Here is a 57,671-nt window from a genome sequence, read left to right on the forward strand (position 1 = left end):
GACGGATACACCAACATCGAGAAATATTTTAACGGAATTGACCCAAACAGTAAAACAGACTGGACAAAAACCGAAAACAATACAGATACATTAGCAAAATCAAAAGGATTATTGCAATAAAGTCTTAAATTTAATCACCAGAATATTCTCAAAGCAAACCAGACAGGTTTTTAAACCTGTCTGGTTTAATCACAACAAAAAATATTTTAAAGTGAACTTCAATCAACTAAAAAATATAATTTCCCTTCAAAAGAGCAATCTGTTTTTGTTCAGTTTCATTTTGTTTTTAACAACAAATATAGGAACTGCTCAAAATAATTTCCCTGATATTGTTAAAACCAAAGAAGGAAAACTTTCTTTTACAGCAGATAGCAAAGGAAATCAAATTCCTGATTTCTCATATGCGGGATATATGGCTTCTGAAAAAGCAATACCAAATGTGGAGAATAAAATTTTTGTTCCAAAACAAGAAGAAGACGCCACAGAAAGAATTCAGGCAGCAATTGATTATGTTAGTAATTTGAAACCAAATAAATCAGGGTTTCGCGGTGCTGTACTTTTAGACAAAGGAACTTTCAAAATAAGCGGAACTTTATTCATTAAAAAATCAGGAGTGGTTTTACGAGGAAGTGGAAATACTGAAAACGGAACAATTCTGTTAGGAACCGGATTAAAAAGAGAAGCAGTAATTAGAATTTTAGGAACTGATGACAAAAAATTAGGAGAAACTTTTGAATTCAATACAGCTTATACACCACTCGGAACAAAAAAAATCCAATTAAAAAATGCTTCTAAATTAAAACCATCTGATGAAATTATAATTAGTAAACCTTTAACCGATAATTGGATTAAAGAGTTAAAAATGGATGATTTTGGAGCCGAAACCGGTTGGGTAGGCTGGAAAAAAAATGATTGGGATATTACTTGGAACAGAGTTGTAACTAATATCAGCGGTAATGAAGTAACGCTAAATGTGCCGTTAACCATGACTTTGGATGATGTTTACGGACCAGCAAAAGTAACTTTATATACTTGGTCAGGAAGAATTGAGCAAATCGGGATTGAAAATATTCTTTTGAAATCAACTTATGATCAGTCAAAACCAAAAGACGAAGAACACAGATGGTTAGGAATCAGCATAGAAAACACAAAAAATGCCTGGGTAAAACAAGTGAATTTCAAGCATTTTTCTGGTGGAGCAGTTGCTTTATTAAAATCGGCACAGCAAATTACAGTTGAAGATTGTATAGCAACCGAACCTGTTTCTGAAATTGCAGGTTTTAGACGTCATACTTTTTATACCGAAGGCCAGCAAACACTATTTCAACGTTGTTACTCAGAATATGGTTACCACGATTTTGCTGTAGGCGGATTTGGAACAACAGGGCCAAATGCGTTTATTCAATGTGAGTCGTTTATGCCTTTTAATAATAGCGGGGCAATTGGCAGTTGGGCAACAGGAGTATTATTTGAAGTTTCATATATAGACGGACACGCCTTAAGTTATAACAATAGAGAACAAAATGGAAGAGGCGCAGGCTGGACCGCTGCAAATAGCGTAATCTGGGAAACATCAGCATCTAAAATAGAATGTTACAGCCCGCCAACAGCACAAAACTGGGCTTTTGGAACTTGGGGCGGAATTATGGCTGGCGACGGTCATTGGAAAGATGTAAACGGACATATCAATCCGAGAAGTTTGTTTTATTCGCAATTAGAAAATCGTTTGGGACAGGTTCCTATGAAACCGTTTATATACGATTTAGGTTCAGAACCTTCATCAAGTCCCGAAGTAGAAGCAGCACAAGAATTAACTAAAAATTCACTTGCTCCAAAAGAAAATTTACAGGAATGGATTGCAGAAGTTTCAAAAGCAAATCCAATTGATACGAGCAATTCAGGACTTAAAAACGCCAATGATTTAAAAATAAATTCTGCACAAAATATAATTTCTACCAACAAAGTAATAACAAAAAACGGATGGCTTATTTACGATAATAAAGTAATTGCCGGAAACCGATTAAATGTGCCTTGGTGGAGAGGAAGCCTTAGAGACAGCGACATTTCTAAGTCATTGCCGGATGTTACCAGATTTGTTCCCGGAAGAACCGGAACAGGTTTTACAGATAATATCAACGAAGTTGCAGATTATTTAAGCACCAATAATATGGTTGCGTTAGAACATAATTATGGTTTATGGTACGAACGAAGAATGGACGATCACGAACGCATTCGTCGTTTTGATGCCGATGTTTGGCCGCCTTTCTACGAACAGCCATTTGCAAGAAGCGGACAAGATTTAGCCTGGGATCAATTAAGTAAATATGATTTGACAAAATTCAATGATTGGTATTGGGATCGTTTGTCGCTTTTTGCAGATTTAGCAGAAACTAAAGGACAATTGCTAATCAATCAGCAGTATTTTCAACATAACATTATAGAAGCTGGAGCGCATTGGGCAAGTTCACCTTGGCGTTCAGCAAACAATATAAATAGTACAGGTTTTCCGGAACCGCCGCCGTATGCAGGAGACAAACGTATTTTTATGGCAGAACAATTTTATGATGTTAACAACCCTGCCAGAAGAAAATTGCACCAAGGTTTTATTCGAAAATCATTAGAAAATTTTCAGGAAAACAGCAACGTAATTCAGTTAACAAGTGCTGAATATACTGGCCCGCTTCATTTCATGCAATTTTGGATTGATGAAGTTCAAAAATGGAAAGACGAAACAGGCAAAAAAGGAATCATTGGTTTAAGTGCTACAAAAGATGTTCAGGATGCTATTTTAAATGATGCACAAAGAGCCAAAACAGTAGATTTAATTGACATTCGTTATTGGTATTATAAAGAAGACGGATCGGCATACGCACCGCAAGGCGGATTAAATTTAGCACCAAGACAACACGCCAGAAAATTAAAAACAGGAAAAGAAACAGACGATCAGGTATATCGTGCCGTTCGCGAATACAGAGAAAAATATCCAGAAAAAGTAATTCTATATTCGACAGATGCATCCCCAAGATTTGGATGGCCGGCTTTAATGGCTGGAGCGTCAATGCCAAACATTCAAAAAATTGCACTTCCAGAATTTTATTCCGCTTTAAGCGAAATGAAATTAGTGGAGGGAGATACCTTTTCAGATAATCTTTGGAAATTAGAAAACAAAGGAAAAAGCTATCTTTTCTATTTAAAAAACAACCAAGATATCATAATTGATTTAACTGATGCAAAAGGAATTTTCGAAGTATATACAATAAACGGAGCAACAGGAACCATCACCAAAAAAGCAAACATAAACGGAGGAAAACAAGTAACAATTCCACAATCCGAAATCAAAGAAAACGTGCTTTTTGTAGTAAAAAAAAGTTAGCCACAGATTTCACAGATTAGAAGGATTAAAAAAATAAAATCTGCCTAATCTGCGAAATCTGCATGAAAAATTTATAGACAAAGCTTGGAAAATCCATTAAATCAGTGAAATCTGTGGCAGAAAAAACACAGCATAGAGTAAAAATTCGAGAAAATTAGTGCAATTCGTGGCAAACAACCAAACAACCATAAATTCAAAATAAACCAAAAATGAATCTGAAAATTAAATATTTATACGCCCTATGTATAAGCTTTTTGCTGACAGCACAAAGCGGATTTTCGCAATCAACAAAAGGCGTTCTGCCTCAAATCAAAGTATCTAAGAATCAGCATTATTTTGTTACCGAAAATGAAAAACCTTTTTTCTGGCTCGGCGACACAGGCTGGCTGACATTCGGAAAACTAGACAGAGCAGGCGTTGATAAATATTTTAAAGACAGAAAAGAAAAAGGATTCAACGTTGTTCAGGTAATGGTTTTGCATAATATAAATGCTGTAAACGTTTATGGCGATGCAGCTTTAATCAACGAAGATGTTTCAAAACCATTAATAACATCTGGAAACAACTTCAACAACGCAACAGAATACGATTATTGGGATCACGTAGATTACACTTTAGATGTGGCTCAAAAAAACGGAATTTATGTTGCAATGGTTCCGGTTTGGGGAACCAACGTTTCAAAAGGAAATAAAGTAAGTAAAGAACAAGCAATTATATACGCTAAATTCTTAGTCGATAGATATAAAAATAGAACCAACGTAATTTGGTTAAACGGTGGAGATACACACGGAAATGAATTTCAGGATATTTGGAATGCTATCGGAAACACTTTAAAAACCAACAATCCAAACCAGTTAGTGACTTTTCACCCATTTGGAAGAACCGATTCTTCAGAGAACTTCCATAATGCAAAATGGCTGGATTTCAATATGTTTCAGTCAGGACACAGAAGATACGATCAGGATTCAGTGAAAACGAATTTTAAAGAAGACAATTATAAATTTGTTTTAAGAGATTTTGAATTAAAACCAACAAAACCAACACTTGACGGGGAACCTTCTTACGAAGGAATTCCACACGGTTTACACGATACTTTACAACCAAAATGGACCGCAAATGATGTTCGTCGTTACGGATATTGGTCAGTACTTTCGGGCGCAGCAGGTTACACATACGGACACAACGCCGTAATGCAAATGTTCAGAAAAGGAGATAAACCAGCTTACGGAAATAAAGAATTATGGACATCAGCAATCAATGCTCCCGGAGCAGGACAAATGATTTACATCAAAAAACTAATGTTAGAATTTCCATTTTTAGAAGGAATTCCAGATGCTTCATTAATTGCGAATCAAGGTGAAAAATACGATTATATTTCAGCAATAAAAGGAAAAAAATACGCTTTGATTTACACTTACAACGGAAGAAAAATCGAAGTAAATATGGGCAAGATTTCAGGGGATAAAGTTACAGCAGCTTGGTACAATCCAAGAAACGGACAAAAAACAAAAATTAGAATTGTAGATAATAAAGGAACCAAAGAATTTCAGCCTTCAGGCAAAAAAGAAGATGGTAACGACTGGGTTTTGATTTTAAGCACAAAGTAAACACAAAGGTTGTCATTGCGAGGAACGAAGCAAACTCACTAACCATAAGACACAAAGTTTGATTTTGCAAATGGGATTGCTTCGTTCCTCGCAATGACAAAAATGAGAATAAAATATTTCACGCAGATTTAAAATGATTTAAGCAGATTCAGCAGATATTTTTAAAATATAAATCGGCGCTAATCTGCTAAAATCTGCCAGATCTGCGCGAAATAAAAAAATACAACTATGAAAAACATACTAATAATTCTCTGCTTCATAACAGGACTAAACACCGCTTTCGCAAACGACGGCTGGCTGAATATCCTAAACGAAGGAGGAAACAACAAAGGAATAAAATGTACCGAAGCCATTCAAAATGCCATAGAAAAAGCATCTAAAAACGGCGGTGGAACCATTTTTTTTCCTGCGGGAGAATATTTAACAGGGGCTTTAAAACTAAAAAGCAATATTACAATCCATTTAGATTCGGGTGCTTTATTAAAATTTTCAGACAATTTTGATGATTATCTCCCATATGTAGAAATGCGTTACGAAGGATTAGTAATGAAATCTTTCTCGCCATTATTTTATGCGAAAGATGCCGAAAATATTACCATAAAAGGAAGAGGCGTAATCGACGGTCAAGGAAAAGCATGGTGGAATGAAGTCTACAGAATCGAAACCGCAAAAGGCCCGATTCCGTTGACGAAATACCAAAAAATGTGGGACGAACAAAATCAGGGAATCGTTTACTCTGATTACTATAAAAGAACAATCGATAAAAAGTTTTTCAGACCTTCTTTCTTTCAGGCTTATGGCTGTAAAAATATTTTAATTGAAGGCGTAACGTTTCAAAACTCTCCTTTCTGGACCATAAATCCTGAATTCTGCGATAATGTAACTGTAACCGGAATTTCAATTTTTAATCCGCATTCGCCAAATACAGACGGAATTAATCCATCGTCATGTAAAAATGTTCATATTTCAAATTGTCATATCAGCGTTGGTGACGATTGTATTACCATCAAATCAGGAAGAGACGAGGACGGACGTAAATATGGAGTGCCAACAGAAAATGTTACGATTACCAATTGTACCATGTTAAGCGGTCACGGCGGCGTTGTGATTGGAAGTGAAATGTCGGGCGGAATCAAGAAAATCACGATTTCAAATTGTGTTTTCGACGGAACAGACCGCGGAATCCGAATTAAAGCAGCACGAGGAAGAGGCGGTGTTGTAGAAGATATTCGTGTAGATAATATCGTAATGAAAAACATCAAAGAAGAAGCAATCGTATTAAGCCTTTTTTATGATAAAGACACAAAAGCTGAACCCGTAACCGAAAAGACACCAATTTTCAGAAACATTCACATGAGCAACATTACAGCTTCAAACGTGAATAAAGCAGGGCAGATTTTAGGAATTACCGAAATGCCAATTCAAAACATTACGTTCTCGAACATCAATATGGACGGAAAAGAAGGTTTTACGGTAAACACGGCTGCTGATGTTGAATTTCATGATGTAAAAGTAAATGCGACAATTGGTTCTTCTTTCAAAATATCAGATTCAAAAAATATCATTTTAGATAACGTTGGATCTTCAACACCAATAAAAGGTGTTCCGGTTATTAAATTAGACAATGTTTCAAATACATTGATAAATAATAATTTTCCATTTAATACAACCGATATTTTTATCGAAGCAAATGGAAAAGAAACAAAGAATATTTTCCTGAAAAACAATGTTTTTAACAACGTAACAACAGCTGTTAAAAAAGGGGCAGCTTTAGATAAAAAAGCAATTATAGAATAACGCAACGCAATCCTGCAAGGTCTTTTTCTGACCTTGTAGGTTTAGTTTGTGCGTATAGAAATACCTACAAGGTTTTGGAAACCTTGCAGGAAAGAAAATAAGACATGAAAAAAATATTCATCATATTAACCCTTTTCATTTTCGCGATCAGTTATTCGCAGAAAAAGAAAGATTTATACCTTTTTACGTCATTTCGAGAACCCGCAACAGAAGGTTTATATCTGGCATACAGCGAAGACGGTTACAACTGGAAAGGCTTAGAAGGATCATTTTTAAAACCAGAAATTGGAGCAAGCAAAATCATGCGCGATCCGTCAATCACAAAAGGAGGCGATGGAACGTATCACATGGTTTGGACAACTGACTGGAAAGGCGGAAACGGTTTTGGATACGCAAGTTCAAAAGACTTGATTCATTGGTCGGAGCAACAATATATTCCAGTCATGAAGAATGAGCCAGAAGTTGTAAACGTTTGGGCACCGGAGATTTTTTATGATGATGTAAAAAATGAATACATTATTATCTGGGCATCGACAATTCCATTCCGATTTGAAAAAGGAGTGGAGGATGAGAAAAATAACCACAGAATGTATTATGTAACGACAAAAGATTTTAAAACGTTTTCAGATACAAAATTATATTACGATCCAGGTTTCAGCGTAATTGATTGTGTAATTGTCAAAAAAAGCAAAAAGGATTATGTTTTGGTTTTAAAAGACAATACAAGACCCATGCGAAACATAAAAGTCGCTTTCGGAAAATCACCTTTAGGTCCGTTTGGAAAGAGTTCTAAACCTTTAACCGAATATTTATCTGAAGGTCCAACGGTGGTAAAAGTCGGGAAAAACTGGTTGTTGTATTATGACAATTACGGTTCAAAAAATTATAAAGCGCTAAGCACAACAGATTTTATTCATTTTGAAGATGTATCCTCCAAAATAAACCTTCCCGAAGGATACAAACACGGAACGATTACAACAATATCCGAAGACGTTTTAAAAGGATTAATTGATAGAAAATAAAAAGATAAGCCACAGATTTCACAGATTAAAATGATTTTTATCAGCAAAAGCCCCGGAGGGGTAAAATATTTATAGAACTTCAATAAGGGATATAGAGAAAGCTCCAGCGGAGCGATATATATTATAGATTATGAAAAAAAGCATGTCACTCCTCTGGAGCTTTATATTGTAAACCTTTATTCTTTGCTATAAATATTTCGCTTCTCTGAAGCTTACAAAAAGAAAGTTGCCCTTTTGAGACAGTTTCTTAATCAGGATTAAAAAAATAATAAAATGATTACTTTCCAAAACATAAAAACCAACATCATCACAACAACCGCAATTCTTTTGGTTTGTACGGCTGTAAATGCACAAAATGACACTGTACGTTATGTTGGTAAAACACTTTCAAATGTCGATTATCATCACGGACAGTTAAGTCCGGCGGTTGGAGTTCACGCTACGCAGATTATGCGTGCAAGCCGTGAACATCCTGAAAAATCAGATGGTTTTGGATGGACATACAATCACCAGCCTACAATGGCATATTGGAACGATACTTTTTATCTGCAGTATTTAAGTGATCCTGCTGGAGAACATATTCCGCCGAGCCAGACTTTGATTATGACTTCTAAAGATGGTGTAAGCTGGAAAATGCCAAAAGTAATTTTCCCAATCTATCATATTCCCGACGGATGGAAAAAAGAAGGCGTTGAAGGAGTTGCCAAAAATCTGGATGCGATCATGCACCAAAGAATGGGTTTTTATACTTCAAAAGACAAACGACTTTTTGCCTTGGCATATTACGGAATTGCAATGGATGAAAAAGACGATCCAAACGACGGAAAAGGAATTGGACGCGTGATTCGTGAAATCAAAAAAGACGGAAGTTTTGGTGAAATTTATTTCATCAGATACAATAAATCTTGGGACAAATCGAAATCCGCATTTCCTTTTTATACACAGGCAAAAGACAAAGGTTTGAAAAAAGCCTGCGAAGAAATTCTATCCGATCCTTTGGTTTTACAACAATGGGTTGAAGAAGCCGATCGTGATGACGAATTAATTCCGCTTAAAAAGCCTTATAAAGCTTTAAGTTCGTATCATTTACCAAACGGAAATGTCGTGGGTTTATGGAAACATGCTTTAACTTCGATTAGTAAAGACGGTGGAAAAACATGGGAATACAATCCGCTTCGTGCTCCCGGTTTTGTAAACAGCAATGCCAAAATCTGGGGACAAAAAACATCAGATAATCGTTATGCAACCGTTTATAATCCGTCAGAATATCGCTGGCCTTTGGCAATTTCAACAAGCGATGACGGGTTGAATTACAAAGATTTATTGTTAGTTCACGGAGAAATTAGTCCAATGCGTTATGGCGGAAACTACAAATCAGCAGGGCCACAATATGTTCGCGGAATTTCAGAAGGTGACGGAACTCCGCCTGACGGAAAACTTTGGGTAAGTTATAGTATGAACAAAGAAGATATTTGGGTAGCGTCGATTCCAGTTCCGGTTACTTCAGTTGTTGCCGAAAATGCAAATGATATTTTTAATGATCTTCCTGACGGACAGGAATTAAAATTATGGAATACCTACGATTTGGCTTGGGCTTCAACCAAAATTGAAAAGAAAGCGGATGGCAAAAAATGGCTTACATTAAGAGATCAGGATAATTTTGATTATGCGCGTGCTGAACGTGTTATTCCGTTTGCAGAGAAAATGGAAGTGACTTTTACCGTTAAGCCAGAGCAAAATAATCATGGTTTATTGCAGGTTGAATTTCAAAACAAACAAGGATTACCAGCGGTAAGATTGGTTTTTGATTCGGATGGACAATTAAAAGCAAAAAATGGTGCTCGTTTTGGCGGAGTTACAAAGTATGAAGCCGGAAAAGAATATAAAGTAAACGTGAAACTGAACGTTAAAACTCGTTCGTATACGATAAAGGTAAACGACGAAAAAGAATCAACGAGAATTTTTTACGCTCCTGTAGATGGCTTTGAGCGAATTATGTTCCGCACAGGTGAACAGAGATATTCTCCAAATGCAGACACAGAACCAGATACAGACGATTATGATGATTTACCACAAACAGGAAAATTAATCCCCGAAGCCGTATTTAATATCGAATCGTTGATTACGAAAAAGTTATAAAAAATAGAACGCGGATGACACGGATTTACTTCGTAAAGACGCGGATAAAAACAGATTTTAAATGAGAAAAAAATCCGTTTAAATCAGCGTCTTCGCGATAGCGAATCAGTTTAATCAGCGTTCAAATTTTAAAAGCAAGAAATGAAGAATTTCAAAAATATATTATTAGCATTTAGTTTCTTAGTTACTTTCATCTCGAATGGACAAATTCTGCCTGTCCATTTAACCACAGAAATGGCTGAAAATCCCTTAGCAGTAGTTCAGAATCAGCCAAGATTTAGCTGGCAGTTGGTTTCAAAAGAATCTAATGCATCACAAATCGCCTATATTATTTTGATTGCTTCTTCTGAGGAAAAACTGCAAAATGACGAAGGCGATATCTGGAACAGCGGAAGAGTAAATTCTCTTAAAAACTTGAACATTACATATGGCGGTAATACATTAAAAAGCGAAACCAAATATTTCTGGAAAGTTAAAGTTTGGAATCAAACAGGAAAAGTTTCTAAATGGAGTAAGACAGCATTTTTCAGAACTGCTTCGTTAGAATCAGATTTAAATCCGGTTTGGATTGGAGCAATTACAAAAGCAGATAGTCATCTGCCGGAAGGCCGAAATTATCATTCAGCGACTTTCAATAGAGAAAAAAAGAATTCGTTTATCAATGCTTCAGATTCATTGTCACGCAGAAGCATTATGCTTCGTAAACCTTTCGAAGTAAAAAAAGAAATCAAAGAAGCTATTGTTTATATTTCAGGTTTAGGACATTATGAATTAACCATCAACGCTAAAAAAGTTGGAAACAGCCAGTTTGCACCTTTGTGGACAGATTATGATAAAACGGTTAATTACAATGTTTACGAATTAAGCGCCAAAGAATTTCAAAAAGGCGATAACGTAATTGGTGTTTTGTTAGGAAACGGAATGTACAATACATTGGCAGAAAGATATACGAAATTCTTCGTGAGTTTTGGCCCGCCGACTTTATTCTTTAAAATGAAAATCAAGTATAATGATGGTTCAGAAGAAATTATAAAATCAGATGGATCTTGGAAATACAGCAAAAGCCCGATTACTTATAATAGCATTTTTGGTGGAGAAGATTACAATGCCAATTTAGAGCAGAAAGACTGGAATAGAAAGGGGTTCAAAGATAGAGATTGGAAAAAAGTAGTCGTTCAGGAGGCCCCAAAAGGAGTTTTAAGACCACAGACAGCACCGCCGGTTACGATTCAGAAACAATACGAAGTTAAGACAGTAAAAGAGCTTAAACCTAATTTTTATGTTTTTGATATGGGGCAGAATCTTTCAGGATTTCCAACCATTAAAGTAAAAGGAAAAAAAGGACAGATAATCCGTGTTTGGGTTGCCGAAGGTTTAAATGAAGGGGGCACAATAGCGCAGGGGAGATCTGGAAAACCATATTATTACGATTATACTTTAAAAGGCGATGGAGTTGAAGAATGGACGCCAAAATTCAGTTTCTACGGTTATCAATATGTTCAAATTGAAAACATTAATTATAAAGAAGATAAGAATAAAGAACTTCCAACTTTGGTTGATTTAAAATCGAATTTCATTTATAATTCGGCGGGAGAAGCAGGAAGTTTTGCATGCTCAAACGAAATCTTCAATAAAACACACGAACTGATAAATAACTCAATCAAAAGTAATTTTCAAAGTGTTTTTACCGATTGTCCGCAGCGTGAAAAATTAGGCTGGATAGAAGAAATTCAGTTGAACGGCCCAGGTTTAATGTTCAATTATAACCTTGAAAATTACATTCCGTCTATAATGCAGAACATTTCAGATTCTCAACGCGATAATGGTTTAATCCCGACAATCGTTCCTGAATATGTAGTTTTTGGAGGTGATTTTACCGATTCTCCAGAATGGGGAGTTACAGGTGTGATTCTGCCTTGGATGTATTATGAATATTATGGTGACGCTTCATTATTAGAAAAATATTTTCCTGTAATGAAAAACTACGTAGATTATTTAGGAACAAAAGCTGAAAATCATATTTTGTCACACGGATTAGGAGATTGGTACGATTACGGAACTCACGCTGCAGGATATTCTAAAAACAGTCCGATTGCGCTTTCGGCAACTTCACACTATTATTACGGCGCTTATTTAGTAGCAAAAGCAGCGAAACTATTAGGTAAAACTGAAGATATTGAGAAATACGAAACATTGGCTTCTGAAATAAAAATGGCTTTCAATGAGAAGTTTTTTAATGCTGAAACCAAACAATATGGAACAAATAGTCAGTTTAGCAACTCAGTTCCAATTTTTATGAATATTGTAGAACCGCAGTATAAAGAGGCTGTAATGCAGAATTTATTGGCGGACATAAAAGAAAAAGGCGATCGATTAACTACGGGAGATGTTGGAAACCGTTATTTGTTTCAAGCTTTGGCAAGAAATGGCGAAAACGAAACGATGTATAAAATGCACAATCATTATGATGCGCCGGGTTATGGCTTTCAGATTAAATTTGGTTTGACGACTTTAACGGAACAATGGGATCCGAGAAAAGGAAATTCATGGAATCACTTTATGTTAGGACAAATTGAAGAATGGTTTTATCAAAGTTTAGCCGGAATTATGTCCGATCCTGAAAAACCAGGATTCAAACATTTCTTTATTCAGCCGGAAGTAGTCGGCGATATGACTTTCGCGAAAGCGGATTATCAATCGGTTTATGGAAAAATTGCTACTTCTTGGGAAAAGAAAGACGGCAAATTTATTTTGACGGTTCAAATTCCAGTAAATACAACGGCAACGATAAAATTGCCTGTTGCTAAAAATTCAGAAATAAAAATTGATAATAAAAAAGTAAGAACGGGTTTTGATGAAAAAGTTCAAAAGCCAGTTTTGGAATTTGGATCTGGTATTTATACGATAGAATGTAAATTATAGAACGCGGATGATGCAGATTCGCTATCGCGAAGACGCGGATTTATACGGATTTTTTGTTCTATTTGAAAATGTAAAATTGAATTGCCTCCAGTTTTAACTGGAGGTATAAAAAAATAAGTCACAAGGCTTTAGCCAAATAAATAAGTTCGGCTAAAGCCAATGTAGAAATCAAAAATATTTTCCTCCAGCTAAAGCAGGAGGCAATTCAAAAAAAATAAAAAAAGATCCGCTTTAATCCGCGTCTTTACGAAGTAAATCCGCGTCATCAGCGTTCAATTTTAAGCTAGTTTAACAAAAAAATAATGAAAATTAAAAACATATATACAGTAATTTTATTCCTTGCTTTGACATTTGCCAAAGCACAAAGCACTTCTGATACGAATTTCAGAAAACCGGTTTCTGAAAGTTTAAAGAAAATAGAAACTGTTTTTAACGTAACAATAAATGACGACAGAGGCTTATTAAAAGGAAAAGAACTCGATTATGCCGACTGGAGAATTGAACCGGGAAATTTGGCTGTTTCGTTAACCAATATTTTGGCTCCGTTTGAATTGATGTATTTTAAACAGCCTGATGGAACCTACATTATTCGTAAATATGAAAACCATAAAGTTTCAGTTGATAAAGGAAAGGAACGTTTGTTTTATTTAGAAAGCCTTTATTCGACTAAAGAAGAATGGGAAAAACGTAAAACGGAGTTAAAAGCTTGTATGATAACCTCATTTGGATTAGAAAAGGCTCCCCCAATGCCAAAATCTAAACCACTTTTAACTCCAAAGAGAATTTATAAAGATTACAGTGTTGAAAATATTGCTTTAGAAATCCTTCCGGGTGTTTATGCAACGGGATCGATTTACAAACCGTATCCGTTAAACAAAAAAGCAGCAGTTATTTTAACACCTGACGGACATTTCGGAGATGGAAGATATAGAAAAGATGAACAGTACAGATGTGCAATCATGGCTAAAATGGGAGCAATTGTTGTATCGTATGATTTATTTGCTTGGGGAGAATCTTTGCTTCAATTTCCAGAAGAAACGCATAGAAATAGTATTGCATCGACGGTTCAGGTTTTAACTGGAATTCGTTTATTGGATTATTTAGCAACCGTAAAAAATGCTGATATGTCGAGAGTTGGTGTTACTGGAGGTTCTGGCGGTGGTTCACATACCATGTTTTTAGCTGCAATTGATGATAGAGTAAAAGTTTCGGCTCCGGTTGTAATGGTTTCTTCTCATTTCTCAGGAGGTTGTCCATGCGAAAGCGGGCGCGGTATTCACCTTTGCGGAAATGGAACAAACAATGCAGAAATCTCAGCAATGATGGCGCCAAAACCACAATTGATTGTTTCTGATGGAAAAGACTGGACGTTGGCAGTTCCGGAATTGGAATTTCCTTTTATTCAGAGAACATATGAATTGTATGGAAAGAAAGATTTAGTTGAAAATGCTCATTTTGCAAAAGAAGGACATGATTTCGGAATTTCAAAGCGTATGGCTTTGTATCCGTTTATGGCGAAATATTTAGGTTTAGATTTGAATAAAGTGAAGAATGAAAAAGGCGAAATCGACGAATCGACTTGTGTGATTGAACCAAAAGAAAAGTTGTTTGTTTTTGGAGATAAAGGAGAAAAACTGCCTGCTAATGCTTTAAAAGACATCAACAAATTATATGAAATGTTCGGAGAAAAAAATCTGAAAGTTTACGAGGCTAAGAAGTAAAATAGAAGTTGCCACGAATTACACGAATTGGCACGAATTATTTTTTCTGCCACAGATTAAAATGATTAAAGGGATTTTTCTATCTCCTTAATCTGCTAAATCTGCGAGAGTATTTTTTTACGCAGATTTAGCAGATCTCGCAGATTTTTAATCAGTGGAAATCCTTTAATCTGTGGCAAAATAAATTAGAGAAATTGAAATAAAATTAAAAAAAGAAATTAGTGCAAATTCGTGTAATTCGTGGCAAAAAAAAATATTTATATGAAGTTAAAAATTAAAATAACAGCAATTTGTTTTGGAATTTTTTCCTTTACAGCAACAGCTCAAAGCGACCTGAAATTATGGTACGATAAACCAGCTGCAATCTGGAACGAAGCGTTACCTTTGGGAAACGGACGCTTGGGTGCAATGGTTTTTGGCGATCCTGCGGTCGAACGTTTGCAGTTGAACGAAGAAACAATCTGGGCAGGTTCTCCAAACAGCAATGCACATTCGAAATCGATAAAAGCACTTCCGATTGTTCGTCAGTTAATCTTTGACGGAAAATTTGATGAAGCACAGGATTTGGCTACGCGGGATATTATGTCACAAACGAATGACGGAATGCCGTATCAGACTTTTGGCAGCGTTTACATTTCATTCGCAGGACATCAAAAATATACTGATTATTATAGAGATTTAGATATCAGTAACGCCACAGCAAAAGTAAAATACAAAGTAAACGGCATAGAATTTACAAGAGAAATTCTAACCGCATTTTCAGATCAGGTTATTGTTGTGAAGCTTTTGGCAAGTCAGCCGGGACAGATTACTTGTAATGTTTTCATGAACAGTCCGATCGATAAAACGGTAGCTTCGACGGAAGGAAACCAGATTATACTTTCGGGTTTAGGAAGTAATTTTGAAGGCGTAAAAGGAAAAGTAAAATATCAGGGAAGATTAACGGCTAAAAATAAAGGTGGTGAAATCGACGCAAGTAACGGCGTTTTAAGTATCAACAAAGCTGATGAAGTAACTTTATATATTTCGATTGCTACTAATTTTAAAAATTATAAAGATATTTCAGGTGATGAAATTGCAAAAAGCAAAGACTATTTAGCGAAAGCGGAAACAAAAGATTTTGAAACGATTAAGAAAGCTCACATTGATTTTTATCAAAAATTCTTCAACAGAGTTTCTCTGGATTTAGGTTCAAATGATTTAGTTAAGAAACCAACAAATGAAAGAATCAGAGATTTCTCTAAACAATTTGATCCGCAGTTAGCTTCGTTGTATTTCCAGTTTGGACGTTATCTTTTAATTTCAAGTTCACAGCCGGGCGGACAGCCAGCAAATTTACAGGGAATTTGGAACGATATGGTAACGCCGCCTTGGGACAGTAAGTACACGACCAACATCAACGCCGAAATGAATTATTGGCCGGCACAGGTAACCAATTTGCAGGAAATGCATGAACCATTTCTTCAAATGGCTAAAGAATTAAGTGTTACTGGTGCAGAAACAGCTAAAACGATGTACAATGCAAATGGCTGGGTTTTACACCACAACACTGATATTTGGCGTGTAACTGCTCCGGTAGACGCTGCAGCTTCGGGAATGTGGCCGACTGGTGGTGCATGGGTTTGTCAGGATTTATGGGAAAGATATTTATATACAGGAGATAAAAAATATTTGGCAGAAATTTATCCGATTATGAAAGGAGCTGCTGATTTCTTTTTGGATTTTATGGTTATAGATCCTAATACAAAATATTTAGTGGTTGTTCCGTCAAGTTCTCCTGAAAACACACATGCAGGAGGAACTGGAAAAGCGACAATTGCATCTGGAACGACAATGGATAATCAGCTGATTTTTGATTTATTTACGCATGTTATGAAAGCTTCGGCTTTGGTTTCTCCAGATGCTGATTATGTAAAAAAAGTAAGTGATGCTTTGGCAAAAATGCCTCCGATGAAAGTGGGTAAATACAATCAGTTCCAGGAATGGCAGGACGATTGGGATAATCCGAAAGATAATCACAGACATGTTTCGCATTTATACGGATTGTATCCAAGTAATCAGATTTCGCCAATAAAAACGCCAGAATTATTTGAAGCCGCAAAACAATCCTTGATTTACAGAACAGACGAATCTACAGGCTGGTCAATGGGATGGAAAGTGAATTTGTGGGCGAGATTATTAGACGGAAATCATGCTTATAAATTGATTCAGGATCAACTGCATTTGGTAACAGCAGACCAAAGAAAAGGGGGAGGAACATATCCAAATATGTTAGATGCGCATCAGCCTTTTCAAATTGATGGGAATTTTGGATGCACAGCCGGTTTTGCCGAAATGTTGATGCAGAGTCAGGAGGATGCGATTCATTTATTGCCTGCTTTGCCAAGTGTCTGGAAAGACGGAAGCATAAAAGGTTTGGTTGCCAGAGGCGGTTTTGTAATTGATATGACATGGAAAAACAATAAAGTTTCGGAGTTGAAAATTTATTCGAAAATAGGAGGAAACTGCCGATTGAAAGTTGAGAATACTTTAAAAGGTTCTTCAATCAAAAAAGCAAAAGGGAAAAATTCAAATCCGCTGTTTTATGATGTGGAAGTGAAGAAACCGATTATTTCTGATCAGGCTAAACTGGATAAAGTAAAACTGCCAAATTATAATATTTACGATGTGAATATGAAACCAGGGCAGACGTATAGTTTTACAGGGAATTAATATCAACACGTTTAGACCTGACAGGTTTTTAAAACCTGTCAGGTCTAGTTTCGGTAAGTTTCCTGAAAGGTTTCCAAAACCTTGTAGGTATAAATAACAACTTGCAAATGAAAATAAGACACCTACAAGGTTTTGGAAACCTTGCAGGAGTGGGAAAGCATGAACGTCTCTTGCGTGAGTGATGGAAGTGGAGCTCTCCCGATTTTTCATCGGGAAGCGGGAACGGACAGCACGACCCAGAGGGGCACGCCCAAAGAATTAGTTTTAAAATAATAATTAAAATATGTTACAGCATTTTAAACATAAAATAATAACACTTTCTATAGTAATCGCTTGTATAAACAGCGGTTGCAAATCGGGTGCGAGGCATTCTCAAAAAGGAAAATCGGTTGTTTTAAAAGAAGAAAACTTCAAACATTATGTTGATTATTTCAATACGATGGAAGATGAAAATTTGAAGTTTGCTATTCCGAATGATAGTGCGTGGGCTTGGATGGAAAAGAATATTCCGTTGTTTGAATGTCCGCAGCAGAATTTTGAGGAAATTTATTATTTCAGATGGTGGAGTGCGAGAAAACACATTAAAAAAACACCTCAAGGATTTGCGATTACAGAGTTTTTAGTAGATCGTTCGTATGCCGATAAATACAATATGATCAGTTGCGCTTTGGGGCATCATATTAACGAATTTAGATGGGTTCATGATCCTCAATACATTGAGCAAGATGTTCATTTATGGTTTAGAGGAAATGACGGGAAGCCAATGAAAAAGCTAAGAACCTTTAGCAGTTGGACGGCCGATGCTTTATATAATCGTTATTTGGTCAATAAAGACGATAAGTTTTTACGGGATATGTACCCAGATTTGGTTGCGGAATATTCGGCTTGGGAAGGCGATAGAAAACGTAAAGACGGTTTGTTCTGGCAGTTTGATGTAAAAGACGGAATGGAAGAATCGTTGAGCGGTGCGAGAAAGTTTAGAAATGCAAGACCAACAATCAACAGTTATATGTTTGGAAATGCTGTGGCTTTGTCTAAAATAGCCAAAATGAAAGGCGATGCGAATCAGGAAAATTATTTTAAAGCAAAAGCGGATACACTTCAAAAATTGGTTGAAACCAAATTATGGAACCCAAAAAGTGAGTTTTTTGAAACGTTTACAGAAAAAGATACATTAGCGCAAGTTAGAGAAGCGATTGGATTTATTCCGTGGTATTTTAATCTGCCGGAACAAAATAAAGGTTTTGAAAAAGCCTGGGAACAGGTTAAGGATGAAAAAGGATTTTCGGCTCCATTTGGTCTGACAACGGCTGAAAGAAGAAGCCCGCGTTTTAGAACACACGGAACCGGAACCTGTGAATGGGACGGTGCCATTTGGCCATTTGCTAGTTCGCAGACGTTAACGGCTTTAGCCAATGTTTTGAATAATTACAATCAGAATTTTGTTGCCAAAACCGATTATTTCAAACAAATGAGCTTGTATGTAGAATCGCAATATTTTCATGGAAAACCATATTTAGGAGAATATTTAGACGAAACAACAGGTTATTGGTTAATGGGCGACAGAGAAAGAAGCCGTTATTACAATCACTCGACTTTCAACGATTTGATGATTACTGGTTTGGTTGGTTTGCGCCCGAGAGCGGATGAAAAGATTGAAGTAAATCCGTTGATTCCGCAGGAAAAATGGGACTGGTTTTGTCTGGATAATGTTTTATACCACGGAAATATTATTACGATTCTTTGGGATAAAACAGGAGAAAAATATAAAAAAGGAAAAGGTTTCAGGATCTTTAAAAACGGGAAGGAAATTGCCGTTTCTGAGAGATTGGTGAAGTTAGTTTCTCAATAAAATTAAAAATTGTTACGCAGAATTTTTCACGCAGATTTTAAACAGATTTTAGCAGATTAAAATAGATTTTTTGATGTATAATCTAATCTGTAAAATGATAATAAAAATCTGTGAACATCTGCTTAAATCTGCCAAATCTGCGTGAAACAAAAATCATCGCAAAGGCAATAAAATAAAATCATGAAAAAGTTTTTTTTACATCTTACAATAATTATTTCACTTATCACAATTTCGGCGAAAGCCCAAACAAAAATCATTGTGAGTGATTTAAAATGCGAAATGCTGACGAATCCTGAAGGAATTGATGTTTTGCAGCCAAGATTGAGCTGGAAAATAAAAGCGAACGTAAATGATGTAAAACAAACTCATTATCAAATTTTAGCATCTTCGTCTTTAGAAAAACTAAATGCAGGAAATGCAGATTTATGGGACAGCGGGAAAGTGAAAAGTGATGAATCTGTAAATGTGATTTATAACGGAAAAAAACTAAATGACAGACAAGACGTTTATTGGAAAGTTATTGTTTTTACCAATAAAGGCGAAGTAAAATTGACAGAATTGGCACATTTCAGCATTGGTATTTTAACGTATGCCGACTGGAAATCAACACGCTGGATTGGATATGAAAAAACTTCTCCGGGAGATAGTATTTCACAATATTCAAGATTATCAGCCCGATATTTACGAAAAGAAATCGACTTAAAAAAGAAAGTCAAAAGTGCCAAGGTTTATATTATGGGTATGGGCTTGTACGAGTTATACATTAACGGAAATAAAATTGGCGATCAGGTTCTGGCGCCCGTTCCTACGGATTATACGAAGAATGTAAAATACAATGTTTTTGATGTGACTTCGCAATTGAAAGAAGGAAGAAATGCATTGGGGACAATTTTAGGAAATGGACGTTTTTTTACGATGCGTCAGGATTACAAACCTTATAAAATCAAAACTTTTGGTTACCCGAAAATGGCTTTGCAGTTATTTGTAGAATATGTTGATGGAAGCAAAGATGTAATTCGCACAGACGATACTTGGAAGATTACGACCGACGGTCCAATTTTATCAAACAATGAATACGACGGAGAAGAATATGACGCCCGCAAAGAAATAAAAGGCTGGAATACCATCAATTTTGATGATAAAAAATGGCTTTCGGCAGTATATGTTCAGGAACCGGGCGGATTCTATGAAGGACAGATGTCGGCGAATATGAAGATAAAACGCGAAGTAAAACCTATTTCGATTAAACAAACATCAAAAGGAACATATATCTTAGATATGGGACAAAATATGGTGGGTTGGTTGCAATTGAAAGTGAAAGGAAATGCGGGCGACAAAATCACGATGAAATTTGCGGAATCTTTACAGCCAGATGGTTCGTTATACATTGCAAATTTACGTGATGCAAAAACGACTGATATTTATACGTTAAAAGGTGAAGGCGAAGAAGTTTGGGAACCTCGTTTTATTTTTCACGGTTTCAGATTTGTTGAAATTTCAGGATTTAAAACCAAACCAAGTTTAGAAAATTTCGTTGGAAAAGTCGTTTACGATGATATTGCTACAACGGGAACTTTTGATTCTTCGAACCCAATTATGAATCAGATTTTTAAGAATGCTTGGTGGGGAATTAGCGGAAATTATAAAGGAATGCCAATCGATTGTCCTCAGAGAAATGAGCGTCAGCCTTGGTTGGGAGACAGAACAACAGGAGCTTATGGAGAAAGTTTCTTATTCGATAATCAGACTTTGTACGCAAAATGGTTAGATGATATTAAAAATGCCCAAACGGTAGATGGCGGAATTCCAGATGTTGCGCCTGCATTTTGGCGTTATTACGGCGATAATGTAACTTGGCCGGGAACGTATATTACGGTTGCCGATATGTTGTATCAGCAATTTGGAGATAAAAAAGTGGTGGAAAAACAATATTCGTCTATGAAAAAATGGATGGATTATATGGAAGAAAATTATTTGGTTGATGATATCATGACCAAAGATAAATATGGAGATTGGTGCGTTCCGCCAGAATCGTTGGAATTAATCCGATCTAAAGATCCATCTCGTTTGACTGATGGCGAATTGATTTCGAGTGCCTTTTATTATCAGCTTTTAAATATCATGAAAAAGTTTGCCGTAATCGCAAATGCTGAAAATGATATTAAACATTATGACGAATTAGCTTCAAGAATCAAAAAAGCATTTAATACTAAATATTTTAATGCATCAAAAAATAATTACGCAAATAATACCGTAACAGCCAATTTACTGCCTTTGACTTTCGGAATGGTTCCAAAAGAATTACAGCAAAAAGTTTTCGAAAATTTAGTACATGAAGTTGAAGTGACTAAAAACGGTCATGTAAGTACAGGTGTTATCGGAACGCAGTTTTTAATGCGAACCTTAACCAATTTTGGTCGTGGCGATTTGGCTTTCAAACTTGCCTCAAACAAAACCTATCCAAGCTGGGGTTATATGGTCGAAAACGGTGCAACCACAATTTGGGAACTTTGGAACGGAAATACGGCCGATCCAGCAATGAATTCACAAAATCATGTCATGCTTTTAGGCGATTTACTGATTTGGTATTACGAAAATATGGCAGGAATTAAGAGCAATCCAGAAACTCCCGGTTTCAAACAAATCATTATGAAACCAGATTTTAATGCCGGATTAACTTATGTAAATGCGTCTTACGAATCAATTTACGGTACCATTAAAAGCGATTGGAAAAAAGATAAAAAGACTTTGGTTTGGAATATTATCATTCCCGTAAATACTTCTGCAGTAGTTTATCTTCCAACCAATGATATTTCGGCTGTTTCGATCAACAAACAAAAATTAGATAAAACGGCGCATTCGTATAAAACAGAAAAAAGTAATCTTGCTATTACACTTTCATCAGGTTCTTATATTTTAAACGTTAAATAAACAGCATTTTCAATAATTCGGGACAGTACAGGATACATCTTTAGTTTTTTAGTGTCATTTTTACATTTATTAAATAATTTTGTGCGAAAAATTATTAGTAATGTATTTATAATCAAAAATTTTAATTCATAATAAAATTAAAAATGAGAATAATAAAATTGACATTTGTCTTGTTTGGACTTTTCCTTTTAGGAAGTTGTAAATCGGCTTTAGAGAAAAAGACTTGGAAAGAAGGAATTTTAGTAGATCAGTTTGTTTACGATAAAGCGCCTTATCCGTCTTGTCATGCCATTACGATCGTCGAAGCTACAAATGGTGATTTAGTTGCTTCTTGGTTTGGAGGAACTCACGAAAGAAATCCTGATGTTTGTATCTACGTAGCCATTAAACCAAAAGGAAGCGACACTTGGAACGAAGGCGTAAAAGTAGCCGATGGCGTTATGAAAGACGGACCAAGATTACCAACTTGGAATCCGGTTTTATATCAAATTCCGGGGGGCGATTTAATGTTATTCTACAAAATAGGGCCAAAACCATCGGAATGGTGGGGCGCAATAAGAACTTCATCTGACGGCGGAAAAACTTGGTCTGAAGCACAAAAAATGCCAGACGGTTTCTTAGGACCAATAAAAAATAAACCTGTTTTATTAAGCAACGGAACTTTATTATGTCCGTCAAGTATAGAAGGCGACGGCTGGAGACTTCGTATGGAATCTACTCCAGATTTCGGAAAAACATGGGTCATGGGTGATACACTTGCTAGAGGAAAACAAAAAATCAATGCTATTCAGCCTAGTATATTATTTCACAAAGACGGAAGTATTCAAGCCATTGGTAGAACCAGAAACAGAGCGATTTTCAGCACATTCTCAAAAGACAACGGAAAAACCTGGTCTGATGTAGAATTAATCGGATTACCAAATAACAATTCAGGAACGGATGCTGTAACTTTAAAAGACGGAAGACATTTGTTAGTTTACAATCACGTTCTTCCTCCAGGAAAAGAAGCAAAAGGGCCAAGAACACCATTGAATGTTTCTGTTTCTAAAGACGGAATTCACTGGAATGCGGCTTTAGTTTTAGAAGATTCAAAAATTAGCCAATATTCTTATCCTTCGATGATTCAGAGTTCTGATGGAATGGTGCATATTGTGTATACTTGGAGAAGAGAAAAACTGAAATATGTAAAAGTGGATCCAAGTAAACTGGTTGCACTTCCAATCAAAAACGGAATCTGGCCGGGCGACGAAAACAAAGTGGTTACAGCTGTAAAAGCGGAAGAAGAGTAAAATAAATTGAACCATTAAGAGATTAAGAAAGTTAAGTTGTTGTGTTTATTTATTCTTTTAAAAAGAACATTAAGCTTAATTCTCTTCATCTTTTAATGATAATAGTAAAAGCATTGAAGCTTAATTTCCTTAATGCCTTAATGGTAAAACCAATTAACATGAAGCTAAATAAAAACTTAATTGTTGTATTGTTTGTCACTTTATCAACAACATTCAATAGTTGTGCAACGGCTCAGACTTTAAACAAAAAGCAGAAATATAAAGTTGCAGTTTGTGACTGGATGATTTTAAAAAGACAAAAATTAGGTGCTTTTGGTTTGGCTGCTGAATTAAAAGCGGACGGAATCGAACTCGATATGGGAGGTTTGGGAAATCGTCCCACTTTTGACAGTAAATTGGGTGATCCTGTAGAAAGACAAAAATTCTTAGATAAATCGAAAGAAACTGGTGTTGGAATCAGTTCCATTGCCATGTCTGGATTTTATGCACAGTCTTTTGCCACAAGAGAAATTACGCCAATGATTACGGACTGTATTCAGGCTATGAAAAACATGAAAGTAAAAGTGGCTTATCTTCCGTTAGGAACACAGACAGATTTGGTTAAAAATCCGAAATTACGTCCAGAAGTAATTAAAAGACTACAATGGGCAGGAAAAGAAGTTGGGAAAATTGGCGGAGTTATCGCAATTGAGACTTCTTTGAGTGCGACAGAAGAGAAAAAACTTTTAGACGAAGTCGGCTCAAAATATATTAAAAGCTCTTTTAATTTTGCTAATGCTTTAGATAATAAAAGAGATATTTCTTCAGAACTAAAAATATTAGGTAAGAAATATTTAGCTCAAATTCATGCTTCAAACACCGATCAATTTTGGTTAGAAAATGACAAAGCGATCGACATGCCAAAAATCAAACAAACTTTGGATGAAATGAAATGGAGCGGATGGCTAATTGTAGAGCGTTCTCGTGACGTAACACAAGTGCATAATGTAAAAGCCAATTACGGTGCTAATGTGGCTTATTTGAAGAAGATTTTCCAGAATTAATTTATAGCCACAGATTAAAGGATTAAAATGATTTTTAAAGCTATGTAAATCTTTTAATCTTTATCAAAAAATATCAAAAGAAAATCTGCTTAAATCTGCCTAATCTGCGTGCAAAAAATTTCACGCAGATTTTTATAGATATAAGCAGATCGAGCAGATTATTTTTAAAAGAATACCAAAAATAAATAGCATACTATGAAATATTTACAATTACTTTTTTTATGTTTTTATGTCTCTTTCGCGACAGCGCAGAACATCACTGTTGTGAGTGATCCGAGTTCGCCAAGAGCAAAATTTGGAGCAGAGAAATTATCTGAAACACTTTCAGCAAAAGGATTCAGTGTAACTTCTTCTGATAAATTCAAAAAATCTAAAGATAAAGTAATTGTTATTGGAGAAAAAGGAACTGATTTTTGGAAACAGAATGCCAAAAGCGCCAAAATCGATGACAGTAAATTAACGAAGAAAGAAGGTTTCCAGATTCGTACTCAAAATAATGTAATTTATATTGAAGGAACAGATGCTTCTGGAACTTTGTATGGAGCTTTGGAATTAACAGATCGCATTAAAAATTCAGGTGAGCTTCCTTTAGAAATTAATATCGAAGACAGTCCGGAAATGGTTTTGAGAGGAGCTTGTATCGGAATGCAGAAACCCGTTTATCTTCCGGGTCGTGACGTTTACGAATATCCGTATACACCGGAAACTTTTCCTTGGTTTTATGATAAAGCTTTATGGTTAAAGTATTTGGATATGCTGGTAGAAAACCGCATGAACTCACTTTATTTATGGAACGGACATCCTTTTGCTTCTTTGGTAAAATTAAAAGATTATCCGTTTGCGGTTGAAGTCAGCGATGAAGATTTCAAAAAGAATGAGGAAATCTATAAATTCTTAACGGTTGAAGCCAATAAACGTGGAATCTGGGTAATTCAGATGTTTTATAATATTATTGTTTCTAAGCCTTTTGCAGAACATTATAACATTAAAACACAAGATCGTTCGCGTCCAATTACGCCGTTACTTTCAGATTATACTAGAAAATCTATTGCTGCTTTCATTGAAAAATATCCAAATGTTGGATTAATGGTTTGTTTGGGAGAAGCCATCAATACCGTTGATGATGATGTGGAATGGTTTACAAAAACGATTATTCCGGGCGTGCGCGATGGTTTACAAGCATTAGGAAAAACAGAAGAACCGCCAATTATTCTTCGTTCTCACGATACAGATGGGCCATTGGTAATGGAAAAATCACTTCCGTTATACAAAAACTTATACACAGAAAGTAAATACACAGGAGAATCTTTAACGACTTACACGCCGGGCGGACCTTGGGGAGAAACGCATAAACAGTTAAGCGCTTTAAAGTCAATTCACATTGAAAACGTTCATATTTTGGCAAATCTAGAACCTTTCAGATACGGTTCTCCAGATTTTATTCAGAAAACGGTAAAAGCCATGCATAGTGTACACGGAGCAAATGCACTGCATTTATATCCGCAAGCATCGTATTGGGATTGGCCATATTCAGCAGATAAAACGAAAACTGGAGAACGTTTACTTGAAATGGATCGTGACTGGATTTGGTACAAAGCTTGGGCAAGATATGCTTGGGACAGTAAGCGAGATAGAAACGAAGAAGTTAAATTCTGGGATAATGATTTAGCTACGAAATTCGGAACGACTCAGGAAGCGGCCAATAACATTCTAAAAGCTTACGAAGAAACTGGAGAAATCGCTCCAAAAACATTAAGACGTTTCGGAATTACAGAAGGAAACCGCCAAACTTTATTGTTAGGAATGTTCGAAAGTCAATTAGTAAATCCATCAAAATGGAGAGTTTATCCGGGATTCCATGAATCATGCGGACCAGCGGGAGAATTGCTTTTAGAATATGCTAAAAAAGAATGGAATAAAGAACCACATTCGGGCGAACTTCCAACACAGATTATTGCTGAAATCACAGAACATGGAAGATTGGCTGTTGAAGCCATTGATAAAGCCGAGGCCAGCGTAACCAAAGACAAAGAAGAATTTGAACGTCTTAAAAATGATATTCATGCTTATAAGGCTTTCGCCGATTTCTTCTCAGAAAAAGTAAAAGCAGCTTTATTGGTTTTAAGATACAGTTATTCAAATGATATTGCTGATTTAGACAAAGCTTTGCCTCATTTAGAAAAGAGCATTGAGTATTATGAGTTATTGGTAAAACTGACAAAAGATACTTATTACTATGCCAACAGTATGCAGACTGCTCAACGCAGAATTCCAATTGGAGGAGACGACGGTAACAACAAAACTTGGGCTGAATTATTACCGCATTATGAACGTGAATTGGCTAATTTTAAAAGAAATTTAGAGAAGCTAAAATCTTCTAAAGATGGTAAAATCGAAACCAAAGAAGGAAAACCTTGGAAAACAGCTGAAGTAACTTTCATCGACGAAAAACCAGGAACTTATTTAGTAAAAACAGGAACAAAAGTCTACGGAACAGATATTTCTGAGTTAACTAAAATTGCTCCTGAACTTCAAAACCTTAAAGGATTCTCGTTCGTAGAAAACGATCAAAACGAAAAAGGAACCCATTTGAAGTTTAGAAACACAAAAGCAGTTAAATTAGTAGTTGGTTATTTCAATTCAGATCAAAAGAGATTTTTATTACCGCCAAGTTTAGAGACAGATGCAGCAGGAAATGCGCACGGTCAAGCCGAAGTGATTCTAGCAAGTGCAATGAATTTAAAAGATTTACCACGTGTAAACATTCATACTTATACTTTCCAGCCAGGCGAGAATAAATTAGATTTAGGAAAAGGAAAAGTATTGATTTTAGGTTTCATCGATGCAGATCAAACGATAACGTCACGTGATGTTGGGTATATTGATGCAGGAGAAAAAGCTGCTATAGACTGGTTGTTTTATTAATCTGCGTTCCTGCAAGGTTTTCAAAACCTTGTAGGTATAATAAAGCTTAGAATTAAAAAAAAATAATTTGGGCGTGTCCCTTCGGGTCGGGCTGTACGTTCCCGCTCTTTTTTTAGGCAATTTTTCTTTGCCTAAAAAAAGAGCTCCACTACCATCCCTCACGCGAACTCGTAGTTACCTTAGAACTGACAGGCTTTTAAAACCTTTCAAGTCTAATTTAGATTTCTACGTTCCTGCAAGGTTTTCAAAACCTTGTAGATATCTAAAATGAACGCTAAAAAATAAACCTACAAGGTTTTGAAAACCTTGCAGGAAATAGAAAATATGAATAGAATAGTTTTTTTTATTTTTTGTTTTTTTTCAAGTCTTTGCTTTGTTTGGAGTCAGAGTAAAGATTCGGGGAAGTTTCGTAAAGAAATTTCGCTGAATTCGTCTTGGGAAACCGTAATACTGGATAATCTTCCGCTGAAAGAAGAAGATTTTGTAGAAAATCCAAAAACTGATTCCAATTGGCAAAAGGTTAGTGTGCCTCACAATTGGGATCAGTATTATGGTTATAGAAGAACAAAACACGGAAATTTACACGGCACAGCCTGGTATAAAAAAACTTTAAAACTGGATAAAAAAGATGTTTCAAAACAACTTTTTCTCTATTTCGAAGGTGTAAGTTCGTATGCAACTGTTTGGGTCAACGGCAAAAAAATAGGAGAACACAAAGGCGGACGAACGACTTTTACATTAAACATTACAAAAGCTGTTTCTTTAGACAAAACAAATACAATTTTAGTTAAAGCAGCGCATCCATCCTTTATTGCCGATTTGCCTTGGGTTTGCGGTGGCTGTTCGGGAGAATGGGGATTTTCAGAAGGTTCTCAGCCAATGGGGATTTTCAGGCCAGTTTCTTTGGTAATTACAAACGATATTAGAATTCAGCCTTTTGGTGTCCATATTTGGAATGATAAATCGGTTTCAAAACAAAAAGCAATTCTTCATACTACAACCGAAATCAAGAATTACAGTACTTTACAGCGAAATTTAACCATCGAAAATATTCTTCTGGATGCTTCAGGAAAGAAGGTTGCTATCAATAAAAGCGACAACAAAATCAATTCGGGAGAAACAAAAGAAATAGCACAAACGCTTCCTGAGATTCAGAATCCGAAATTATGGTCGCCATCCAATCCTTATTTGTATAAATTGGTAACTTCAATTTATGAAAACGGAAAAATAATAGATCAGATAACAACACCTTACGGAATCCGCTGGGTGAGCTGGCCGGTTAGTCGTGATGGAAAAGACAATCGTTTTTTCATAAATGATGAACCTGTTTTTATAAATGGCGTTTGCGAATATGAACACTTAATTGGAAACAGCCATTCGTTTTCTGATGAAATGATTCATTCCAGAATCGAGCAGATAAAAGCAGGCGGATTTAATGCTTTTAGAGAAGCGCATCAGCCTCATAATTTAAAATATCAGGAAGAATTAGATAAAAATGGAATTTTGTTTTGGAGCCAGTTTTCAGCACATATTTGGTACGATACGCCAGAATTTAAGGAAAACTTCAAAACCTTATTAAGAGAATGGATTAAAGAGCGCAGAAACAGCCCGTCGGTTGTAATGTGGGGATTGCAGAATGAAAGTACCATTCCGAAAGAATTTGCTGAAGAATGCACTAAAATAATCCGTGAAATGGATCCGTTATCAGCTTCACAACGTATTGTAACGACTTGCAATGGAGGAGAAGGAACAGACTGGAATGTGGTTCAAAATTGGTCAGGAACGTACGGCGGAGATCCATTAAAATATCATTTAGAAATGACGACTCAGTTATTAAACGGCGAATACGGCGCTTGGCGTTCGACCGATTTACATACAGAAGGTGAGTTTGACCAAAAAGGAACTTTAAGCGAAAACCGTTTTTCTCAATTAATGGAGATAAAAGTTCGTGAAGCAGAATCGGTAAAAGATAAAATTGCGGGACAATTCAATTGGCTTTTTGCTTCGCATGAAAATCCGGGGCGAGTGCAGAATGGAGAAGGATTTAGAGACATTGACAAAGTTGGTCCTGTAAATTACAAGGGACTTTTTACGATTTGGGGCGAACCTCTGGATGCATTTTATATGTATCGAGCGAATTATGTTTCGAACAAAACCAACCCGATGGTTTATATTGTTTCGCATACGTGGCCAAGTCGTTGGGAAACAACCGGAATCAAAAACGGAATAGATATTTATTCGAATTGCGATGAAGTAGAATTGTTTAACGATGTAAATAAATCTTCTTTAGGAAAACTAAAAAATCCAGGAATCGGGCAGCATTTTCAGTTTAACAATGTCAATATTCAATACAATGTTTTATATGCCGTTGGATATGTAAATGGAAAAGCAGTTGCCAAAGATTATATAGTTTTAAATACACTTCCGAAAGCACCAAATTTTGATGCTTTAACAACAGATAAAACCGATATTACAAAAGCTAAAAGCGGCTATAATTACATTTACAGGGTAAATTGCGGAGGTTCTGAGTTGACAGATGCTGATGGAAATACATGGTTTACGGATACACATAAAAACGGAAAAAACACTTGGGGTTCTTTATCATGGACAGATAATTTTGAAAAGCTTCCTGATTTTTTTGCAAGCCAAAGAACAACTTTCGATCCAATAAACGGTACAAAAGACTCAGAATTATTTCAGAGTTTCAGATATGGTGTTGACAAATTGCGTTATGAATTTCCTGCGCCAGACGGAGAATATTTAGTAGAATTATATTTTACAGAACCTTGGTATGGAACTGGGGGCGGAATGGACTGCAAAGGCTGGCGTTTGTTTGACGTTGCCATTAACGAAAAAGTGATTCTAAAAGATTTTGATATTTGGGCAGAAGCTGGACATGACACTGCTTTGAAGAAATCATTCAAAGTAAAAAGTACAAACGGAAAGATTGTTATTTCGTTTCCAAATGTAAAAGCTTCGCAAGCGATAATTTCGGCAATTGCGATTGCAACAAAAGATATTCATGCAAGACCAGCGTCAGCATCTTCAAAAAACATAGAAAATTATGTACAAGAGACTTATAATAAAAGTCGTAACACTATAGCTTCTTGGTTAGATATTAATTCAAAACAATATTCAGATTCTGATGTTGTTTTTACCGAATTGCCTTCGGAAGTTTTTGGTGCAGATTATTTACAATTTTCTGATCATTCTAAAATTAAAGGAACTTTTTCTGCTAAAGAGGATTCGGATTTATATCTTTTTATAGATAACAAAAAGTTGAATTTAGAGCGATTTTCAGATTATAAAAAGCTAGAAGAAAAAGCTAAAAATAGTAATCAAACTGAATTTGTAATTTTTACTAAAAAAGTAAAAAAAGGAGAAAAAATCTCTTTTGATAATAGTGAAGAGATAACTACAATTGCAATCGTTCCAATTTATGATATGGGCGAAAAAGATGATTCAAGACCTGTAGTAATCATTGAAGCGGAAAATGCCAAAACCACGGGAACCGGAATTGAAAAAGGAAATTTCAAAAAAGCCGATTATATAGAGTTTACACAAAAAACAAATAACAGTATTCAGTTTGAAGTAAAACCTGGCGTTGCAGGAATTTATTTAATGCGTTTTAAATTTATGAACAGAAATGAAGCTCCGTTAAAAGTCAAATTCAAAATGGAAGATATGTACGGGATTTTAATGCGAAATGATACGATTGAATTTTTTCCCTCATCAGAAAAATGGAAAATTTTAAATACGACTTCTGGTGGTTATATTAATGCGGGAATGTATAAGATTACGTTGGAAGGTGATGATTTGAAAGGATTGATGTTGGATAATTTTGAGTTTCAATAATTGACGATTTGCCACGAAGGCACAAAGGCGCAAAGGTTTTTTTAACGAATTTTGATTGTAGAGACGCACAGCAGTGCGTCTACGTTCCAAATGTCCATAATGTGTGTTAGACACACTGTTGTGCGTCTCTACAGAAAAAAATGGGTGTAAAAAACGGCAATAATATCAACACAAAGCATATCGTAGAGACGCATAGCAGTGCGTCTACGCTCCAATTGTCCTACTGTGTGTTAGACGCACTGCAGTGCGTCTCTACAGATAAACGTTGCGGAGTTTCGAGCGTGAGCTTCAACTTTGCTCAGCCTGACAAACGGTGTCAAAAATAAGATTAGAATAAAAAAACATATTTATGATTAAACATAAAAACATTTTTCAAAAAGTTATAATTGCGTTAATGTTTTCAGTATCAATTTTTGCACAAAAACAGGCGAGAATTGTTGAAGACTTCAATAAAAACTGGAACTTCAAATTAGGAGATTATCCTGAAGCAGTCAATACTAATTATAATGTGTCAGACTGGAGAACACTTCAACTACCGCACGATTGGAGTATTGAAGGAACTTTCGATAAAGACAGCAAAACGAAACAAGCACAAGGATTTTTACCTGCCGGGAAAGGCTGGTACCGTAAAGTTTTTACTATTCCGGCGAGCTGGAAAAGCAAAACGATTTCGATTGAATTTGACGGTGTTTTTAAGAATAGCGAAGTTTTTATAAATGGAAAATCATTAGGAATTCGCCCGAATGGTTATATCTCTTTCAGCTATGATTTGTCTCCGTATTTAAATTATGGGCAGGCCAATACTATTGCTGTCAAAGTTGATAATGATGCTCAGCCAAACTCAAGATGGTATACAGGTTCTGGAATTTACAGAAATGTGAGATTGGTGACAAGTGAAAAATTGCATGTCGGAAAGTGGGGGACTTTTGTGACCACGCCTGAAGTTTCAACAAAGAAATCAAAAGTGCATTTAGAAGTTACAATTGATAATGATAATGATGCTGCCAGAGAATTTACATTGGTCACTTCTATTTTAGATGCTAAGAATAAAGAAATAGCTAATAAGATTTCTATAGAGAAAATTAAAGCTAAAACATTTGAAACGAAGGTGCATAATCTTGATGTTCTAGAGCCACAATTATGGAATACCGAAAATCCGTATTTGTATAAAGTAATTACAAAAATCTACGAGAAATCTGTACTAGTCGATAATTATGAAACTCCGCTCGGATTTAGATATTTTAATTTTGATTCAGAGAAAGGATTTTCGTTAAATGGTGTTCCAACGAAAATTTATGGAGTTTGTTTACATCATGATAACGGCGCTTTAGGTTCTGTAGAAAATATTCATGCGGTTAGAAGAAAACTGGCTTTGATGAAAGAAATGGGAGCAAACGCAATCAGAATGTCACATAATCCGCATTCGTTGGAAATGATGCAATTGTGCGATGAAATGGGATTTATTGTTCAGGACGAAGCTTTTGATGTTTGGAAAAAGAAAAAAGTAACCAACGATTACCATAAAGACTGGGATGCTTGGCACAAACAAGATTTAGAAGATTTTATCAAAAGAGACCGTAATCATCCATCGGTAATGATGTGGAGTATTGGTAACGAAATCAGGGAACAGTTTGATTCGACTGGAATTTCTATTACAAGAGAATTAGCTAAAATTGTAAAATCATTAGATATCTCACGTCCTGTAACTTCGGCTTTGACCGAAAATATAATTGAGAAGAATTTTATTTATCAATCGGGAACTTTAGATCTTTTAGGATTTAATTATAAACACGAAGATTACAAAGATTTTCCGGAACGTTTTAAAGGACAAAAAATATTGGCATCGGAAAGTGTTTCGGCTTTAGAAACCCGCGGACATTATGATTTTCCTGATGGAATTAAAGCTTGGCCAACAAAACACGGCGCTCCGTTTGACGGAAATGCAGACTGGACTGTTTCGGCTTACGATCAGGTGAAATCGTATTGGGGCGCAACGCATGAGGAAAACTGGAAAACGATCAAAAAGCAGGATTTCATGGCGGGAACTTTTATCTGGACAGGTTTTGATTATATCGGAGAGCCTGATCCATACCCGTATCCTGCGAGAAGTTCGTACTTCGGAATTGTCGATTTAGCCGGACTTCCAAAAGATGTGTATTATATGTACCAAAGTGAATGGTCAAAGAAAACAATGCTGCATATTTTTCCGCATTGGAACTGGAAAAAAGATCAGGAAGTGGATGTTTGGGCGTATTACAATAATGCCGATGAAGTGGAATTGTTTTTAAACGGAAAATCTCTCGGCATAAAATCAAAACAAAATGATGATCTTCATATTTCATGGAAAGTAAAATTTGAACCGGGAACATTAAAAGCGATTTCGAGAAAGAATGGAAAAGTGGTTTTAGAAAAGGAAATTCATACGGCTGGCGAAGCTTCTAAAATTGATTTAAATGCAGATAAAACTACTATCAAAAATGATACTTATGATTTGGTTTATGTAACGGTTTCAATAGTTGACAAAGATGGAAACTTATTGCCAAACGCTGCAGATTTAATCAATTTTGAAGTTACTGGCGGAGGAAAATTAGTTGGAGTTGATAATGGTTATCAGGCGAATTTAGATTCTTTTAAAGGGAATTCCTGTAAGCTTTTTAATGGAAAATGTATTGCGATTATTCAGTCGAATGGGAAGAAAGAAAATATTCAGTTGAAGGCTTCGACTGCTGGTTTACAGGCATCTGTAATTGAAGTTAAAGTGAAGTAAAATTTATCTCTCGCAAAGTCGCAGAGTCGCAAAGTTTTTTTGAACCATATAAGTTATATAAGTTAATTTAAGGTTTGGGTATTTTTTTGCCGCAAAGACGCTAAGTCGCAAAGTATTTTCTAAAGGATAAGTATTAAAAGGGAATTTTCAATAGCCTCCAGCTTTAGCTGGAGGCTATTGAAATAATAAAAGGCTTTAGCCAAAATGTAAAGTTCGGCTAAAGCCTTTTATATGACTTTATACATCCTCCAGCTAAAGCTGGAGGCAATTAAAAAAACTTTGCGACTTTGCGTCTTTATGAGATTAAAAACATAAAAGCTTAATTCATAACTTATAACTCACAATTCATAATTCATAATTAAACTTATAACTTATAAGTAAAATTCTTAGACTTGATTACTTTTCCATTATCAGTAATCATTATGCAGCTGTATTCAGGGAATTTTTGAAGTAAAAGCAAACCTTCCTTTTGGACTAAAACCATCAAAGAAGTGCTTAATCCGTTTGCGGTTTCGGCATTTGGACCAAAAACGGTGACGCTGCATAAACCGGTTGCGGGATATCCGGTTGCAGGATTTATAATGTGTGAATATCGTTTCCCGTTAAAAACAACGAATTTTTCATAACTGCCAGATGTCGTTACAGCACCTTGATTTAGTGGCACAACAGCCAAAACTTTTTCAGGTTTAAACGGATTTGTAATTCCTATTTTCCAAGGCTGTCCGTTGGGTTGTTTTCCCCAGGTGCTCATATCTCCAGAGCCGTTTATGATTCCGGCTTCGATTCCTTTTGCAATCATCATAGCTCGGCATTTATCAGTTGCGTAACCTTCGCCCAAAGCGCCAAAACCAATTTTCATTCCTTTTAATTTTAGGAAGATTGTCGATTCAACGCTGTCCAGAATAATATTTTTATAGCCCACTTTCTCAACCGATTTTTTTATGGCTTCCGCCGAAGGCATTTCGGTCATTGATCCGTCAAATTTCCAGATTCTGTCCATTGCGGCAAAACTAACGTCAAAACCGCCATTTGTAATTTCCGATAATTTTATGGCTCGTTGTGTAAGTTCAAAAACTTCACGATCTACTTTTATGGGTTTGATTCCGGCATTTTGATTGACCTGAGAAACTTGTGAATCTGGTTTCCAGTCAGAGATTAAATTTTCAATTCGGGTAATTTCTGCTATAACTTCGTTGATGTTTTGTTCGGCAGTTAAAGAATCTTTGGCAACAATACTAATGTCAAAACGTCCGCCCATAAGTAAAGTCGTTCTTTTTCGTAATATTTGCGAATGCGCTGATAAACAACAGCTAATTGCAAAAACACATAAAACTTTCTTTTGAAATAAATTTATAAGCATATATTAATAATCTATAATTTTTAAACACATAGTAACATAGTTTTTCTTTGTGTATAAAGGCGTTTCACTTGTTTCAACAAACGTAGCTTAACGGGTATTTCACGCAGATTTTAAAAAGATTTAAGCTGATAAACGCAGATTTTTTATTTAATCTGCTCAAATCTGCAGAATCTGCGTGAAACTTTTTAAGCGACAACATAGCTATGTGTTGAAAATCCTGATTTTCTTCAATCCTCTTTTTTTAAGATTTAATCTATGTTTCTATGTGTTTAAATAAAAAACATTGCCAGATAATCTCTTAATAGCAATCGGTTAATAATTGCCCATTTTCTTTATATTCTAAGAGACTTTTAGTTCCGTTAGCAAGGCACAATTCATCCAGAATTGTTTCAACATCTTTTTGCATGGCAAGCGATCCGCAAATCATAATAACGCCGCCTTGTTTCAATAAATCAATAAAAAAAGCAGTATCTCTTTTTATCAAATCCATTACATAAATATGTTCTGCTTCGCGTGATAAAGCAACGTGGAAATTATCCAAATATTCTTTTTGAATCATTATTCCGGCAAACTTTTTATAAGCTTGGAGTGTTGGTGTTTCCATTCTAAATCCGCTGTATAAATGTATTTCTTTCTTAGTCTTATTTTGTTCGATCATTCCTAAGAAAGGTGCAATTCCGGTCCCGTTTGAAATAAAAGCGACTTTTGGTGCTTTATTTGGAAAATGAAAAACTTTATTATTGATAATTCTGGCTTTGATTGTATCTCCAATTTCTAAATTATTTAAAAATCCAGAACCTAATCCGTTTGGATGCAGTTTTACAACTAATTGTACATTTCCAGAATGATTTCCGATAGAATAAAGACGTTCTCTCGAATCATTCGCCGGATAAATAGCCAGTAAATCACCAGAAGCAAATTTCGTTCGGCTATTGGCGCGTAAAGTCAATATAAAAGTATGTTCGGTATCAGAGATTGGTGTTTTATCTAAAACCATTAATTTCTGTAAACCTTTAGGAATGTGATTGTATAAAGATGGAGTAGTGACAAGCGGAATTTCAGCTTTGGCACTCCATAACTTAATCCATTCTACAAATTCTATTGCCGATTTATCATTAACTGTCTGCAAATCTAAAAAGCGTTCTGCCCAGCTTTGAGTTTCTAAAAATTGGTCAATTTCAATTGCAAATTGACAGAAATCAGGATATGATTTAGATCCAAAACCAACGACAGAGAATTTAATTTTCTGTTCCTGATTTTGTTTCTGTAAAAGTGCTTTAAATTTTGTTCCGTTAGAAGGTGCGTCTCCTAAACCATGTGTTGACGAAAAAACGATAATATGTTCTGCTTTCGGGTAAACCGAAAAACTATTTAATTCCGCAATAAAAGCTTTTTTTCCGTGCCCAATTAATTGTTTCAAAATAGCATTGGCAAATCTAAAAGAACTTCCATTTTCAGAACCAACTAAAAGAATGTACTTACTTTCATTGGCCTTGAATTTATTTTTAATTAGGCTTGATCTTCTTTTTAAAGTAATCGCAAAACCAGAATAAATAAAGAAAAGGATATTGATACAAGCAATGGCTAAAATAACTGCCCAGATTCCGTTAATTCTTCCTGTATGAAGGTCAAGGCTTAAGGCCGATAATTGAACGGTAAACGGTGAGCGTTTTTCAGAAATCAAAGTTCCATCAGCCTGATTTACTTCAATTTTACGATCTTTCAGTTCAATGATATAATATTCTTCCGGATCATCGGTAAAAGGAAATTCTATTTTTTTTACGTCAGACAAAAGTATGGTTTTAAAGATTGAAGTTTTTTTGGCTTCCGCCGAAAGTTCTGTTTTTACAGGTTTCGCTTTTTCTTCACCCATAAAAAAGTTGAATCTTTCGAGCGATAAATACGTTCCGGTAAGCGCAATAATGAAAATCGGAATTAAAGCTAAACGTCCTAAAACAACATGGTAATATTGGGCAAAATATTCTTTTATGACTTTCGAAAAGAAATTACGGATTCCTCTTTGTCTTTTCAAAACAAGTACAAAACCCGAAATGGAAATCAATAATAAACAAAAAGAGATTACGCCCACAAAAAAGCGTCCGGTTTCATGAAGAAACAGCGAACGGTGAAAACCGGTAACCCATTGAATAAATTCGCTCTTTTTTTCAGGCTTTCCTAATGCTTTTCCGGTTTTAGGATCAATGTAAGCATTAATGTCATTTCCATCTGCATCAATTGCCTGCAGTGTTACGAATTGATTGTAATCGACACTTAATTCTGTAATTTCTGAGTATTCTTTCTTTAATACAGGCAGGGTTTCTCCCAACGTTATTTTATCAAAATTGGCTGCTTTATACGGAAGTGTTTTTTCCTGTACTGCATCAACAGCCAGAATGATTCCGGTAACAGATGCTAAAAGCAGAAATATCGAAGAAAATAAGGCTAAAGCCAAATGTGTGTAGCGCCAGAAAGAAAGAGTCATTTAGTGTATTCTAGAAATGTAATAAAATGTTTAAAGCTTTGCCAAAATTAAAAAACTTTGACAAAGCCTGAATTCAAGTTTAAGCAGAAAAAATAAATTTCATGCTTATTATGAGGTTAAGAAATAATTACTAAAAATTATATTTTGTTTAGTCGTACATATTTGATGTAACCTTTTCCGTCTGTTTTATCAGCTAAACCTTCTGTTGAAAGCGGAATTTCAAGATCACTTACGTAATATTTCTGGTCTTCAACAGCAGTTTCAAAACGTAATTTGTAACCTTTATTGATTTTTGAATCTTCAATTTCAATTGTTGTCACGCTGCGATCACCGCCAGTTACAGATGCGCCTGTTTTTGCACTGATATCTTCTCCTTTTTGAGCGTGGAATTTATTCCATTCTTTTAAAGATTTGTACCATTTTTTATCGTCGCCCATTACATAAAGCGTTTTTTCGTATCCGCCAGTTGGGTTAATAAGCGAAACTACGATATAGGCACCTTCTCCCATATAATTTGTCATTTGAAGCATGCATTTGTATTTACTTGATTGTGCATTTGATTGTAAGGCAACAAGAAAGATAAGAGCGCTTGTAAGAGCTATTTTAAATATTGATTTCATTTTAATTAATTATGAATTATGAATTATGAGTTATGAATTATGAGTTATGAATTATGAGTTGTGAATTATGAGTTGTGAATTATGAGTTGTGAATTATGAGTTATGAATTATGAGTTTTTTTTTTTGAATTATAGTCTATAAGTAGTCTACAACTCATAACTTATAACTCAAAACTCATAACTTAAAAAAAACTATTTTAAAAAGTCAATTGATACGTTGTTTTTTGTAAGCAGTTCATTTTCTTTAGCCAGGGCATAAGCTGTTTCATCAAATTCTGTGTTGATGTCTTTTTTTGCTCCGGCAGAAATAAGATATTTTAAAACAGCATCATCTTTAGATGTCATTGCCGCTCTGTGCAAAGCTGTTAAACCATCTTTGTTTTTAGCATTTATATCTGCTTTTAAATCTGTTATTTTTTTAAGAAGTGCGATGTCATTTTTTGTAATCGCTAAATGGTACAAAGTATTTCCGTCTTTTTGAGCTGCTGCTAAGTTTAAACCTTTGTCCTGAAGTAATTTTACTTTTGCATCAAAAGGATCAGCAGTAGTTTCTTTTCCGGCTGGACGGTAAGATTGAACCAAATAAACACCTAAATTGTTTCCGTCTTTGTCTTTTACATTTACATCAGCGTCTTTGGCTAAAAGTAAAGCTACAGCTTCTGGAGTTCCAGATCGTACCGCGTTTGTTAAAGCCGATTCTCCTTTTAAGTTTTGTGCATTAATGGTTTTTGCAATTGGAAGTAAAATTTCTAAAACCGCAGTTTCTTTAGCCGAAGCTGCAGCCATCAAAGGTGTATTTCCTTCTTTATCAGCTTTATTTGCATCGGTACCTTTGCTTAAAAAATATTTAACGATTTCTGCCTGATTTGGTTTTCCTGCTAAAATATGCAATACATTTTGTCCTGCTTTATTTTGTGCATTTGCTTTTAGTTTTACTTCTTCAACTAAATATTTATAAGTCTCAATAGTATTCGTTTCTCTACGGCTTCCTTGCGCTGCAGTAAAAAGAGCATTGTCATTTGGTTTTATTCCTTTTTCAAGAAGTTTTTTCAGGAAAGGAATGTTTCCAGATCTTGCTGCATAAGTAAAAGCAGTATTCCCGTCATTATCTACATCTTTAAGAGATAATCCTTTTGTAGAAAAATATTCAGCAGCTTTTAAATCCTTATCAGAAGATATTGCCAAAAGCAATAAGTTCGCGCCGTTTGCATATTTTTTCTTCGGATCAATTCCGGCTTTAAAAAAAGCTTCGTATAAAGCAGGATTTGCTTGTCCGTTTGAAGCTGCAAAATCTGCAGGAGCGGTACCATGGCTGTCTTCAAAATTAACATCAGAACCTTTTTTAATTAAATATTCAACTAATTCTGTATTTCCTCTGTAAGCTGCCCAGTGTAAATATATACGATTATCATGCGTTAATTTTGTTATGGAGTTTCCTGGCTGATCGATTAAGAATTTGATTGTTTCATTTGGAGCATCATTGTTGATGGCCAGTGTAGTAACATCAAAAGCATTTATGTTGGCTTCTGCCGGATTGTTTCCTTTTGCGATTTCTGCTTTTACTGTTTCGACGTTTGGAGACGTTTTCCAGAATGATGCTTCTAAAAGCGCATTTTTTTGCTGTGCATTAACAAATGAAGCAGCTGCAAATGCTAAAGAAATAAAAAGATTCTTTTTCATATTTTGTTATGTTGTTTATTGGAGTTCTCGTTCCAAATATTATAGATGAGATTAAAGTCTATTTAGAATAAATCAAAATAATCGCAAATGTAAAGATTAATATTTTTATAGCAAGTTTTATTGCTTTTAAAAGTTTAATTCTAACGAATTTTAATCTAATCCTAAGTTTTTATCTCTCTTTTTCTACAACAGCGATTTTTGAAAATTGTAAGACAGCAGTTTAATATTTTGGTTTAATAAGTGTTTAATCTTTTTTGCTATTTTAAAATTTAAATATCTGATAATTAGTTTTTTAATGTTTGTTAAAATAGAACATTTTCTAAATTTTAAATTTTATTTTCTATCAGATGAAACTCTTCTTAAGATGAAATTTGACGTTTACTTTTACTTAAAATTGGATCAAAAAAGTCCAAATTTGAACTTTGGATGTTAATAACTGTTTTTTCATTCTACATATTTTTTTCCATTTTTATGTTGACAACTTTATTTAGATTCAGTTTAAATAACTGGTATTTGGGCAACTAAGAAAAATTATGTGCTTGTTAATAAATTGTTTTTTTAATGTTTTTCAACCTCATTTTTTCCTGTTGATAATTGTTCGGATTTTTAACATCAAAACCTAGTCTAAAGGAGAATCGTGGGTTAATTTTGTATGTATAGAAAACGCAGTTCCCCACCTCAAATCCTGTTAATTTCTATTCTTACTTAGTCACCGTTAAATACTATATATATGTCTATATTTGATAAAAGAGTCAATTATAAACCTTTTGAATACCCGGAGGTTTTGCAATTTACAGAAGCGATAAATAAAGCGTATTGGGTTCATACAGAAGTTGATTTTACTGCTGATACTCAGGATTTTCATGCTCATTTAACAACTGCAGAAAAAACAGCTGTGAAGAATAGTTTACTGGCAATTGCACAGATTGAGGTAGCTGTAAAAAGTTTTTGGGGAAACATTTATGAGCACTTTCCAAAACCTGAATTTAATGGTTTAGGGACGACTTTTGCTGAGTGCGAATTCAGGCATTCTGAAGCATATTCCCGCCTTCTTGAAGTATTAGGTTATAACGATGAATTTGAAAAATTGCTGGACGTTCCGGTTATCCGCAGACGTGTAGATTATCTTTCCAATGTTTTAAAAGATACTCGTTCTCAGGACAATCGTAAATATATGGTTTCGCTGATTTTATTCAGTATTTTAATTGAAAACGTTTCGCTTTTCAGCCAGTTTGCTATTCTGCTTTCTTTTACAAGATTTAAGGGTTACATGAAAAATGTAAGCAACATCATCGCGTGGACTTCTATCGATGAACAGATTCATGCTAATGGCGGAATTTTCATCATCAATAAAATTAGAGAAGAATTTCCGGATTATTTTGATGCTGATACTTTAGAATTGATAAGAGAAACGGTTAAAGATTCTATTTCAGTTGAATCAGACATATTAGACTGGATATTTGAAGAAGGTGAAATTGAAAGTATTAAAAAAGGTGATTTAGTGAATTTTATGAAATTTAGACTTGACGAAAGTTTAAAACAAATTGGAATTCCAACCATATTCAATGTTAATATTGAAGACTACAAAGCTTTGGCTTGGTTTGAAGAAGAAGTTTTTGCGAACAGTCTGGATGATTTTTTTGCAAAACGTCCTGTAGAATATACCAAACACGATAAAAGTATTACGGCAAACGATCTTTTTTAAAAGCAAAACAGTATGAGTACAATAGATACAAATGAAGTAAATAGTCTTCCGCATAATGAAGCAGGAACCAAAATGTGGTGGAAGAACTCTGAGAGTGAACAAATTTTAAATCGTGGTTATCTTTTAAAAGGTGAAACGGTAGAAGGTGCAATTGACAGAATTTGTACTGCTGCCGCAAGAAGATTGTATAAACCGGAGTTAAAAGAGTCTTTTGTAGAAATGATCGAGCGCGGCTGGATGAGTATCAGCTCGCCGGTTTGGGCAAATATGGGAACCGAAAGAGGTTTGCCTATTTCTTGTTTTAACGTACACGTTCCGGATAAGATTGAAGGAATTACGCATAAACTGGGCGAAGTAATCATGCAGACTAAAATAGGCGGTGGAACATCAGGTTATTTTGGCGAATTGCGTGAACGCGGAAGTGCGGTAACGGATAACGGAAAGAGCAGCGGTGCAGTAAGTTTTATGAAACTTTTTGATACGGCTATGGACACGATTTCGCAAGGCGGAGTTCGTCGCGGCGCATTTGCAGCTTATTTAGATATTGATCATCCAGATATTGAAGAATTTTTGAAAATTAAAAGTATTGGAAATCCTATCCAGAATTTGTTTACGGGAATTTGTGTTCCTGATTACTGGATGCAGGAAATGATTGATGGTGATAATGATAAAAGACAAATTTGGGCAAAGGTTTTAGAAAGCCGTCAGCAAAAAGGACTGCCTTATATCTTTTTCAGCGATAATGTAAATAAAAGCAAACCGCAGGTTTATAAAGATCAAAACCTGAGAATTAACGCGAGTAATTTATGCAGTGAGATTATGCTTCCGTCAACTCAGGACGAATCGTTTATTTGCTGTTTATCATCTATGAATTTGGAGCTTTACGAAGAATGGAAAGATACTGAAGCGGTAAAACTGGCTATATTTTTCCTTGATGCAGTATTACAGGAATTTATCGAAAAAACAGAAGGTAACTATTATCTTTCTGCAGCAAATAAATTTGCTAAAAGACACCGTGCTTTAGGTTTAGGTGTTTTAGGATGGCATTCTTATCTGCAAAAAAATATGATTCCGTTTGAAGGAATGGAAGCTAAATTGAAAACGACAGAAATTTTTAAACATATAAGCGATAAAGCGGATAAAGCAACTCAGGAATTAGCCAGAATTTATGGTGAACCAGAATTGCTAAAAGGTTACGGAAGACGTAATACGACAACAATGGCAATTGCGCCAACGACTTCTTCTTCGGCAATTTTAGGGCAGACTTCCCCGGGAATTGAGCCTTTTAGCAGTAATTATTATAAAGCTGGTTTGAGTAAAGGTAATTTTATGCGTAAAAACAAATACCTGAAAAAACTGCTTGAAGAAAAAGGCTTGGATAATGAAGAGGTTTGGAGAGAAATTATGCTAAATGGGGGAAGTGTTCAGCATATGTCTCAGCTTTCTCAAACGGAAAAAGATGTGTTTAAAACGTTTAAAGAAATCAGTCAGCTGGAGATTGTACAGCAGGCAGGAATTCGTCAGAAATTTGTTGATCAGGGACAGAGTTTAAATCTTAATATTCCGGCTGAACTGCCAATTAAGGAAGTAAACCGATTAATGATCGAAGCCTGGCAATTAGGGGTAAAAAGTTTGTATTACCAAAGAAGCCAAAGTGTTTCTAAAGAATTGGTTACAAGCTTGGTTACTTGCAGCAGTTGTGAATCGTAAAAAAAATCAAAAGCCAAATCTTATCTAGATTTGGCTTTTTTATTTGGAAGTTCTAAACTAGAATATCAAAAAGAGTTTCACGCAGATTTCGCAGATTTCGCAGATTTTTTTTAACACATAGAAACATAGATTTTATTTCGTTTAAAAGAGTGAAAAAAAATCTAGATTTTTACACATAGCTATGTTTGTTTAAACAAGTGAAACGCCTTTATGGACAAAGAGAAAACTATGTTTATATGTGTTTAAAAAATAAACCTCCAAAATCATTTGATTCCGGAGGTTTTCACAACTAACAACTAATATTAGAACTTCACAAGCAAAGATGCTTTTACAGTTCTTGGTGACTGCGGATTGAAGAAATTCCCCCAATATGCTTCATCGGTTAGATTGTCTGCTTTAATGGCAATTCTATATCTTGCCTGCTCATAAAAAAGAGAGGCGTTTAAAGTATGAACTTTTGAAATTGTAACTGTATTTGAAGAGCTTAAGAAGCTGTCGCCTCTGTAATTTCCGCCAAAACCAATTCCTAAGCCTTTTGCATTACCTTGTTTAACAGTATAACTTAACCAATAGTTTATAGTGTTTTTTGGTGTGTAAGCTACATGTTTTCCGGCATCAGTTCCGTTTAAGAATGTAGCATCAAGATTTGCGTATCCTAACATAATATCAAATCCTGCAAATGGATTCGCAAATAACTCTAATTCAAAACCTTTATTTTTCTGAGTTCCATCTTGTAAACTAAACAATTGATTGTTTGGATCCATTCTCAGTTTATTGTCTACTTTAATATCAAAATAACTTGCCATTAAAGTCAAACGGTTTTGGAATAAACTCGATTTAAATCCAAGTTCCCATTGTGTTGCTTTTTCAGGATCGGCTTTTTGCATTGTTCCGTTTCCAGTTCCATCATCTTTCAAGAAACTGTTGATGTTTTTATTTCCTCCTAAATAGTTTCCAAATACGGCTAATTGTTCAGGTAAAATTTCATAAACTAATCCAAATTTTGGAGTCCACGCGCCTTGATCGAAAGAAAAATCAGGATCTTCTGCATTTGGGACTGTAGCACTTGGCGACATTTCTTTAGAATATTCGTAACGCAGACTTGTCATTAAGTGCAATTGCGGTAAAATATCTAAAACATTAGAGAAATAAATACTATAACGATCGTTTACATAACCGCCGTTCCAAGAAGGATTGGTTTGAATTGCTTTATCAAAATCCTGTTTTGACATATAAGGAGCAACTGTAGTATAATTGAATGTATCATAATTAGCAGAACCTCCAACATAAATTTCATCATCTCTTAAATAGTCAACTCCAACTAAAAGACGGTTGCGCATTTTTCCAATTTTAAAATCTCCGTTTAAATATTGCTGAATGGTTGTAAAATCAATATCGTAACGAGCAGAACCGATGCTTCTTGCGACTTGCTGCCCAGTTATAGTAGCGTTGACATAATTTGGTGCATATAAGCTGTACGAATGTCCAAAAGAAGTTGTAGAAGTCCATTGATCGCTTAATTTATATAAGGCATCAACAGAGAAAATTGTAGAAGCTTTTTCGAATGTAATTTCGTTACTGCTAAATGATAATTTTCGAACAGGATCTAATTCACTTACATTCGTAATTCCGTCAGCATTTAAATAAGGGCGTCCGGCGCCGTTGATTTTATAAATATCAGCTTCAACAATAAACTGAAGTCTGTCGCTTGCTTTGTATGTAAAAGCCGGTGCGACAAAAAAACTTTCGGCCCAGCCGTAATCCTGAAAACTTTTTTCTTTTCTGTAAGCTGTATTTACTCGGCCTAAAAATGTAGAGTCTTTGCTTAACGGACTATTGATATCGGCTGTTAAACGATTATAGCCATAACTTCCGGTAATATAGTTGATGTTTCCGCCAAAAGCTGCGTATGGTTTTTTGGTGATACGATTAATGATTCCGCCATAGTTTGCACGACCGTGTCCGCCAAATAAAGTTCCAGACGGACCTTTAATAACTTCGATGTTTTCGATATTTGCCATATCATTTTCGGTCCAGTTTCCAAGCATTTTCCCATCTCTGTAAAAAGCCTGATCGTCAAATCCTCTTAAATAAGAATACGATCTTACACCAGGTTCAGATCCTCCCGAAACAACTCCGGCTGCACTTTTTAGGGCATCATCAAAATTGGTTAAAACCTGCTGTTCGATTATTTTTGAATTTATAACCGAATAAACCTGTGGGTTTTCTAAGTTTTTAAGCGGCATTCTGGCTACGTAAACACTTTCTTTTGAAGATATTTTCTTTTTATCATTGGTCACAATTACTTCCTGAAGTTCTTTATTTGAAACTTTTAATTGTAAGTTGAGTGGAGTAGTAGCGTTTTCTGTAACGGTAACTTGTTCTTCAAGGGTTTCATATCCGGTAAGAGAAATTTGAGCTGTATACGTTCCTGATTTTACTTTATTAAATTCAAAAACTCCGTCTTCATTGGTAAAGACGCCAAATTTTGTATTTTTTAATATTACGTTTACGAAGGATGCTGGATCACCATCTGATGTTGTGATGGTTCCTTTTATTTTTCCATTGTTTTGCTGTGCCTGAACAATCAGTGCCGAAAAGAACAGGCATAGTAATAATGTGAATTTGTTAATTCTTTGATTTTTGAGATTCATGGTTTTTAATGGTTTGATTTTAATTTGTATTATTTAGACTAAATAAAAACAATGCAAATGTAGAAATTAAAATGAACCATTCTAAATTTTTTTATATCAATTAAAACAGAATATGTTAAACGGAATTTGAATCGTTGTTTTTGATTATTTGAGATGATAAAACGTCATCTTTTTAAGCTGCAATTTTTGATATTTGTATGAATAGTAAGCAGCAATTTTTTGAGTGATATTCTAAATTAATTATCATAAAATATTAATTTAGCAGCCAGAAATTATCATCCAAAACAAATAAATACCCGCAGTAAATGGAAAATATCACAGTAATTATAATGTTACTTTTTGGCGTAGCTTTTCTTAGTTTAGTAAGTAAAAGGTATAATTTTCCAATACCAATTGTACTGGTACTTTGTGGTGTAATTATTAGTGTTGTGCCAGGACTTCCGGTTATTGCACTGAGTCCTGAAGTTGTTTTTATTATATTTTTACCGCCGCTTTTGTATCACGCCGCATGGCATACAAGCTGGTCTGAATTTAAACAGACAATCCGCCCGATAACTTTGGCAGCTGTTGGTTTGGTTTTTTTTACTACAGGATTAGTTGCTGTTGTGGCACACTGGCTTATAGATGATATTTCCTGGCCGTTAGCTTTTTTGCTTGGTGCTATTGTTTCGCCTCCAGATGCGGTTTCTGCAACGTCAATTACTAAAGGTTTAGGTCTGCATCCAAGATTAATTGCCATTCTTGAAGGTGAGAGTTTGGTGAATGATGCCAGCGGTCTTGTGGCGTATAAATATGCTTTAACTGCAATTACAGCAGGGAATTTTGTTTTGTGGCAGGCGGGATTAAACTTTGTTTTGATGTCGGTTTTGGGAATTGCAATAGGCTTAGCTGTTGGGTTTATAATGTATTATATCCATAAAAGATTTGTATGTGATGACATTATTGAGGTAACACTTACGTTACTGACACCATTTTCATCTTATCTAATAGCGGAACATTTTCATGGTTCCGGAGTTCTGGCAGTAGTAGCTACCGGGCTTTTTTTGGCTGCAAGATCCGGAGCTATTTTTTCGCATGAAAGCCGAATCATGACCAATACGATATGGGATGTTTTAAGTAATATTCTAAATGGTTTAATCTTCATTTTAATTGGATTGCAGCTGCGACAAATTATTGAAGGAATCAGTAATTATTCTGGAGATTCGTTATTTATCTGGGGAGCTGTAATTAGTATTGTTGTGATTGTCGTTCGTTTTTTATGGGTAGTTCCGGCAACGATGATTCCGAGAATGCTGAGTAAAAAAATTCGAATGAAGGAAGAGTTTGATTATCGAAACATGATTATTTTTGGATGGTCGGGAATGCGCGGTGTAGTTTCGATGGCTGCGGCTTTGGCACTTCCATTGATGCTGAATAAAACCGAAGAATTTCCGCTTCGTAACCTGATTATTTATCTGGTTTTTTGTGTAATTCTTTCTACTTTGGTTATTCAGGGATTGACGCTTCCGTGGCTTATTAAAAAACTTAAAATTCAGCGTTATTCTATTTTGGCCGAAGAATATGATGTTCGAAATATTATTGTTTCTGAAACCATTGCACATATTGAAGATAATTTATCACTGCTCGATGATGAATTACTGCATAATATTAAAAGTAAATATGAAGTAAAATTTAATCGTTTACAGAAGACAGAACTTCCTGCAAACTTTTTTGGAAACGGAAAAGTATTTGGAAATGAAATTTTTAATGATTTTACCAAAATTCAAATTGATCTTTTGAATGTTGAGCGCGGTAAACTCGAAATTATGCATAAAGCGGGTTCAGTAAACGAAGAGATTTTTAGAAAAATAGAAAAAGAACTTGATCTTGAAGAAACCCGTCTTTGGATGGAAATGTATGAGGAATAGCAATTTTATGACTTAAAAATCAATTTTATAAGAATTTTGCATTGATTTCTTTGATTCATATAAATGATAGCTGTAATTATGTAATGGTTTTGATAATCAGAAAGTTAAATTTGAAATATTAAAATGAATGCAAACAGAAAAAAATATAATTATGAAAACGATATTAAAAATTAAAATTGCAATGTTGATCTTGTTAACGGGATTGGCATTTTCGTGTAAGAAGAATGAACCGGCGATAGAGTCTCAAAGCAGTATAGATTCGACTGAAGCTATTATTGATACTGTAGGGCCAGATGTAGATACAGTTACAAATGATACAGTTAGAACTATTAAAACAGATTCTGTTAAAAAGTAGAATATAGAATTATTAGAAATTAAAAACCTGTAATAGATTGCCCGTTACAGGTTTTTTTTGCTGTTTAGAATGGTTATAACGTTTTTTTATGTTCAAAATAGTATTTTTGAACATAAAAAAACAAACTTATGAAAATCGCAAAATTTATTAAATTTTTCTCTTTTACTTTATTGATCGCATGTATTGTGAGCTGTACGGTTCATCACTCTTCTTCTTCATCGGGAAAAATTCCTCCTGGACAGGCTAAAAAAGCGTCGGGAAGTAAAAGTGCAAAAGCGTATGCTCCGGGTCAGCAAAAAAAGAGAGGATAATAGTTCTAACTTTGGACTCTATAAAACAAAAAAAGCTATTCAAATACTGAATAGCTTTTTTTAATTGGTCTTGAATTAATTATCGCAATGCAAACCTTAATTTAAGACCGTATGAAACAAGTCTGGTGCAGCTGCTTAAAGGAGAATTGAGTAAAGTGTCATATCCTAATTGTACTGGCTGCTCTGCATTGTATTTAACAAGCTGTCCGTTTCCGGTTTTATCATAGATATTATTTAGACCGTACTCAAAATAGGTACCAATATATATAGAATTTCTATTGCCTAATTCTTGTTTTAAACCAGTTTCAAAAGTTGCTGAATAAGAAACTTCTGTGTCAAGATCTTGTTCGCCGGTTACTAAATCGTTTGTACTTACAAAACCTGCAAAAGCCGGACTAAACAACTCTACATTGTATTGCGGATAGTAACCACTTGTAGTTAGATTTTGAAAAGTTGTTTTATAACTTCCGCTTGAAGCGAAACCAATTTTAGCACCTGCAGCAACATATAATTTTGATGTTCCCGGAGTTTCAAATTGAATATTAATTGGCACATTGATATAAGCCAGTTTTTGTTCTTCTCTCACATTGGCTGCCTTGTATCTAAATTGAAAATTCTCATTTTCAGCATCAGTTGCGGCATATGATCCCGCTAAGGAATTATATTTTAAATCTGAATTGTAGGTTTGATATTCAACGCCAATTCCTAAACTTAAACTTTTGCTTAAATAATAAGAATAACGAAGACCTGCACTAACACCAATTCCCGGTACTGTTTTTCCTGAAGAATCAGAATCTATATAAGAAAATGGCCCTCCCAAAGAAATAGAAAATTCTTGTTTTTTATCCTGGCCATAACTATTTAAAGACGCTGCTAAAAATGCCGTAAAAATGGCAATAGATGTGATATAGCTGTAAATATTTTTTTTCATCTTAAGTTATATTATGCCAGTACTATTTTTATCTAGTACTGGCAGGGTTTATTTATTTTACAATTACTTTGAAAGTTTTTTTGATGTTAGGCGTTTCAAGAACTACCATGTACATATTGCTCTCAGTTGTTTGAGGTAATTGTATTTCAGTTTTAGCTGTAGATGATTGTACAGTTTTTACCAATTGACCTGTAACAGTGTAAAGGCTAATTTGCATTTTTGCTAATTCTTCTTCAGGGAAATCTGCTTCAACAGTTACTACTTTTCCAATTTCAATTGGGTTAGGATAAACTTTAGCCAGCAGCGTATTTGTCAATGTAACTTTAGAAGCACATACATATAGCACTTTTCCATCTTTAGTTGTCATTTTTACACTATAATCTGCCGTTGGATCTAATAATGAAGTAAGACTGTTTCCTGCAGAATAATACTGGCCAGTTCCTATTGGCTGTTCGTTTTTGAACCATTCATAAGAAGCAAAGTCATAACCACCATTCGTCTGTGGATTGTTATTTACAAGAAGCACGTTATTAAATTTCTGTTTAACAATGTCAAAGAAATTAAACGGTTTTACAACTACAATAGAATAAGTTGCAGATAAACTTCCATCTTGTGATGTAATTGTTACATTCTGACTGTAAATTCCCGGTTTAGGAGTTGGAATTGTAAAATTAGCAGAAGGAGTTATAACTGCACCCGATTCATTTAAGACAGAAACATTTGGATTTGTTTCACCACATGGCAGAACATAAAAAATTGTTTTTCCAGGGTTATCAAAAACTTTTGTTCCTATAGTGATTCTCTTAACATCGATATTGTTGTTTAAGATAACTAACAACTGTGAAACATCGGCTGCAGGAAGATAGTTACTATTTCCAGCTTGATGAGCTGTTATTAATACATCACCAGATCTTAACATATTTACCACACCTGTAGCCGAAACTGTTGCAGGAGCGAGTGGTGTAGTGTATGTTGATGTGTAAGTAACAGCTAAGTTTGAATTTGAAGCCGCTGTTAAATTAAAGGTATTATTTACTCCAAGTGTTTTAACCGGAATTGCATTAAATGTAATTTGCTGTGGTGCTTTATTAATAACAAGATTCGCTGTTAGTGTTACTACTGCACAATTTGACGCACTAGCTGATGGTGTTACTGTAGCAGTAACTACATAAGTACCAGCATTTGTTGACGTATTATTTGCAGAATAGGTAACAGTTGCTCCTGTTGGAAGATTTGCAACCTGTAAGGCATGAGCATTTCCATCGTATGTAAATTGAGCTCCGCTAAAAGTTACAGCATTCAATGGAGAAGCAAGTACTTTTACTGTTTGCGGCTGAGTCGTAATGTTTCCATTTCCGTCATCATATTTCCATGTAATTACATAAGTTCCTACAGCATTGTAGCTTAAAGGATCAGTTGTAGTTCCGTTTAGAATTCCTGCACAATTATCTGTAGCAGTTGGAATAGCGATATCTGATGCTGAAACTGCACAATAATTACTTATTTCCGGAAGATTAGCCACAGTTGGTACTGGCGCTGTTGTATCTGGAGTTGTAATAATAGTTATTGTTTGAGTTAATGAACATCCGTTAGCATCTGTAATTGTTACAGTGTAAGTTCCTGCACTTAATCCAGTTGCTGCTGCAGCTGTTCCACCGGCTGGTGACCAAGAATAAGTATATGGCGCTGTTCCTCCAGTTGCAGTTACCGTTGCAGTTCCGTTAGTTCCTCCGTTACAAGAAACATCTGTTTTAGATATTGTTGCAGCAAGAACTGCTGGTTGAGCAATAGTAATTGATTGTGTTGTAGAACAACCGTTAGCATCTGTAATTGTTGCAGTATAAGTTCCTGCGCTTAATCCAGTTGCTGTTGCAGCAGTTCCACCTGATGGTGCCCAAGAGTATGTATAAGCTCCAGTTCCTCCAGTTGCAGTTACCGTTGCAGATCCATTAGCTCCTCCGTTACAAGAAACATCAGTTTTAGATGATGTTGCAGCGAGAATTGCTGGCTGAGCAATAGTAATTGATTGTGTTGTAGTACATCCGTTAGCATCTGTAATTGTTGCAGTATAAGTTCCTGCGCTTAATCCATTTGCTGTTGCAGCTGTTCCACCTGATGGTGCCCAAGAATAAGTATAAGCTCCAGTTCCTCCGGTTACATTTACAGTTGCAGATCCGTTAGCTCCTCCGTTACAAGAAACATCTATTTTAGATGATGTTACAGAAAGGGCAGAAGGTTCAGTAATTGTTACTGTTTGTGTTGTAAAACAACCGTTAGCATCTGTAATAGTTGCAGTATAAGTTCCTGCACTTAATCCAGTTGCAGCAGCAGCTGTTCCTCCAACTGGTGACCAAGAATAAGTATATGGTGCTGTACCTCCAGCTGCAGTTATCGCTGCAGTTCCGTTAGTTCCTGCATTACAAAAAACATCTGTTTTAGATATTGTTGCAGCAAGAATTACTGGTTGATCTATAGTAACAGATTGTGTTGTAGTACATCCATTAGCGTCTGTAACGGTTACTATATAAATTCCAATATTTAAACCAGAAGCTGTTGCAGCTGTTCCACCAGAAGGAGACCAAGAATAAGTATATGGTGCTGTTCCTCCAGTTGCAGTTACTGTTGCAGTTCCGTTAGTTCCTCCGTTGCAAGAAACATCAGTTTTAGATGTTGTTGCAACAAGAATTGCTGGTTCAGTAATAGTAACCGATTGTGTTGTAGAACAACCATTAGCATCTGTAATTGTGGCAGTATAAATTCCTGCGCTTAATCCAGTTGCAGTTGCAGCTGTTCCTCCAAAAGGTGCCCAAGAGTATGTATAAGCTCCAGTTCCTCCAGTTGCAGTTACCGTAGCAACTCCATTAGTTCCTCCGTTGCAAGAAACATCAGTTTGAGATGCTGTTGCAGTAAGAATTACTGGTTCAGCAATAGTAACAGATTGAGTTGTAGAACATCCGTTAGCATCTGTAATTGTTGCAGTATAAGTTCCTGCGCTTAATCCATTTGCTGTTGCAGCAGTTCCTCCAGAAGGAGACCAAGAATAAGTATAAGCTCCAGTTCCTCCAGTTACATTTACAGTTGCAGATCCGTTAGCTCCTCCATTACAAGAAACATCAATTTTAGATGAAGTTACAGAAAGGGCAGAAGGTTCAGTGATTGTTACTGTTTGTGTTGTAAAACATCCGTTAGCATCTGTAATAGTTGCAGTATAAGTTCCTGCGCTTAATCCAGAAGCAGTAGCTGCTGTTCCTCCAGAAGGAGACCAAGAATAAGCATATGGTACTGTGCCTCCAGTTGGAATTACTGTAGCAGTTCCGTTATTTAATCCATTACAAGTAACATCAGTTTGAGATGCTGTTGCAGCAAGAATAGCTGGTTCTGTAATAGTAACAGCTGCAGTTGTCTGGCATGCGTTTGCATCAGTTACAGTTACTGTATAAGTTCCTGCGCTTAATCCCGTTGCTGTTGCAGCAGTTCCTCCTGCAGGAGCCCAAGAGTATGTATATGCTCCAGTTCCTCCGGTTACATTTACTGTAGCAGTTCCATTAGTTCCTCCGTTGCAAGAAACATCTGTTTGAGATGTTGTTGCAGCAAGAATAGCTGGTTCAGATATAGTAAAACTTTGTGTTTTTGTACATAAGTTAAAATCTTGTATTGTTACAGTATAAGTTCCTGCAGCAAGACCATTTGCTGTTGCTGCTGTTCCTCCAGAAGGCGCCCAAGAATAAGTATAAGCCCCAGTTCCTCCTGTTACAGTAACACCTGCTGATCCATTTGCTCCTCCATTACAAGAAACATTTACTTGTGGATTTGGAGTTACTATAATCTCTGTTGGTTCTGTAATAGTAAAGTTTTTTACAATAGAACATCCGTTAGAAGATGTAATCGTTACAGAATAATTACCAGCTGTAAGATTAGTTGCTGTATCAGTATTTCCGCCAGATGGTGCCCATACGTAAGTAAAAGGCCCAGGTGCCCCGCTTGGAACTACAGCAGCAGATCCTGTATTAGCTCCAAAACATAATATATCAGTTTGTGAAGTAGTTGAAACTAAAGTGTTTGTCGTAGTAATTGTAAAGTTTCTGGTTATTGTACAACCGTTAGCATCAGTAATTACAACACTATTAGCTCCAGCAGTTAACCCAGTTGCTATTGCAGTTGTAGCACCAGATGGTGACCATAAATAAGAATATGGAGTTGTACCACCACTAACACTTACCGAAGCTTCGCCACCTGTTGAACAAGTTGCACTTATTTGGCTTTGTGTAGCTAATAAGGCGCTTGGTTGATTTATTGTAAAGCTTTGTGTATTTGTACAGCCATTAGAGTCTGTTACTAAAACACTGTAATTCCCAACTGTTAGTCCTATAGCAGTTGCTGCAGTTCCTCCAGAAGGTGACCATAAATAAGTATATGGAGATGTACCTCCAGATACACTTACAGAAGCCGTTCCTGTTGCACCACCATTACACAGAACATCAGTTTGTGATGGTGTTAAAGATAAGGTAGCAGGTTCTGTAATAGTAAAACTATGTGTGGTTTGACATGCGTTTGCATCAGTTACAGTTACTGTATAAGTCCCTGCAGCTAATCCAGATGCCGTAGCAGCAGTTCCTCCAGATGGAGACCACGAGTATGTGTAAGCTCCCGTTCCACCAGTAACATTTACACTTGCAAAACCATTAGTGCCTCCGTTGCAAGAAACATTTGCTTGAGAACCAAAACTAGCTACAAGAGCAGCTGGTTCAGTAATAGTAAAGCTTTGAGTAGCCTGACATCCATTAGCATCTGTAGCTGTAACAGTATAAGTACCTGCAGAAAGACCATTTGCTGTTGCAGCTGTTCCTCCCGATGGAGCCCAAGAATAAGTATAACCTGGAGTTCCTCCACTTACAGATACTGTAGCAGAACCATTACCTCCTCCATTACATGAAACATCTGTTTGTGCGCCGGCAGTAGCTGTAAGTGCAGCAGCTGGTTCAGTTATAGTAAAGCTTTGTGTTTTGGTACATAAATTACTATCAGTAACTGTAACTGTATATGTTCCAGCTGTTAATCCTGTAGCTGTAGCGGCAGTTCCTCCAGATGGAGACCAAGAATACGTATATCCTCCCGATCCTCCTGTTGCGCTTATACTTGCAGATCCAGTGTTACTACCAAAGCAAGCTATATTAGTTTGTGCTACTGGTGATGCTACTAAAGCAGAAGGTTCTATAATAGTAAAACTTTGTGTTATCTGACAGCTATTAGCATCAGTAACTGTAACAGTATATGTTCCCGCTGTTAAACCAGTTGCAGTTGCAGCAGTTCCTCCAGAAGGTGACCAAGAATAAGTGTAAGCACTAGTTCCTCCTGAAACGACTACACTAGCAGATCCAGTTGCAGCTCCGTTACATAAAACATCAGTTTGTGTTGGTACAGCCGTAAGAACAGCTGGTTCTGAAATAGTAAAACTTTGTGTAGTTTGACATCCATTAGCGTCGGTTACAGTAACTGTATAGGTTCCTGCAGCCAGACCAGAAGCAGTAGCTGCCGTTCCTCCAGAAGGAGACCATGAATAAGTATAACCAGGAGTTCCTCCAGTTACTGATACTGTTGCTGTTCCATTTGTTCCAGAGTTACAGCTTACATTATTTATAGTTCCCTGAGAAGCCACTAATACAGGTGGTTCAGTTATTGTAAAGTTTAATATTTTTTCGCATAGAATAGCATCTTTTATACTAACGATATAATTTCCAGGTGCTAAATTATTAATAGAAGAAGATGTAGCCGCATTTGACCAAAGATAAGTGTAAGATCCAATACCTCCAGATGGCACTACTGCTAGTGAACCATTAGCATCTCCATTACAAGTAACGTCTACTTGTGTTGAAGTAGCTGTTATATCAGACACTTGTAATGTTACCGCATTTGTTACCGCAGCTGGAGTACAATTTCCAGTTGCAATTAAACGATATTGATAATTATTTAATGCAGCAGTTGCGCCAGTTATAGTAAGCGCTGCACTAGTCTCTCCAGAGTAAGGAGCACCACTTGTAACATTACTAAATCCAGCTCCTGAGTTCACCTGCCATTGATATCCTGTAGCATTAGAAACTCCAGCACTAAATGTTGTATTAGATCCAGAACAAATAGAGCTATCAGTTGGCTGTGCTGTGATTGCCGGAGCCTGATTTACTGTAAGAACTTCACCGTTTGAAGTTGCATTAGGCGTACATACACCTGTAGCAACAACTCTGTAAACGTATCCGTTTAATCCTGTAGTTGCACCAGTGATCGTTAATGTTGCAGAAGTTGTACCAGAATATGGTGCAGCGGCTGGAACATTAGAATAACCAGCCCCCTGATCTACCTGCCATTGGTATCCTGTAGCATTTGAAGCTGTAGCTGAGAAAGTAGTATTAGCACCTGCACAAATTGTACTTGCAGATGGCTGTGCTGTAATTGCCGGAGCAGAATTGACAGCTAAAGCAGCACCGTTTGAAGTTGCATTAGGAGTACATAAACCTGTAGCAACAACTCTGTATACATATCCATTTAATCCCGCAGTTGCACCAGTAATAGTTAATGTAGCAGAAGTTGTACCAGAATATGGTGCAGCAGCTGGAACATTAGCAAAACCAGCACCCTGATCTACCTGCCATTGATAACCTGTAGCATTTGATGCTGTTGTAGAGAAAGTAGTATTAGCACCTGCACAAATTGTACTTGCAGATGGCTGTGCAGTAATTGCTGGCGCTTGATTTACCGTTAAAGAGGCACTATTTGAAGTTGCATTAGGAGTACATGCACCTGTAGCAACAACTCTGTAGATGTATCCGCTTAATCCTGCAGTTGCACCAGTAATAGTTAATGTAGCAGAAGTTGTACCAGAATATGGCGCAGCAGCTGGAACATTAGCAAAACCAGCACCCTGATCTACCTGCCATTGATAACCCGTAGCATTTGAAGCTGTTGCAGAAAAAGTAGTATTTGTCCCTGAACAAATTGTACTTGCAGATGGCTGCGCTGTAATAGCCGGAGCCGTGTTAATAGTCAAGGCAGCATTATTTGAATTTACAGATGGACATGACCCTGAGGCTGCAACTCTATAGATATATCCGCTCATACCAGCAGTTGCACCTGTTATAGTAAGTGTATTTGTAGTAGCACCAGAATAAACCCCGCCGTTTGTAACGTTAGCGAAACCGGCACCTTGATTTACCTGCCATTGATATCCTGTAGCATTTGAAGCTGTTGTAGAGAAAATTGTATTAGCCCCCTCACAAATTGTACTTGCAGATGGCTGAGCTGTAAAGCTTATAGTATTCATACTTCCTGTAACCGCAACATTTTTAGTTGTTATACCTGTTGAAGAAACAGTAATATCACCAGATGGTGTTCCTGTAGCTGATGCCGCTAAACGTGCATATATTGTTTTAGTTGTGACAACACCACCTACGTTAGGAAAAGAGATGTTGTTACTATAAGGACCTCCCACAACTGTAGCTATTTCAAAGCCAGTTGGAGCCAGTACGTCCAATGTTGAGGTTAAACCACCACCCTGAATAGTAAAACTCTGCGCAGTAGAAGCTCCACCGCAGCTTGAAAACGCACCTAATGAGGTCGTTGATACTAAAGCCCCTGCAGGTTCTGTTATATTAACTATTTGTGTTGTAGAACAACCACCACCGCCATTTGGAGTGCTGTCTGTAATAGTTACTGTATAAGTTCCCGCAGTAAGACCAGAAGCAGTAGCTGCTGTCCCTCCAGATGGACTCCACGAATAAAAATAAGGAGTAGTTCCGCCTGCAGCACTTATTGTAGCCGAACCATTATTACCTCCATATGTACTCACATTACTTTGAGATACTATTGAAGGACTAATAACTGTTGGAATAGTTAATGTAGCAGAATTAGAATTTACTGAGCCACTTCCCGTAGCAACACAACGATATTGATAGCTATTTAACGCTGATGTTCCACCAGTTATAGTTAATGTCGCAGTGGTTGCCCCAGAATA

General features: G+C 35.8%; 28 protein-coding genes (2 of these 28 cut by a window edge). 21 read left to right on the forward strand and 7 right to left on the reverse strand.

What is annotated here, in order from left to right; all coding sequences use genetic code 11:
• The 16 genes from BUE10_RS18350 to BUE10_RS18425 form a co-directional block, all read left to right on the forward strand.
• Positions 1-120, forward strand: partial view of a polysaccharide lyase gene (locus tag BUE10_RS18350; protein WP_073487464.1) — the 3' end only. Its footprint begins 1,587 nt before the window's first position; the window shows 120 of its 1,707 coding nt (coding positions 1,588-1,707); its start codon lies off the left edge, out of view; its stop codon occupies positions 118-120.
• Positions 121-265: 145 nt separating this feature from the next.
• A complete protein-coding gene (locus BUE10_RS18355) occupies positions 266-3,373 on the forward strand; it encodes a DUF6298 domain-containing protein (protein WP_234984765.1) in 3,108 nt (1,035 codons plus the stop codon).
• A 209-nt stretch (positions 3,374-3,582) separates the two neighbouring features.
• The gene (locus tag BUE10_RS18360; RefSeq protein ID WP_073487468.1) at positions 3,583-4,980 is read left to right on the forward strand and encodes a glycoside hydrolase family 140 protein; all 1,398 of its coding nucleotides are present in this window, start codon (positions 3,583-3,585) and stop codon (positions 4,978-4,980) included.
• A 228-nt stretch (positions 4,981-5,208) separates the two neighbouring features.
• Positions 5,209-6,777, forward strand: a complete 1,569-nt coding sequence (locus BUE10_RS18365; protein ID WP_073487470.1) for a glycoside hydrolase family 28 protein — start codon at positions 5,209-5,211, stop codon at positions 6,775-6,777.
• Positions 6,778-6,881: 104 nt separating this feature from the next.
• Positions 6,882-7,799 carry a glycoside hydrolase family 43 protein gene (locus BUE10_RS18370; RefSeq protein WP_073487472.1) on the forward strand — a complete coding sequence of 306 codons (918 nt, stop codon included), beginning with the start codon at positions 6,882-6,884 and terminating at the stop codon, positions 7,797-7,799.
• Positions 7,800-8,072: 273 nt separating this feature from the next.
• Complete coding sequence (locus tag BUE10_RS18375) at positions 8,073-9,938, forward strand: sialidase/neuraminidase family protein (RefSeq protein ID WP_073487474.1); 1,866 nt, start codon at positions 8,073-8,075, stop codon at positions 9,936-9,938.
• A 141-nt stretch (positions 9,939-10,079) separates the two neighbouring features.
• Entirely contained in the window at positions 10,080-12,860 is a 2,781-nt protein-coding gene (locus tag BUE10_RS18380; protein ID WP_073487476.1) for a glycoside hydrolase family 78 protein, read from the forward strand.
• A 302-nt stretch (positions 12,861-13,162) separates the two neighbouring features.
• Positions 13,163-14,581 carry an acetylxylan esterase gene (locus BUE10_RS18385; protein ID WP_234984766.1) on the forward strand — a complete coding sequence of 473 codons (1,419 nt, stop codon included), beginning with the start codon at positions 13,163-13,165 and terminating at the stop codon, positions 14,579-14,581.
• Between the two features lie 261 nt (positions 14,582-14,842).
• Complete coding sequence (locus BUE10_RS18390; RefSeq protein ID WP_073487969.1) at positions 14,843-17,293, forward strand: glycoside hydrolase family 95 protein; 2,451 nt, start codon at positions 14,843-14,845, stop codon at positions 17,291-17,293.
• Between the two features lie 283 nt (positions 17,294-17,576).
• Positions 17,577-19,145, forward strand: coding sequence for an MGH1-like glycoside hydrolase domain-containing protein (locus BUE10_RS18395; RefSeq protein ID WP_073487480.1), 1,569 nt, complete (start codon positions 17,577-17,579; stop codon positions 19,143-19,145).
• Positions 19,146-19,325: 180 nt separating this feature from the next.
• Positions 19,326-22,076, forward strand: coding sequence for a glycoside hydrolase family 78 protein (locus BUE10_RS18400; protein ID WP_073487481.1), 2,751 nt, complete (start codon positions 19,326-19,328; stop codon positions 22,074-22,076).
• Positions 22,077-22,219: 143 nt separating this feature from the next.
• Positions 22,220-23,365 (forward strand): sialidase family protein, encoded by a 1,146-nt coding sequence (locus BUE10_RS18405; protein WP_073487483.1) that lies wholly within the window; start codon positions 22,220-22,222, stop codon positions 23,363-23,365.
• A 158-nt stretch (positions 23,366-23,523) separates the two neighbouring features.
• Positions 23,524-24,408: a sugar phosphate isomerase/epimerase family protein gene (locus BUE10_RS18410; RefSeq protein WP_073487972.1), complete on the forward strand. Its 885-nt coding sequence runs from the start codon at positions 23,524-23,526 to the stop codon at positions 24,406-24,408.
• Between the two features lie 195 nt (positions 24,409-24,603).
• Positions 24,604-27,333 carry an alpha-d-galacturonidase gene (locus BUE10_RS18415; protein WP_073487485.1) on the forward strand — a complete coding sequence of 910 codons (2,730 nt, stop codon included), beginning with the start codon at positions 24,604-24,606 and terminating at the stop codon, positions 27,331-27,333.
• Between the two features lie 324 nt (positions 27,334-27,657).
• Positions 27,658-31,188: a malectin domain-containing carbohydrate-binding protein gene (locus BUE10_RS18420; protein WP_073487487.1), complete on the forward strand. Its 3,531-nt coding sequence runs from the start codon at positions 27,658-27,660 to the stop codon at positions 31,186-31,188.
• Positions 31,189-31,537: 349 nt separating this feature from the next.
• Positions 31,538-33,955 carry a glycoside hydrolase family 2 TIM barrel-domain containing protein gene (locus BUE10_RS18425; RefSeq protein ID WP_073487488.1) on the forward strand — a complete coding sequence of 806 codons (2,418 nt, stop codon included), beginning with the start codon at positions 31,538-31,540 and terminating at the stop codon, positions 33,953-33,955.
• 364 nt (positions 33,956-34,319) lie between these two features.
• Here BUE10_RS18425 and BUE10_RS18430 read toward each other — a convergent pair whose 3' ends face one another.
• From BUE10_RS18430 to BUE10_RS18445, 4 genes are all read right to left on the reverse strand, one after another.
• The gene (locus tag BUE10_RS18430) at positions 34,320-35,315 is read right to left on the reverse strand and encodes an FAD:protein FMN transferase (RefSeq protein ID WP_073487490.1); all 996 of its coding nucleotides are present in this window, start codon (positions 35,313-35,315) and stop codon (positions 34,320-34,322) included.
• 298 nt (positions 35,316-35,613) lie between these two features.
• Positions 35,614-37,797, reverse strand: coding sequence for a PepSY domain-containing protein (locus BUE10_RS18435; protein WP_073487492.1), 2,184 nt, complete (start codon positions 37,795-37,797; stop codon positions 35,614-35,616).
• Between the two features lie 137 nt (positions 37,798-37,934).
• A complete protein-coding gene (locus tag BUE10_RS18440) occupies positions 37,935-38,417 on the reverse strand; it encodes a DUF2271 domain-containing protein (RefSeq protein ID WP_073487493.1) in 483 nt (160 codons plus the stop codon).
• Between the two features lie 191 nt (positions 38,418-38,608).
• Positions 38,609-40,096: an ankyrin repeat domain-containing protein gene (locus BUE10_RS18445; RefSeq protein ID WP_073487495.1), complete on the reverse strand. Its 1,488-nt coding sequence runs from the start codon at positions 40,094-40,096 to the stop codon at positions 38,609-38,611.
• A gap of 730 nt (positions 40,097-40,826) precedes the next feature.
• Between BUE10_RS18445 and BUE10_RS18450 the strand changes: the two genes are divergently transcribed.
• Entirely contained in the window at positions 40,827-41,801 is a 975-nt protein-coding gene (locus tag BUE10_RS18450; protein ID WP_073487497.1) for a ribonucleotide-diphosphate reductase subunit beta, read from the forward strand.
• Between the two features lie 12 nt (positions 41,802-41,813).
• Positions 41,814-43,511 (forward strand): ribonucleoside-diphosphate reductase subunit alpha, encoded by a 1,698-nt coding sequence (locus tag BUE10_RS18455; protein ID WP_073487499.1) that lies wholly within the window; start codon positions 41,814-41,816, stop codon positions 43,509-43,511.
• A 302-nt stretch (positions 43,512-43,813) separates the two neighbouring features.
• Here the strand turns inward: BUE10_RS18455 and BUE10_RS18460 are convergent, their stop codons facing one another.
• On the reverse strand, positions 43,814-46,165 hold the full coding sequence (locus BUE10_RS18460) for a TonB-dependent receptor (RefSeq protein WP_073487501.1): 2,352 nt from the start codon (positions 46,163-46,165) through the stop codon (positions 43,814-43,816).
• 305 nt (positions 46,166-46,470) lie between these two features.
• Between BUE10_RS18460 and BUE10_RS18465 the strand changes: the two genes are divergently transcribed.
• From BUE10_RS18465 to BUE10_RS18475, 3 genes are all read left to right on the forward strand, one after another.
• Positions 46,471-48,072 (forward strand): Na+/H+ antiporter, encoded by a 1,602-nt coding sequence (locus tag BUE10_RS18465; RefSeq protein WP_073487503.1) that lies wholly within the window; start codon positions 46,471-46,473, stop codon positions 48,070-48,072.
• A 151-nt stretch (positions 48,073-48,223) separates the two neighbouring features.
• A complete protein-coding gene (locus BUE10_RS18470) occupies positions 48,224-48,427 on the forward strand; it encodes a hypothetical protein (RefSeq protein ID WP_143055984.1) in 204 nt (67 codons plus the stop codon).
• Between the two features lie 128 nt (positions 48,428-48,555).
• The gene (locus tag BUE10_RS18475; RefSeq protein ID WP_073487507.1) at positions 48,556-48,738 is read left to right on the forward strand and encodes a hypothetical protein; all 183 of its coding nucleotides are present in this window, start codon (positions 48,556-48,558) and stop codon (positions 48,736-48,738) included.
• Positions 48,739-48,817: 79 nt separating this feature from the next.
• On the opposite strand, the gene BUE10_RS18480 is transcribed toward BUE10_RS18475, so the two are convergent.
• Together BUE10_RS18480 and BUE10_RS23920 are read right to left on the reverse strand one after the other, a co-directional pair.
• The gene (locus BUE10_RS18480) at positions 48,818-49,669 is read right to left on the reverse strand and encodes an outer membrane beta-barrel protein (protein ID WP_073487508.1); all 852 of its coding nucleotides are present in this window, start codon (positions 49,667-49,669) and stop codon (positions 48,818-48,820) included.
• Between the two features lie 52 nt (positions 49,670-49,721).
• Positions 49,722-57,671: the 3' portion of a T9SS type A sorting domain-containing protein gene (locus BUE10_RS23920; RefSeq protein WP_091290704.1), read on the reverse strand. The gene runs 738 nt beyond the window's last position; the window shows 7,950 of its 8,688 coding nt (coding positions 739-8,688); its start codon lies beyond the right edge, outside the window; it ends in the stop codon at positions 49,722-49,724.

This window comes from Flavobacterium sp. CF108 (assembly GCF_900129795.1).
In the GTDB taxonomy this organism is placed as follows: domain Bacteria; phylum Bacteroidota; class Bacteroidia; order Flavobacteriales; family Flavobacteriaceae; genus Flavobacterium.

What these genes read in the sequence shown, in the direction of transcription:
- BUE10_RS18360 (WP_073487468.1), top strand. Translation starts at nt 3,583, where the DNA reads ATGAATCTGAAAATTAAATATTTATACGCCCTATGTATAAGCTTTTTG.
- BUE10_RS18365 (WP_073487470.1), top strand. Translation starts at nt 5,209, where the DNA reads ATGAAAAACATACTAATAATTCTCTGCTTCATAACAGGACTAAACACC.
- BUE10_RS18370 (WP_073487472.1), top strand. Translation starts at nt 6,882, where the DNA reads ATGAAAAAAATATTCATCATATTAACCCTTTTCATTTTCGCGATCAGT.
- BUE10_RS18375 (WP_073487474.1), top strand. Translation starts at nt 8,073, where the DNA reads ATGATTACTTTCCAAAACATAAAAACCAACATCATCACAACAACCGCA.
- BUE10_RS18380 (WP_073487476.1), top strand. Translation starts at nt 10,080, where the DNA reads ATGAAGAATTTCAAAAATATATTATTAGCATTTAGTTTCTTAGTTACT.
- BUE10_RS18385 (WP_234984766.1), top strand. Translation starts at nt 13,163, where the DNA reads ATGAAAATTAAAAACATATATACAGTAATTTTATTCCTTGCTTTGACA.
- BUE10_RS18390 (WP_073487969.1), top strand. Translation starts at nt 14,843, where the DNA reads ATGAAGTTAAAAATTAAAATAACAGCAATTTGTTTTGGAATTTTTTCC.
- BUE10_RS18395 (WP_073487480.1), top strand. Translation starts at nt 17,577, where the DNA reads ATGTTACAGCATTTTAAACATAAAATAATAACACTTTCTATAGTAATC.
- BUE10_RS18400 (WP_073487481.1), top strand. Translation starts at nt 19,326, where the DNA reads ATGAAAAAGTTTTTTTTACATCTTACAATAATTATTTCACTTATCACA.
- BUE10_RS18405 (WP_073487483.1), top strand. Translation starts at nt 22,220, where the DNA reads ATGAGAATAATAAAATTGACATTTGTCTTGTTTGGACTTTTCCTTTTA.
- BUE10_RS18410 (WP_073487972.1), top strand. Translation starts at nt 23,524, where the DNA reads ATGAAGCTAAATAAAAACTTAATTGTTGTATTGTTTGTCACTTTATCA.
- BUE10_RS18415 (WP_073487485.1), top strand. Translation starts at nt 24,604, where the DNA reads ATGAAATATTTACAATTACTTTTTTTATGTTTTTATGTCTCTTTCGCG.
- BUE10_RS18420 (WP_073487487.1), top strand. Translation starts at nt 27,658, where the DNA reads ATGAATAGAATAGTTTTTTTTATTTTTTGTTTTTTTTCAAGTCTTTGC.
- BUE10_RS18425 (WP_073487488.1), top strand. Translation starts at nt 31,538, where the DNA reads ATGATTAAACATAAAAACATTTTTCAAAAAGTTATAATTGCGTTAATG.
- BUE10_RS18430 (WP_073487490.1), bottom strand. Translation starts at nt 35,315, where the DNA reads ATGCTTATAAATTTATTTCAAAAGAAAGTTTTATGTGTTTTTGCAATT.
- BUE10_RS18435 (WP_073487492.1), bottom strand. Translation starts at nt 37,797, where the DNA reads ATGACTCTTTCTTTCTGGCGCTACACACATTTGGCTTTAGCCTTATTT.
- BUE10_RS18440 (WP_073487493.1), bottom strand. Translation starts at nt 38,417, where the DNA reads ATGAAATCAATATTTAAAATAGCTCTTACAAGCGCTCTTATCTTTCTT.
- BUE10_RS18445 (WP_073487495.1), bottom strand. Translation starts at nt 40,096, where the DNA reads ATGAAAAAGAATCTTTTTATTTCTTTAGCATTTGCAGCTGCTTCATTT.
- BUE10_RS18450 (WP_073487497.1), top strand. Translation starts at nt 40,827, where the DNA reads ATGTCTATATTTGATAAAAGAGTCAATTATAAACCTTTTGAATACCCG.
- BUE10_RS18455 (WP_073487499.1), top strand. Translation starts at nt 41,814, where the DNA reads ATGAGTACAATAGATACAAATGAAGTAAATAGTCTTCCGCATAATGAA.
- BUE10_RS18460 (WP_073487501.1), bottom strand. Translation starts at nt 46,165, where the DNA reads ATGAATCTCAAAAATCAAAGAATTAACAAATTCACATTATTACTATGC.
- BUE10_RS18465 (WP_073487503.1), top strand. Translation starts at nt 46,471, where the DNA reads ATGGAAAATATCACAGTAATTATAATGTTACTTTTTGGCGTAGCTTTT.
- BUE10_RS18470 (WP_143055984.1), top strand. Translation starts at nt 48,224, where the DNA reads ATGAAAACGATATTAAAAATTAAAATTGCAATGTTGATCTTGTTAACG.
- BUE10_RS18475 (WP_073487507.1), top strand. Translation starts at nt 48,556, where the DNA reads ATGAAAATCGCAAAATTTATTAAATTTTTCTCTTTTACTTTATTGATC.
- BUE10_RS18480 (WP_073487508.1), bottom strand. Translation starts at nt 49,669, where the DNA reads ATGAAAAAAAATATTTACAGCTATATCACATCTATTGCCATTTTTACG.